The sequence below is a fragment of the Dasania marina DSM 21967 genome (assembly GCF_000373485.1).
In the GTDB taxonomy this organism is placed as follows: domain Bacteria; phylum Pseudomonadota; class Gammaproteobacteria; order Pseudomonadales; family Dasaniaceae; genus Dasania; species Dasania marina.
In genome coordinates this window covers 57,672-115,342 of record NZ_KB891590.1, presented here as the reverse complement: position 1 = coordinate 115,342, position 57,671 = coordinate 57,672, and the positions used below count along the sequence as shown (strand labels likewise).

The 57,671-nt window shown below is 47.2% G+C and carries 52 protein-coding genes (2 of these 52 cut by a window edge); 21 read left to right on the top strand and 31 right to left on the bottom strand.

The features are described 5' to 3' along the window. The 7 genes from merC to B067_RS0118070 all read left to right on the top strand — a co-directional run. Positions 1-106, top strand: the end of a protein-coding gene (gene merC / locus B067_RS0118100; protein ID WP_019531511.1) for an organomercurial transporter MerC. The gene continues 302 nt to the left of window position 1, outside the view; the window shows 106 of its 408 coding nt (coding positions 303-408); its start codon lies beyond the left edge, outside the window; its stop codon occupies positions 104-106. Next, entirely contained in the window at positions 103-315 is a 213-nt protein-coding gene (locus B067_RS22295; RefSeq protein ID WP_083921462.1) for a GDCCVxC domain-containing (seleno)protein, read from the top strand. Before merC ends, B067_RS22295 begins: the two co-directional genes overlap by 4 nt. Positions 316-651: 336 nt before the next feature. Further along, positions 652-1,086, top strand: coding sequence for a hypothetical protein (locus B067_RS21510; protein ID WP_019531509.1), 435 nt, complete (start codon positions 652-654; stop codon positions 1,084-1,086). Between the two features lie 198 nt (positions 1,087-1,284). Next, positions 1,285-1,623: a winged helix-turn-helix domain-containing protein gene (locus B067_RS0118085; RefSeq protein ID WP_019531508.1), complete on the top strand. Its 339-nt coding sequence runs from the start codon at positions 1,285-1,287 to the stop codon at positions 1,621-1,623. Further along, the gene (locus B067_RS20925; protein ID WP_019531507.1) at positions 1,616-2,020 is read left to right on the top strand and encodes a hypothetical protein; all 405 of its coding nucleotides are present in this window, start codon (positions 1,616-1,618) and stop codon (positions 2,018-2,020) included. Before B067_RS0118085 ends, B067_RS20925 begins: the two co-directional genes overlap by 8 nt. Continuing rightward, the gene (locus tag B067_RS20920; protein WP_338031285.1) at positions 2,004-2,420 is read left to right on the top strand and encodes an ion transporter; all 417 of its coding nucleotides are present in this window, start codon (positions 2,004-2,006) and stop codon (positions 2,418-2,420) included. The genes B067_RS20925 and B067_RS20920 overlap by 17 nt, the downstream gene beginning before the upstream one ends. Positions 2,421-3,358: 938 nt before the next feature. Further along, positions 3,359-3,784, top strand: coding sequence for a hypothetical protein (locus B067_RS0118070; protein ID WP_156820900.1), 426 nt, complete (start codon positions 3,359-3,361; stop codon positions 3,782-3,784). Between the two features lie 548 nt (positions 3,785-4,332). Here the strand turns inward: B067_RS0118070 and gcvP are convergent. Continuing rightward, the gene (gene gcvP / locus B067_RS0118065; protein WP_035802716.1) at positions 4,333-7,227 is read right to left on the bottom strand and encodes an aminomethyl-transferring glycine dehydrogenase; all 2,895 of its coding nucleotides are present in this window, start codon (positions 7,225-7,227) and stop codon (positions 4,333-4,335) included. A gap of 90 nt (positions 7,228-7,317) precedes the next feature. After that, positions 7,318-8,457 (bottom strand): glycine cleavage system aminomethyltransferase GcvT, encoded by a 1,140-nt coding sequence (gene gcvT, locus B067_RS0118060; RefSeq protein ID WP_019531503.1) that lies wholly within the window; start codon positions 8,455-8,457, stop codon positions 7,318-7,320. Positions 8,458-8,704: 247 nt separating this feature from the next. Here gcvT and B067_RS0118055 point away from each other — a divergent pair, with 247 nt between their 5' ends. After that, positions 8,705-9,568: a LysR family transcriptional regulator gene (locus B067_RS0118055; RefSeq protein WP_019531502.1), complete on the top strand. Its 864-nt coding sequence runs from the start codon at positions 8,705-8,707 to the stop codon at positions 9,566-9,568. A 72-nt stretch (positions 9,569-9,640) separates the two neighbouring features. On the opposite strand, the gene B067_RS0118050 is transcribed toward B067_RS0118055, so the two are convergent. Then, the gene (locus B067_RS0118050; protein WP_019531501.1) at positions 9,641-10,216 is read right to left on the bottom strand and encodes an NADPH-dependent FMN reductase; all 576 of its coding nucleotides are present in this window, start codon (positions 10,214-10,216) and stop codon (positions 9,641-9,643) included. Positions 10,217-10,332: 116 nt separating this feature from the next. On the opposite strand from B067_RS0118050, the gene B067_RS0118045 reads away from it, so the two are divergent. Further along, entirely contained in the window at positions 10,333-11,253 is a 921-nt protein-coding gene (locus B067_RS0118045; protein WP_019531500.1) for a LysR family transcriptional regulator, read from the top strand. Positions 11,254-11,266: 13 nt separating this feature from the next. On the opposite strand, the gene B067_RS22390 is transcribed toward B067_RS0118045, so the two are convergent. From B067_RS22390 to B067_RS0118005, 8 genes are all read right to left on the bottom strand, one after another. Continuing rightward, the gene (locus B067_RS22390) at positions 11,267-11,968 is read right to left on the bottom strand and encodes a VF530 family protein (RefSeq protein ID WP_240472887.1); all 702 of its coding nucleotides are present in this window, start codon (positions 11,966-11,968) and stop codon (positions 11,267-11,269) included. 197 nt (positions 11,969-12,165) lie between these two features. Then, positions 12,166-13,488 (bottom strand): tetratricopeptide repeat protein, encoded by a 1,323-nt coding sequence (locus tag B067_RS0118035; RefSeq protein WP_019531498.1) that lies wholly within the window; start codon positions 13,486-13,488, stop codon positions 12,166-12,168. Positions 13,489-13,599: 111 nt separating this feature from the next. Continuing rightward, entirely contained in the window at positions 13,600-13,944 is a 345-nt protein-coding gene (locus B067_RS0118030) for a hypothetical protein (protein WP_019531497.1), read from the bottom strand. Positions 13,945-13,967: 23 nt separating this feature from the next. Then, a complete protein-coding gene (locus B067_RS0118025) occupies positions 13,968-14,636 on the bottom strand; it encodes a hypothetical protein (RefSeq protein WP_020700329.1) in 669 nt (222 codons plus the stop codon). Between the two features lie 13 nt (positions 14,637-14,649). After that, on the bottom strand, positions 14,650-15,225 hold the full coding sequence (locus B067_RS0118020; RefSeq protein WP_019531495.1) for an RNA polymerase sigma factor: 576 nt from the start codon (positions 15,223-15,225) through the stop codon (positions 14,650-14,652). A 200-nt stretch (positions 15,226-15,425) separates the two neighbouring features. Next, positions 15,426-16,340 (bottom strand): DUF4382 domain-containing protein, encoded by a 915-nt coding sequence (locus B067_RS0118015; RefSeq protein ID WP_019531494.1) that lies wholly within the window; start codon positions 16,338-16,340, stop codon positions 15,426-15,428. 339 nt (positions 16,341-16,679) lie between these two features. Further along, entirely contained in the window at positions 16,680-17,156 is a 477-nt protein-coding gene (locus B067_RS0118010; protein ID WP_019531493.1) for an Lrp/AsnC family transcriptional regulator, read from the bottom strand. Positions 17,157-17,208: 52 nt separating this feature from the next. Next, positions 17,209-17,634 carry an Lrp/AsnC family transcriptional regulator gene (locus B067_RS0118005; protein WP_019531492.1) on the bottom strand — a complete coding sequence of 142 codons (426 nt, stop codon included), beginning with the start codon at positions 17,632-17,634 and terminating at the stop codon, positions 17,209-17,211. Positions 17,635-18,135: 501 nt separating this feature from the next. On the opposite strand from B067_RS0118005, the gene nhaC reads away from it, so the two are divergent. Beyond that, a complete protein-coding gene (nhaC, locus tag B067_RS20910; RefSeq protein ID WP_051083880.1) occupies positions 18,136-19,647 on the top strand; it encodes a Na+/H+ antiporter NhaC in 1,512 nt (503 codons plus the stop codon). A 193-nt stretch (positions 19,648-19,840) separates the two neighbouring features. On the opposite strand, the gene B067_RS0117995 is transcribed toward nhaC, so the two are convergent. The 9 genes from B067_RS0117995 to B067_RS0117955 form a co-directional block, all read right to left on the bottom strand. After that, entirely contained in the window at positions 19,841-21,097 is a 1,257-nt protein-coding gene (locus B067_RS0117995; protein WP_019531490.1) for an aromatic ring-hydroxylating oxygenase subunit alpha, read from the bottom strand. Between the two features lie 551 nt (positions 21,098-21,648). Further along, positions 21,649-22,413, bottom strand: coding sequence for a substrate-binding periplasmic protein (locus tag B067_RS0117990; protein WP_019531489.1), 765 nt, complete (start codon positions 22,411-22,413; stop codon positions 21,649-21,651). Between the two features lie 45 nt (positions 22,414-22,458). After that, a complete protein-coding gene (locus tag B067_RS0117985; protein ID WP_019531488.1) occupies positions 22,459-22,818 on the bottom strand; it encodes a diacylglycerol kinase in 360 nt (119 codons plus the stop codon). A 46-nt stretch (positions 22,819-22,864) separates the two neighbouring features. Further along, positions 22,865-25,801 carry an insulinase family protein gene (locus tag B067_RS0117980; RefSeq protein ID WP_019531487.1) on the bottom strand — a complete coding sequence of 979 codons (2,937 nt, stop codon included), beginning with the start codon at positions 25,799-25,801 and terminating at the stop codon, positions 22,865-22,867. 156 nt (positions 25,802-25,957) lie between these two features. Further along, entirely contained in the window at positions 25,958-26,737 is a 780-nt protein-coding gene (locus B067_RS20905; protein WP_019531486.1) for a glutaminyl-peptide cyclotransferase, read from the bottom strand. A gap of 99 nt (positions 26,738-26,836) precedes the next feature. Further along, the gene (locus B067_RS0117970; protein WP_019531485.1) at positions 26,837-27,142 is read right to left on the bottom strand and encodes a late competence development ComFB family protein; all 306 of its coding nucleotides are present in this window, start codon (positions 27,140-27,142) and stop codon (positions 26,837-26,839) included. Positions 27,143-27,183: 41 nt separating this feature from the next. After that, entirely contained in the window at positions 27,184-29,262 is a 2,079-nt protein-coding gene (gene mnmC, locus B067_RS0117965) for a bifunctional tRNA (5-methylaminomethyl-2-thiouridine)(34)-methyltransferase MnmC2/FAD-dependent 5-carboxymethylaminomethyl-2-thiouridine(34) oxidoreductase MnmC1 (protein WP_019531484.1), read from the bottom strand. A gap of 81 nt (positions 29,263-29,343) precedes the next feature. After that, on the bottom strand, positions 29,344-30,399 hold the full coding sequence (locus B067_RS0117960; protein WP_026244766.1) for a GumC domain-containing protein: 1,056 nt from the start codon (positions 30,397-30,399) through the stop codon (positions 29,344-29,346). 194 nt (positions 30,400-30,593) lie between these two features. Continuing rightward, the gene (locus B067_RS0117955; RefSeq protein WP_019531483.1) at positions 30,594-31,067 is read right to left on the bottom strand and encodes a MaoC/PaaZ C-terminal domain-containing protein; all 474 of its coding nucleotides are present in this window, start codon (positions 31,065-31,067) and stop codon (positions 30,594-30,596) included. Positions 31,068-31,356: 289 nt separating this feature from the next. Between B067_RS0117955 and B067_RS0117950 the strand changes: the two genes are divergently transcribed. From B067_RS0117950 to B067_RS0117920, 7 genes are all read left to right on the top strand, one after another. Next, on the top strand, positions 31,357-33,042 hold the full coding sequence (locus B067_RS0117950) for a long-chain-fatty-acid--CoA ligase (RefSeq protein ID WP_020700328.1): 1,686 nt from the start codon (positions 31,357-31,359) through the stop codon (positions 33,040-33,042). Positions 33,043-33,229: 187 nt separating this feature from the next. Continuing rightward, the gene (hrpA, locus tag B067_RS0117945; protein WP_019531481.1) at positions 33,230-37,138 is read left to right on the top strand and encodes an ATP-dependent RNA helicase HrpA; all 3,909 of its coding nucleotides are present in this window, start codon (positions 33,230-33,232) and stop codon (positions 37,136-37,138) included. A 66-nt stretch (positions 37,139-37,204) separates the two neighbouring features. Next, positions 37,205-38,137 carry an alpha/beta fold hydrolase gene (locus tag B067_RS0117940; RefSeq protein ID WP_019531480.1) on the top strand — a complete coding sequence of 311 codons (933 nt, stop codon included), beginning with the start codon at positions 37,205-37,207 and terminating at the stop codon, positions 38,135-38,137. A 215-nt stretch (positions 38,138-38,352) separates the two neighbouring features. Continuing rightward, positions 38,353-38,706 carry an HvfA family oxazolone/thioamide-modified RiPP metallophore gene (locus tag B067_RS0117935; RefSeq protein WP_019531479.1) on the top strand — a complete coding sequence of 118 codons (354 nt, stop codon included), beginning with the start codon at positions 38,353-38,355 and terminating at the stop codon, positions 38,704-38,706. 12 nt (positions 38,707-38,718) lie between these two features. Then, positions 38,719-39,603, top strand: a complete 885-nt coding sequence (locus B067_RS0117930) for an HvfB family MNIO-type RiPP peptide maturase (protein ID WP_019531478.1) — start codon at positions 38,719-38,721, stop codon at positions 39,601-39,603. Next, positions 39,603-40,394 carry an HvfC family RiPP maturation protein gene (locus B067_RS0117925; RefSeq protein WP_019531477.1) on the top strand — a complete coding sequence of 264 codons (792 nt, stop codon included), beginning with the start codon at positions 39,603-39,605 and terminating at the stop codon, positions 40,392-40,394. Before B067_RS0117930 ends, B067_RS0117925 begins: the two co-directional genes overlap by 1 nt. A gap of 86 nt (positions 40,395-40,480) precedes the next feature. Next, positions 40,481-41,215 (top strand): MlaA family lipoprotein, encoded by a 735-nt coding sequence (locus tag B067_RS0117920; protein WP_205620000.1) that lies wholly within the window; start codon positions 40,481-40,483, stop codon positions 41,213-41,215. A gap of 57 nt (positions 41,216-41,272) precedes the next feature. Here B067_RS0117920 and B067_RS21505 read toward each other — a convergent pair whose 3' ends face one another. Further along, the gene (locus tag B067_RS21505) at positions 41,273-41,575 is read right to left on the bottom strand and encodes a PilZ domain-containing protein (RefSeq protein ID WP_156820899.1); all 303 of its coding nucleotides are present in this window, start codon (positions 41,573-41,575) and stop codon (positions 41,273-41,275) included. Positions 41,576-41,817: 242 nt separating this feature from the next. Here B067_RS21505 and B067_RS0117910 point away from each other — a divergent pair, with 242 nt between their 5' ends. Continuing rightward, a complete protein-coding gene (locus tag B067_RS0117910; RefSeq protein ID WP_019531474.1) occupies positions 41,818-43,002 on the top strand; it encodes a fused response regulator/phosphatase in 1,185 nt (394 codons plus the stop codon). A gap of 32 nt (positions 43,003-43,034) precedes the next feature. Further along, positions 43,035-43,529, top strand: coding sequence for an STAS domain-containing protein (locus B067_RS0117905; RefSeq protein ID WP_019531473.1), 495 nt, complete (start codon positions 43,035-43,037; stop codon positions 43,527-43,529). 34 nt (positions 43,530-43,563) lie between these two features. Here the strand turns inward: B067_RS0117905 and B067_RS0117900 are convergent, their stop codons facing one another. The 5 genes from B067_RS0117900 to B067_RS0117880 all read right to left on the bottom strand — a co-directional run bounded on the left by B067_RS0117900 (position 43,564) and on the right by B067_RS0117880 (position 48,440). After that, on the bottom strand, positions 43,564-44,016 hold the full coding sequence (locus B067_RS0117900; protein ID WP_019531472.1) for a tellurite resistance TerB family protein: 453 nt from the start codon (positions 44,014-44,016) through the stop codon (positions 43,564-43,566). Positions 44,017-44,020: 4 nt separating this feature from the next. After that, complete coding sequence (tal, locus tag B067_RS0117895; RefSeq protein ID WP_019531471.1) at positions 44,021-44,971, bottom strand: transaldolase; 951 nt, start codon at positions 44,969-44,971, stop codon at positions 44,021-44,023. 21 nt (positions 44,972-44,992) lie between these two features. Then, on the bottom strand, positions 44,993-46,018 hold the full coding sequence (dusA, locus tag B067_RS20895) for a tRNA dihydrouridine(20/20a) synthase DusA (RefSeq protein WP_051083879.1): 1,026 nt from the start codon (positions 46,016-46,018) through the stop codon (positions 44,993-44,995). 643 nt (positions 46,019-46,661) lie between these two features. Beyond that, complete coding sequence (locus B067_RS0117885) at positions 46,662-47,792, bottom strand: S-(hydroxymethyl)glutathione dehydrogenase/class III alcohol dehydrogenase (protein WP_019531469.1); 1,131 nt, start codon at positions 47,790-47,792, stop codon at positions 46,662-46,664. Positions 47,793-48,002: 210 nt separating this feature from the next. Next, positions 48,003-48,440: a GFA family protein gene (locus tag B067_RS0117880; protein ID WP_026244764.1), complete on the bottom strand. Its 438-nt coding sequence runs from the start codon at positions 48,438-48,440 to the stop codon at positions 48,003-48,005. A 453-nt stretch (positions 48,441-48,893) separates the two neighbouring features. Between B067_RS0117880 and B067_RS0117875 the strand changes: the two genes are divergently transcribed. Continuing rightward, positions 48,894-49,820 carry a bestrophin family protein gene (locus B067_RS0117875; RefSeq protein ID WP_019531467.1) on the top strand — a complete coding sequence of 309 codons (927 nt, stop codon included), beginning with the start codon at positions 48,894-48,896 and terminating at the stop codon, positions 49,818-49,820. A 187-nt stretch (positions 49,821-50,007) separates the two neighbouring features. Here B067_RS0117875 and B067_RS0117870 read toward each other — a convergent pair whose 3' ends face one another. From B067_RS0117870 to B067_RS0117845, 5 genes are all read right to left on the bottom strand, one after another. Further along, positions 50,008-50,742, bottom strand: a complete 735-nt coding sequence (locus B067_RS0117870) for a hypothetical protein (protein ID WP_019531466.1) — start codon at positions 50,740-50,742, stop codon at positions 50,008-50,010. A gap of 763 nt (positions 50,743-51,505) precedes the next feature. Continuing rightward, positions 51,506-52,405 carry a DMT family transporter gene (locus B067_RS20890; RefSeq protein ID WP_019531464.1) on the bottom strand — a complete coding sequence of 300 codons (900 nt, stop codon included), beginning with the start codon at positions 52,403-52,405 and terminating at the stop codon, positions 51,506-51,508. Positions 52,406-52,523: 118 nt separating this feature from the next. Further along, on the bottom strand, positions 52,524-54,095 hold the full coding sequence (locus B067_RS0117855; RefSeq protein ID WP_026244763.1) for an arylsulfatase: 1,572 nt from the start codon (positions 54,093-54,095) through the stop codon (positions 52,524-52,526). 240 nt (positions 54,096-54,335) lie between these two features. After that, positions 54,336-55,601 (bottom strand): TonB-dependent receptor, encoded by a 1,266-nt coding sequence (locus B067_RS0117850; RefSeq protein WP_083921461.1) that lies wholly within the window; start codon positions 55,599-55,601, stop codon positions 54,336-54,338. Continuing rightward, positions 55,561-56,682, bottom strand: a complete 1,122-nt coding sequence (locus B067_RS0117845) for a TonB-dependent receptor (RefSeq protein WP_019531461.1) — start codon at positions 56,680-56,682, stop codon at positions 55,561-55,563. Before B067_RS0117845 ends, B067_RS0117850 begins: the two co-directional genes overlap by 41 nt. Before the next feature lie 203 nt (positions 56,683-56,885). On the opposite strand from B067_RS0117845, the gene B067_RS21500 reads away from it, so the two are divergent. Next, a protein-coding gene (locus B067_RS21500) for a LysR family transcriptional regulator (protein ID WP_019531460.1) crosses the window boundary here: on the top strand, positions 56,886-57,671 show its 5' portion. 135 nt of this gene lie beyond the right edge of the window; 786 of the gene's 921 nt are visible here — the first part of the coding sequence; its start codon is at positions 56,886-56,888; the stop codon falls past the right edge of the window.

The following is a 57,671-nucleotide window of genomic DNA, read 5'->3' as shown; positions in this document are numbered from 1 at the left end:
CACTTACTTATTCTATACAGCCTTATTATTAATGATGGCAGTATCAGTCGCAGATTTGATATGGCCAATAAATAAAACTTGTGCTATTGCCGAGGTAAAAAAATGAAAAAAGTCATTCCCAACTCTTTAATCACTTGCCCTAATTGTGGCCACCAAAATCTGGAGGTGATGCCTACGGATGCCTGCCAGTGGTTTTATGAATGCGAAGCCTGTCATGAGGTACTTAAACCAAAGCCGGGTGACTGCTGCGTTTATTGCTCCTATGGTAGCGTAAAGTGCCCTCCCATACAGGATGGCAGCTCTTGTTGTGGGTAAACGCCTATCGCCTATTGGCCCTAAGGAGGTATAGGTGAGCGTGTTGGCTGTTTACTTAATAGCAGTTGTTGGGAATAGGGTAAAAATACAGGGGTAGTTTCTGCTCTGATATCAATGTTATTAGGTATGGGCTGCTCCAAGGGGCGCAGTGCCATGAACATGCACCTGAACCTGAACCAGCATGGCTAATGGGTGATCTCGTTTTTACTCAGTAATTACCGCTTTTTCATAATGGTGCGAATGACCTGTATGTTGTTGTACTAGTTATTGTGCCTGTTATTGTACTTATTATTGTACTATGGGCTTATTAATTAATTGATAGTGATGAGGTGTGTCATGTTAAAAAGAGTAGCAATAGCTTTATTGGTAATAACCCCTAGTGCCTATGCAGAAGATGAATCGCTATGGGACAAAACCAAAGTAGCCAGTGAAAGCGCCTGGGATGACACCAAAGAAATAAGCGGTGAAGCCCTAGAGAAAACCAAAGAGGGTAGCGAGAAGGTCTGGGATAAAACCAAAGATACCAGCGGTAAAGTTTGGGATGGCACCAAAGAAGTTAGCGGTGAAGCCCTAGATAAAACGAAAGAGGGCAGCGAGAAAGTCTGGAACAAAACCAAAGATGGCAGCCAAGAGGCCTGGGATAAAACCAAGGATACTAGCGGTAAAGTTTGGGATAAAACCAAAGACACTAGCAGTGAAGTTGCTGAAGATGTGAAAGAGGGCAGTACTGGTATTTGGGCTGATATAAAAGCTTGGTGGAAGGATCTTTAATTTTTCAGGGTAAGGTTTACGAAAACTAACACTGACCCCAATAGCCTTGCCTAGTATCAGGAGCGGTTATGACAGGGGCGCGACAATCAAAGTCATTAGGTGTTAGTCGGTGGGGCGAACATTGACATTTCTGTGATGACCTATATATTAGTTCACATGATTTATTTTGTTGTTCGGTGATGGGGTTGGTAAGGCTATATGTTTAACGCTATTTTTGGCAGCAAGTCAGCAGAAAGAGTGCTGGTTTATATCAATACTAGAGGTGGTGGCTATGGTAGGGAGATAGCTGCTTTCTATGGCGGTAGCCTAACGTCTATACAGCGGCAGCTAGACAAGTTAGAAAATGCGAATGTGCTATATGCCGAGCAGCAAGGAAAAACAAGAGTTTATCGCCTTAACCCCAAATATGCTTTATACCCTCAATTACAGCAGCTCTTAGATAAGGCCGTTGAGTTCTACCCGCCTGCAATAAGGGATGAGTTGCTAATGAATCGCCGTCGACCGCGCCGAACAGGAAAACCCATACAAAGTGTTTGATATTGCCAAAATGACAACGGCGGAGCTATGTGCTTTTGTTTCAAGCCATCTCTTGGCGGACGATATCGCCGTGGTCTTAGTGGGCGGAGCCTGCGTCACTATCTATAGCGATAATAAGTATCAAACTACGGATCTGGATTTTGTGCAACGCTATGATGTAAAGAGAAGAAATCTGGCGGCGTCACTCGCGAAGATAGGGTTTTCGGAGAAAAATAGATATTTTAAACACCCGGATACAGCGTTTTTTTTGGAGTTCCCCTCCGGGCCAATTTCTGTAGGAAACGAGCCCGTGCACGAGTTTGCACAACTAGAAACAGAGTTTGGGAACCTAGTTTTGCTAACCGCTACAGATATTTGTAAAGATAGGTTAGCCGTTCTTTATCGCTTCTGGCGTTGACCTTCGTTCAATACGTGTTTTTCGTATGTTTCGGCTTGTTAGGATTTTTAAGCTTGCTCGTTATAGTAGGGCGATAATGCGGTTACATAGAGCGTTCGTTCTTATTAAGGAAGAGTTAGTTGTATTTTTCTTTTTAACCCTAGCGCTAATATTTCTAGCTGGAGTTGGTATCTACTATTTTGAAAATCCAGTCCAGCCAGAGGTGTTTAGCTCTGTCTTCCATAGTCTGTGGTGGGGAGTGACGACTCTGACAACTGTTGGTTATGGAGATGTATATCCTGTGACCGCTGGCGGAAAGGTGTTCACTTTCTTTATTTTGATTATAGGTCTTGGCGTAGTTTCAATACCGGCTGGGCTAGTGGCTTCGGCTTTTTCAAAGGCTCGTGACTTAGAAGAATAGTGCTGTTAATCGTTACAAGTGGCAACATGAAAAACGGGCCATAAGGCCCGTTTGATTACAGTTTATAAATAGCTTTCAGAGACTGTAACTAAATCTGTGTAACTTTATTCCAGGGTGGGGGTCTGTTTTGAGTTTGTGTGAGTTGGCGCATGGTGACTCCTCCGTATTAGGTGGCACACATGGTATTGTGGTCTTATTAGGGAGATGTCGCAAAGCGCCCCATAGCGGGCGTTCATCTATTCCGTTTAATACGAGGGTAGATTGAGGTGGTATAGCAGAAATTGACCCATTAAAGGCGTTAAAATTATTGCCGTATTTCTGGAGTCAGGAATTTCATATCGTAAAAGGTTTTTCACCTATACCTTTATCAACTTTATATCCAAGTTAACTAAAGCAACAAGGTTATAATAATAAATTGGTCTTTGACATGACTTTCAAAGAAGAGCAGCATTTTCGGCCTTAATGTAATATTAACCTGGAAGTTTAGGGGCGGTAGTTATCGTAAATATGTCATGCAGTGCTTATCATTAATGCTGCTCGTGCTTATCATAGCCCTGACCTCCTAAGAAAAACTTCCTCTTTATTATGCCTATAAAATAAATTTTTGGTGACGTGTCATGGAAGTAGTGCGTTCAAACTTTAGCCGTAAGAAAATCCTTTGTATCACTCCAGCCAACTATTTAATTAATGCCTGTACTAACCATACATATTAATACGCCCTGAAATTCTTAGTCGGAAGTCATTAATTTTTATTTAATTTCATGAATGAGGTGCCACTATGACAACGCCACAGGGTTAATGAGCTTGTACATAGTGGTTAACAAAGGCGGTCAAAGCGACGCAAAAAATATGCGTTTTCTATGAGTGCTACGTAGTCGAGTGGTTAAACCCGAAACCATTCAGTCAACAAAGGGAATGACAATAAAGGAATGTACGAAATGACTGATATTACTCTTACCCAGGCACAGCGTGAAGCCGTAAAAAATGATATGGACAATCAAATCGAGATGTTAACAGATGAGGAAGTTGAAATTCTAGCTTCCAAGTTAAATGATAAAATAGACATTCCATTTATTAAAGAAGGAACCGAGCAGACTATTTTTGTAAAGACTGTGAAAAAAGCCGACCGGCTATTATATCAAAGCTTACCAAATGAGATTTATGGATTGGTAAAAAACATAAGTGATGGAATATCTGACTCGGACGCTGAAGAGTTAGTATCTGTACTTGGAACAAGATTGAATAATAAATTCGACATTCCGTACGTCCCTGAATGGATCGAACAGAAGATTTTTGAAACGCTAATTGGCTTGATAGTTTCTGCTATGCGCAAAAATTACAGTATATTAGAACTTCCAGCGTAACAACACCAGTCAGCAGGACGTGGAAAATCTGCGGCTCTGCTGGCTGCATTAGATGCCATCACCACCGAAAAAAGGAAAGACAATTGAAAAAAATTTATAATCTATATATTCCTTGTATTTATTTTGAGTTCATGTGCTTCTATCAAGACAAATACTAATGTTGGAATCATCAGCACAAGTGACTCGCTGATTAAACTTAGTCTAAAAACTGCCAGTTATAGAAACGATAACGAGCTTATAAAATATGGATTAGTGGGGTCAGATGAAACTTTAACGCTCTAACGTTTGATGGGGAAATTATTTTAAGCATAATTTCCCCAAGCCCTAGCCTGAATTCAGTGGATTTTTTGTTTTTTCCGACCGTCCGCTTCACGCACAAAGCAGAATGTACGATTTGATCAGAACTTAATGCATTCAAATGTCGGATTACGTCTGAGTTACTACAGCTAATAGCACCGGAAAAGTCCCTAGTGCTATTAACCCACTTAATTAAGTTAACCAACTTCATTAAATCGTTAACCCACTTAATTCCACGACCCCAAAAAAACTTACCCCTCACGCCAACTATCAATACTAGGGCAAGAACAAATCAAGTTCTTGTCACCATGCACGTTATCGATACGCGCAACTGGTGGCCAGTATTTAGTAAACTCCATGCCGTCTATAGGGTAGGCGGCGAGTTTGCGGCTGTAACTGTGTGGCCATTCATCGTTAGCCAGTTCGGCGGCGGTGTGGGGCGCGTTGACTACGGGGTTGCTTTCTAGGGTAAGTTCACCGTTTTCTACCATGGCGATTTCTTTGCGTATGCTAATCATGGCGTCGATAAATCTATCTAGCTCTTCCTTGGGCTCCGATTCGGTGGGCTCTATCATTAGCGTGCCCGGCACAGGGAATGACATAGTCGGTGCGTGAAAGCCGTAATCGTTTAAGCGCTTGGCGATATCTTCTGCGCCTATGCCGCTGCTTTCTTTTAACGGGCGTATATCAATAATGCATTCGTGAGCAACGCGGTTATTGCGGCCGGTAAAGAGTATGGGGTAGTGGCTTTCTAAACGCTTGGCGATGTAGTTGGCGCTTAATATAGCCACTTGCGTGGCGTTTTTAAGGCCTTGCTCACCCATCATGGAAATATACATCCAAGTGATAGGCAGTATCGATGCGCTGCCCCAGGTAGCGGATGAAACAACATCGTTGTTGATGTCTAAACCTTTTATAGGTTGCACTGGGTTGTTAGCCAGGAAAGGCGCCAAGTGTTTTTTAACACCTATGGGCCCCATGCCTGGGCCGCCACCGCCGTGGGGTATGCAAAAGGTTTTGTGTAAGTTTAAGTGCGATACATCGGCACCAAATTTACCGGGGGCGGCTATGCCCACCATGGCGTTGAGGTTGGCGCCGTCTAAATACACTTGTCCGCCGTATTGGTGAATAACGTCGCACATTTGGGTGATGTGCTCTTCAAACACACCGTGGGTAGAGGGGTAAGTTACCATTAAGGCCGCTAGGTCATCTTTGTGTTTTTCGGCTTTTTGTTTTAAATCTTCCAAATTGATGTTGCCGTTTTTGTCGCAGTCGACGATTTCAATTTTCATGCCTGCTAGTGCGGCGCTGGCAGGGTTGGTGCCGTGGGCCGAGCTGGGGATTAGGCATAAGTTACGTTGGTGATCGCCACGGCTTTGGTGGTATTTCATAATCGCCAACAAACCTGCGTATTCACCTTGCGCACCGGAGTTAGGTTGCAGTGACATGGCATCGTAGCCGGTGCATTGTTCCAGCATTTTTTCTAACTGGGCGAATAAGGTGAGGTAGCCCTGCGCTTGATCTTGTGGCGCGAAGGGGTGCATGTTGGCAAATTCTGGCCAGCTCACCGGTAGCATTTCAGCGGTGGCGTTGAGCTTCATGGTGCAAGAGCCCAGCGCTATCATGGAATGGGTTAGGGTGATGTCTTTGTTTTCTAGGCGTTTCATATAACGCAGCATTTCGGTTTCGGAGTGATGCTGGTTAAATACGGGGTGGGTTAAAAATTCACTGCTGCGTTGGTTGGCCGTGGGTATGCCACTGTTGCCAGCTATCTCATCGTCTATTTCTTCTACGCTAAAGTCTATGCTGGCACCGCTGATAATCGCCCACAGCATTTCTATGTCTTCTGCGCTGGTAACTTCATCCAAGCTGATAGAAATTTTATCCCCGTCGATTAAGCGTAGATTCACTTCGGCCGCTAAGGCGCGCTCGTTTATGGCTTGTTGTTGGTCGCCTACGTTAAGGGTAAGGGTGTCGAACCAGCTATCGTTAACAATATTGATAGAGAGTTTGTTTAAGCCTTGCGCCAAAATGGTGGTGAGCCTGTGTATGCGCGCGGCAATATTTTTTAAACCCTGTGGGCCGTGATACACCGCATAAAACGAGGCCATAATAGCTAGCAGTGCCTGCGCGGTGCAGATGTTGCTGGTGGCTTTTTCGCGGCGTATATGTTGCTCGCGGGTTTGCATGGCCATGCGCAGGGCTTGGTTGCCGTGGCGGTCTATCGATACGCCAATAATGCGGCCGGGGGTAGAACGTTTAAAGCTATCACGGGTGGCAAAGTAGGCAGCGTGTGGGCCACCAAAGCCCATGGGCACACCAAAGCGTTGGCTGTTACCCAACACTACATCGGCACCTAGTTCACCGGGTGGGGTTAATACCACTAGGCTCATAATGTCGGCGGCCACGGCCACTAAGGTGCCTTGTGCGTGGGCGGCATCGGTGAGGGTTTTTAAATCGGTAATATGGCCGTAGGTGTTGGGGTATTGCACTAATGCACCATAAACCTCTAGGCCGATTAAGTCTTCGGCGGCACCCATCACAATTTCAAAGCCACAGGTTTCGGCGCGGGTTTTTACTACGGCGATGGTTTGTGGGTGTACATCGTTGGCGATAAAAAATTTGTCGGATTTATTTTTTTTGTTGCAGCGTTTTAGCAAGGTCATGGCTTCGGCGGCGGCGGTGCCTTCATCTAATAGCGAGGCGTTGGCCAAGTCCATGCCGGTTAAATCCATTACCATTTGTTGGTAGTTTAATAGCGCCTCTAAACGCCCTTGCGAAATCTCGGGTTGGTAAGGGGTGTAGGCGGTGTACCAGCCGGGATTTTCTAGCACGTTGCGCAAAATAACATTAGGCGTAAGAGTAGGGTGGTAACCCATGCCTATAAAGTTGCGCATTAATTTATTTTGTTTGGCGATGGCTTTAAGCTGCGCGAGGGTATCGGCTTCGGTTTGCGGTGTGGCTAAATCCATAGGCTGCTTAAGCCGTATGTTGCTGGGCACGGTGCTGTCGATTAATTCTTCTAGGCTGTTAAGGCCTAGCAGGTTTAGCATCTCGGCCTGTTGTTGGGCGTCGGGGCCTATGTGGCGGTGGATAAATTCATCGCGGGCTTGTAATTCAGATAGGCTGGCATCGAGCTTAAGCATGGATAATATCTCCAAAAAGTATGTGCTGTGATGGCTGCGTGCAGCCATCTGTAAATCGAAATGAGTTGTAATAGATTGTTAAATGAGTAATTAACGCACGTAGTTTTGTGGGGTGAAGGGCATTTTTACCACTTCTACCGACACGGTTTTGCCACGCAGCAATACGGCAATTTGGCTGCCTATGGCGGCGTGTTCGGTGCTTACATAACCCATGGCTACTGGCGTACCTATTGTAGGGCCAAAGCCGCCGCTGGTGACGCGGCCTATGTTATTACCGGCTAAGTCCACCAGCTCGGCACCTTCGCGTACAGGCGCGCGGCCATTTATTTTTAAGCCCACACGTTTGCGGCTGGCTCCATTTTCGATTTGATCTAGGATGATGTCGGCACCGGGGAAGCCGCCAGCTTTGTCACCGCCGGGGCGACGGGACTTGCTAATCGACCATAACAGCCCTGCTTCTACCGGGCTGGTGCTGGTATCTAAATCGTGGCCGTACAAGCACAGGCCTACTTCTAAACGCAGCGAGTCGCGTGCGCCTAGGCCTATGGCCTCAACTTCATCTAGGGCTAGCAGTTGTTGTGCAAAGGCGGTGGCGTGTTGTGCGGGTATAGAAATTTCGTAGCCGTCTTCGCCGGTATAGCCCGAGCAGCTAACAAAGCAGTCTACTGCTGTGCCGTCTATTGTTACGGTAGCTGGGCTGGTACCCATAAAGCGTAACTCGGCGGCGCTGGGGATGAGTTGGTCTAGGGCGGCGCGTGCTTGCGGGCCTTGCAGGGCTAACAGGGCGTGGTCTTCTATTACCGTTATGTCAAAACCGCTTAGGTGGGCGCGCAAGTGGGCGATATCTTGCTCTTTACAGGCGGCGTTAACCACTAAGAAGAACTCGTCATCGGCCAGGCGGGTAATCATTAAGTCATCTAAAATACCGCCCTGCTCATTGGTAAACACGGCGTAGGTTTGCTTGAATTTGGGCAGTAGGGCTAGGTCTACCGGCACTAAAGTTTCTAGGGCTTCGGTAATGCCTGCGCCTTTGATGCGCACTTGGCCCATGTGGGATACATCAAATAGGCCGGCTTGTTCGCGGCAGTGGTTGTGCTCTTTTAGTACGCCCAGCGGGTATTGTACGGGCATGGCGTAGCCGGCAAAGGGCACCATCTTGGCACCTAGCGCTAGGTGTAAATCATAGAGTGGTGTTTTCAGTAGTGGGCTGTTTGACGGGCTATCTGACATGCTTATGCTCCCAGCCTTGTGGCTGCTGACAGGTGGATACAGAGCGCGCATATTACCGCTGGGTCATATATAACAGAAGTTAATTATTATTATTGTTGGATAAGAAAATCTAATGGGCTAAGCTAGTGCGCATTGTAGCTAAGCAGCTGTGCCTACGCAGAATGGGCGGGTGTAAATAATAGCCGAGTGTAAATACTAAGCATATCTAGATATCTCATCTAGATATAGAGGAAGATAAACTATGGTCATGAAAAACCTGCCCATGGATATGTTGCGCTCATTAGTGATGATTAATGATGAGGGCGGCTTTACCGCTGCCGCCGATAAGTTGGGACGTACCCAGCCCGCGATTAGCCAGCAAATAAAAAAACTAGAAAGCTTGGTAGATCGCCCGCTACTCAACAGAAACAGCCCTAAGCTAGAGCTAACCCCGGCCGGTGATATGTTTTTGCGTTATGCGCGGCAAATTTTAGCGCTAAACGATGAGTTGGTAGGCCAGTTTGCCAACCCGCTAATGAGTGGCCGCATTAAGGTGGGCATACCCAGCGAATTTGCCACCACTCTGTTACCTAAGATTATCGGCAGGTTTGCCAAAACCTACCCCGATGTGAGCTTGGATATTAGCTGTGATTTAAGCCGCAACCTGCTCTCCGATGAGCAGCGCAAGCAATACGATTTAATTCTAGCCCTGCACGATCGAGTTACCCCGCAGCAGCGCCGTTCGCAAAAAGATTTAATTAAAACCGATGATTTAGTGTGGGTGGGCAGTGAGGGTTCCCGCGCCCATTTGCAAGAGACCTTGCCGTTGGTGGCAGCCCCCAGTGGTTGTATTTACCGGCAGCGGGCCTTGCAAAAACTGGGGCAGGCCAAGCGCAGCTGCCGCATTGTTTACAATATTTCCGATTTAACCGGTATAGAAGCGGCCCTGCATGAAGGCTTGGGGGTAACGGTATTGGCTCGCAGCACCGTGCCTAAGTCACTCACTATTATCGAGCCCTGCGAGCAGTTGCCGGCATTGGGCACTATAGGTATAGGCTTAAAACAACTGCACCAGGGTGATAACCCGGTGGTGCAGGTGTTGGCTGACTTTATTAAGGCGGGGTTGGCTTAAAAGATAGTCGCTAGTATTTAGTCTCTAGTTCCTAGTCTTTAGTCGATAGTGTTTAAGCCTAAACCCTTGTGTTTAAGTGGCGTTGATTGCTGTGGCTAGGCGGCTTACTTCTTGGGCTAGTTGTTGTACGCGTTCTGCCATGGTGCTATCGACTAATTGGCCTTGCTCATCAAAGGCCGCATAGGCATTGGCTAGGGCAAGTTGCCCAGGGCTGATAATGGCGCCCAAGTTAAACAGTATGTCGCGGGTGTGGCTAAGGCCGCGTATGCCGCCCAAGCCGCCTGGTGATGCCGCCATTAAACCCACTACCTTACCGTGAAAGGCTGAGCCTATATCGCTGCTGGTATTGCTGGGGCGCGATAACCAGTCTATGGCGTTTTTTAACACACCTGATATAGAGCCGTTGTATTCAGGGGTGGCTAGCAAAATGCCTTGGCTGCCGGCAAACAGTGCCTTTAAATCGTTGACGTTGGCGGGAGTGCCTTCGGCTTCTAAGTCTTCAGAAAATAGCGGAATGTTAAAGTCGGCTAAATCCAAGTACTGCACCTCTACACCTGTTTGTTCTGCGGCCTTGGCGGCGATGAGTACCAGTCGCTTGTTAACGGACTGATTTTTAAGGCTGCCAGCTAGGGCGATAATTTTAGTCATGGTGGTGCTTCCTGTGTCTGTAGGGTCGTTGGCTTAATCAGCTGTTGCCGATTAGATGGGGCTAGTTTACAGAAGTAAAATTGAAGAGAAATAGCATCTGTGCAACACTTCTGTGCATGAGCGCACACAAAGAAATACACAAGACCGACTGGAACGATATACACATCGCCTATCAAGTGGCTATGCGTGGCACCTTAACCGCTGCCGCCGAGGCTTTGGGCGTGCACCACAGCACCGTGCTGCGCCGGGTTAACCTGCTAGAGCAACGCCTGGGCACTAAGCTGTTTCATCGCCATGCGCGGGGTTACGTGCCTACTGAGGCGGGGCTGCTGCTAACCCAAGCGGCGGAAAATACCCAGAATAATTTTGATAGGCTGCTAGGCCAGCTGCAAAGCACCGATAGCCAGCTCACCGGTACCTTGGTGATTACCAGCGTGAATAGCCTGTCTGATTATTTAATCCCTTTGCTGGCAGAGTTTTGTCAGCTCTACCCGCAAATTAAACTGGAGTATGCGGCGGAAAGCCGGGTGCTTAAGTTGGAGCATGGTGAAGCCCACGTGGGCATTAGGCCGGGTAAAAAGCCGAGTAACCCCGATTATGTGGTGCAGCATTTAGCCAAGTTGGCGGTGAGCCTGTATGGCAATGCTCAGTATGTAGCCCGTAATGGTTTGATGCAGGGTTTGGAGGATCATCAACAGCATAGGTTTATTAGCACGATTGCGCCTTTCACTATGGTGACCTATATGCGGTGGATGAACGAGACGCTAAGCGCCGAGCAAATTGCTATGCGGGTAAGTGATTTTACCGCCTTTATGCCGGCGATACGGGCGGGCTTTGGCATTGCGCCGCTTAATTGCTGGCAGGCCCGTGGCGATAATAGCCTGCGGCCATTGCTCAACCCCCCAGCCGAATGGCAGTACGACCTGTGGTTGACCACCCACGGCGATATGCACCGCGCCACTAAAGTGCAGGCTTTTACTCAGTTTCTAAAAAAACGTTTTGCCGAGGATGAGGCGGTATTGTTGGGTAAGCCTTAGCGCTGGCTGAGTTTTAAAACGAGCGCTTAGGGTCTTTGGGGCCACCAAAGCGGCGGGGCTTAGTGGCGGCTTTTTTGTTGCTTGTGGTGCTAGTTGCGGTGCTGGATTCTTCGGCGCTAGGGCTGTCGTCTACCACTGCTGGGCTGGGTTCGGGGGTTGGCTGGGCTGGTTTCTCAGCGGCCTTTTCGGTTACCTTCGCTGCGGCTTTCTCAACTGTCGCCTCAATTATTGTCTCAGCTACAGCCTCAACTACAGTTTCAACTACAGGTGCCTTATCCGCTTTGGCGGGGGCTGCTGCTGGCTGTGGCTTGGGTTTGGCCGGGGCTTTTGACACGGGTGCTTGTTTGTGGAGATTGGATTTGAGGTATAGCTCTTCCACTTTGGTGCGTGCCCAATCGGCTTTGCGCAAAAACTTTAAGCTGGATTTAATGGATGGGTCTAGTTGAAAGCAGCGTATATCGATGCGTCGGCCCAGCTCCTCCCAGCCATAATGCTCTACTAATTGGGTGACTACGTCCGCCAGTTTAATCCCGTGTAGGGGGTTGTTAGGTTGCGAGCTAGGTTGAGGACTGGGCTGAGAACTAGGTTGAGCGCTAGGTGCAGTGGCTTCAGCAGGTGGTTTTTGAATGTCGCTCATTAAAGGCCTATGTGATTTACCGGGGGTATCCCCAAGACAATAACCGTCAATATTACCCAGTATTGCTAGTAAAGTCATTGCGGCACTGTTTGTAGCGGTTGCTAGCTCCCTTTATTGAGGCAGTTCATGCCCAACTTTCGTTCAATGCCCTGTGGGTGCACTTTGAAAAAAAACCGGGGCGCAACGATTACAACCGTTGTTGTAGGGGTGGGGCAGTGGTAAAAAATATAAGAAAGGCTGTACCGAATAAGGCAGTTTTTAACTGCAGTTTAGCGTTAAAACGTTTTTTCTATGCCTATGCTTAATTGCCAGCGATGATAGGCATAATAATCCATATTTGATCGTTTATTGTTGTTGCTGTATTCAACAAAACTAAGCCACTGGTTACCATGGCTGTAGTTGGCTCTTACGATATGGCTTATTTTTTTGTCTCGTCTTTTTTCACTGTGGGTATTACCGTCACTATCGACTATTTTATTACTGTCGTTGTAATGGCTAACGCTGTATTGGCTTTCCAGTTGTAGCCATAATTGGGGATTTATGCGGTAGTTAATATGCAGGAAATAATCGTGCTGGGTAGGGGAGTAGCTGTAAAAATCATCCTCTATTGGTAAATCTTTGCGGTTATTGACGGTAAGCTGGTAGCCTGTTTTTATGCTGTATTGGCTGCTGTCGTAGCTAAGAAAAGCAGCTGTTTCATTGCTCCACCCTGTTATGTAGTCATAGCTAGATTGGCCCAGTGTGTATTGAGTTTCATTGCCTAGGTGTAAGTTTATATCGCGGTATGGCCGCTCAGCCTCAAATGCGAGAGCTAATATTTTTGATGAAATATCACCTTCCGTAAAATAGGCCGCTGTGGTTAGTGTGCTACTGCTATGCCATGTTGTGTGTTGTTTTTCGCGGCTGATAGCAACGTCAAAGCCGGTGAAGTTGTAATCGCTATTATCCATATAATGGCGTTTAAACGCGCTGATGTTGATATGTAGGCCATTGTTATAATTGCCTCTAAGATAATTTTCGGCGCTTGCCCATGCTTCTAGGTACTTATCGCTTTGTTGTTTGTGGGTATTGTTATCGGGAAATAGTGCGATATTACTGTCGTGGCCTACGGCTGCGGATATTATGCCGCGCCATGCTTGGTAGGATGTGTTTAGCGACTCTTGTTGTTGCAGCTTTAAAGCTGCGAGTTTTTTTATTTTTTCAGAACTGGCGTTTTGATAGGCGAGCGTAAAATGCTGCGCTGCCTGTGAAGGCTGGTGGGTTTTTTCTGCAATTAAACCTAGGTTGTAGTGAGCCATAGCTGACCACTGGCTGCTGTTGGTAAGGCGGTTAAAGTGGCTGGCGGATTCGCTATAACGCTGCGCTTTGTAATAGCTTGAGCCTAGGTTGTAGTCTAGTTTTTCAGAGAGGCTTGCAGTGTTAGTGCCTTCTTTTTCGGCTATATTTTTAGCGCTTAAAAAGAACTGTATAGCCTGTGAATAGTCTTTTGTTTTGAAGGCGTTAATACCGCTTCTATAATCATCGCTGGCATCGGCAAATAACGTAAGAGGGCTTAGCGCTAGGGTTAGCGATATGCTTAGCAGTAATCTTTTTATCAAGGCTAGTTCCGGTAGCTATATATAAAAATAAGTATAAAAATAAAAGCAGATGTAAAAAATAGAAAAAACTCGCACTTTTATCTAAAGGCGAGTTGTGGCGGAGTATTCTACCTATTTTTTGGGATTTTTGTCATTTTCCGGTCGGCCTAGGCCTTTATTGCTAGGGGTATTCTTTTTTATTTTTTCGGCTGAATTTTTGTTTCTAGCGTCTTCGGCCATATCTTGGCCCAGTTTTCTGCCTTTGTCTTTCGATTTATTGGCATTTGCGATGCCCCGCGAGGCGTTATCGGCTGCGTTGCTGTTAATGTATTTGGGTAATTCTATAATGTTAATGATGTCGTTGGGGCTGCCGAGTTCATCGACCACAAAAATGGTGTCGTCTAAGTCCTCCTGAGCTAGCGCCAGTGGCGATGTAATGAGCAATAATAATAGTAGTGCTAGTGGCGTGATTTTCATGCTGTTCTCTCTGATTGTCCACGCTACGTGGTTGGTTGTTTGCTGTGGTCGGCTTTGTCGTGGCTAACATCTATATGTATACGTTTATTGGCGGGGCCATAGGCATAGGACAGGGTGAGGTAGCTGTCGCTATGGTCCTTAAACAATACCGGTAAAGTTAGTAGGTTTTTACCTTTGCGTATATTGGTAGTCCAGCTTAAGGTTTTACGGTTGGGGTAACCTTGTAGCTCTAAATTTTCTGCCAGCTCTATGGTAACGGTGGTATTTTCCCTATCGGCGAGGCTGTCTATAACAACATTAATCTGTTTGCTGGCGGTGCCGTTGGCCGTATTGAGTTGAGCCATTTTTTCATTGTGGGCGACAGGATTTTGATTTACCAGTATTAGCCCCATAAAACTAACTATAAGTACTAGGGCCACCACCCGGCGATAGAGCGATGGAGACGACGCTGCTCTTTCCTGTTTTGCCTGTTGATGGTTCTCTATAGCTTGTTTGATGGCCTTATCGGCAAAGCCTGCGCTCATGATCGGCTTATCTAGATTGTTTAAGCCTGTTAGTAGTAGGCTCTCTTCGTAGTGAGCTAGGCAAAGTTCGCAGCTTGCAATATGGTCAAAGAGCTCGTTATTAGCGAGGGATACGCCACCACTCGCGATATATATGGGTATGATTTTTCGGGTTTCTAAGCAGTTCATAATGTCTCCAGCCTTAGCTATTAACACGCGTAAGTGTGGATAAAGGTTCCGTTTTTCTGAGGCTTTTTTTCAACTGATCTTTGGTTCTATGCAGGCGTGATTTAACAGTGCCTAGTGGTAATTCAAGTACCATGGCTAAATCATTAAGGCTATAACCTTCTATAAGATGCAGGGTAATTAATACCCGCTGTTCAACGCTTAGCCGTTTGATGGCGGCATTGAGGTTGTGGCTTAGCCTTGTTTGATCTATGAGTTGATCGGGCTCTAGTGTCGGCTCGGGAGTTTGCGCCAATATTTGCTCGCCGTCATCATGAGGGTAATGCTCAGGCTGTTGCTTTTTTTTGCGCCAGTGATCGATAAAAAGGCGATACATGATACGTGCTAACCAGGGCCGTAGTTTTTCAATGCTGAGCATTTCTTCAAGGCGTGGGTATAGCTTGATAAGCAGATCTTGTACCAAGTCTTCAGCATCACTTTGGTTGCCATGCAGGCGATGGGCAAGGTGGTATAAATGCTGGATGTGCGGATGCACCAATTGTTCAAATTGGCTGTGGGCTGGTTGTTGCGACGGACTGCTTAAAAAACTCATACTACCTATACACGAGCTATAACTTTAAAAGGTTCCATTTTTATAACCGATAGTTACATTTCTTTGTTGGCGCGGGATATGTGGTGATTAATGAGGCGTAGGTGCTGCATTGTAGCAGGAGAGGGGAGGCAGCCGCCTTATCAGTTGGCTGCCTAGTGTTTCGGTTTATGTAATAGGGCTTAGTTATTTGTTAATAACTATTAATTAATAGTGATATTAGCGGCACTGTCGGCGGTTACGCTGACATTAACGCCAGCGGTAAAGCTAACCACGTCATTGCCTTGTGTGTTAGCCGCGCTATTGTCCTCGGTGTTGATGTCTAGCGAGGCGTCACAGCTAAAGGCTACGCTGTAGTCACCTACAGGGATAAAACCTAGGGTGAACTGATACTGTTCGCTGCTACTGTTGTAGCTTACTGTGGCCGAGGTTAGCGGGTCGCCATCATTGCCTTGTATGTCTTGAATGGCGGCGTCGTGACCGCTAAACAGGTATACCACGTTACCCATGTCATTATTATCACCGTTGTTGCAAGCAACATCGGTGACTAGGTTGGCGGCTACTACGCCTTTAATGCTATTAACGTCTAAGTTATCAACTAGGCGCAAGGTGGGGCGTAGCTTATAGCTGCCGCTTTGCTCGTGCACCGATTTTCTTAAATCAAATTCTATGGTGAAGTTGTTACTGCTGCCGGCACCGGCGGTAAAGCCGCGGTTTAATTTAAGGCCGCTTTTTGCGCTGCTGGGTATGCTTAGGGCGTGTTGTATACCATTAATAATAATATAGGAGTCGGCTTCGTTAACGCCCAGTCTTATCCATTGGTAGTCGCCTACGGCAAGCAGTTGGTCATCTAGTAGTAAGGAGCGATCCTCGCCTTGGAAGTCTAAGAGGTTAAGGGTTTTAGCTTCTTCGAACTCTATCAGCGTGGTTTCAGGGCCTTTTAGCTCTATGGAGGTAAAGGAGATAACTACCGCTGAGGCGTTTTCTACCGGGCCGTCGGTAATGCCTAGGGAAAGCCGCGCCTCATCATCGCCGCCACTGCTACCGCCGCTGCTGCCGTCACAGGCTGTTAAGGTGTATAAAAGTGCTAGCGCGGGTAAGGCAAAAATTTTATTCATGGTATGTACCTAAAGTTAATCATGGGTGGATATGATGCTTATATTAGCGGCAATTAACGCCATACTAACTAACACGGTAAAGAGTGAGCAAAGGTTCCTTTTATTATGCGCTTATCGGTAAAAAGTGATGGCCGTCACAATTGGCCGGTCAATTGTCCGTGCAACAGGGCTGTTTATGGCTGGGGGGGGGATTTGGTTGGCTGCTAAATCTACTGGATTATTCGCTACGCTCACCCTACGGGTCGCCTCTTCAGGCGTTCAACACATAAAACGCTGTTGTTCGCCTAGCAGCCCGGCTCGGAGGCCGGAATGATGGAGTTTTTGGGGGGAGGCGCTGGTTTAATCAGAGCCTATTAGCAAATCTAAAGGGTAGCCGGCAAAGGGTTTTATTTCGCCGATAATTAATTGCGAATTCATTTTTTCTATACCAATTTCCTGCTGTACTAGGCCTTCACTGAGTTCATTAAACTCGGCGGCATCGCGGCAAATAAAGTGCACGATATAGTCAAACTGCCCTGACACCATATAGCAAGAGGTGATTTGCGGGATGCTGTCTATCACTCCACGAAAATGTCTTGCCAATTTTGGTTCTTGGCTTTTTAAAGCAATGTTGACAATAAAATGGGCGTGGGGGATTTTCTTTAAATTAATATTAGCGGCATGGGCTTGCAGGTAATTTTCTTTTTTTAATTTTCTCACTCGGCTAAGGCAGGCGCTTTCTGACAAGCCTATCTCATCAGCCAATCGTTGGTTGCTAATAGTGGCATCTTTTTGCAGCGTGTTGAGTATGCGTAGGTTTATTTTGTCGAGTTTCACAGTTAGCCCTAACTAGTAATCAGAGTTGATGTTATGCATAGTCATGCTGTTATTAACGATCAAACTTTCGGCTTAAATAAATAGAGGTTTGGGTGCGTTCTATGCCATCTATAGAAATAATCTTGTCAATTTGTTGGTCTAAGGTTTCAGTACTTTCATCTTGTACTTGCGCACATAAATCATATTGCCCTGAAATGGAATGCAGGGATTGTACTGCTTTAATCTGCTCTATTTGCCTAGACACTTGGCTCAATTTTTTTTGATCGGCGGCTATCAGTACGTTGGCACAGATTTGCCTTTGTAAATACTCTGGATGTAAGCGCACAGTATAGCCCTGAATGATTTGATTGCGCTCCAGCCGCCTTATGTGTTCCTGCACGGTCGCTCGAGTGACACTGAGGCGCTTGGCTAGCTCGGTGATACTTAGGCGGCTATTTTCTAGCAGTAGCGCTAATAGATTTTTGTCTAGAGTATCCATATAACACCTTTGTCTGGATTGCCGATCAAATTGATCTAATGAACGAACAAAATATACGCTATTACTGGTCAATATGTAAATGATTGTTTGGTGCGCGCTCTGGGCCGCTATTAATACAGGGAATTATGAGGTTTTGAGTTACTGTTGCCTCTACTACGGATCAGTAGTGGTGGTCTGTAGGTCGGTTGTGGGTATAGGATTTTTCACTTTGATCTATCTGGTGTGCTTTTTGATTAAAATTAACGGTCAAATTGTTCGCTTAGCTCATTCAATGTTACCGGTTTACCTCGTACACTTTTTCCGCATTAGCCCATGTGTAGGGCTTAGGCTGTCTGCTAAAAAATACAGCTGGTGATAACACAGACTAAAAACTAATAATTTATAAGCCTTAATCGTAACTGCTGGATGCTGGTACGCTTATTACAGAGCTATTGGTCGATTTAATTTGGCATAGCTATCACTATGAGTGTTTTTCACTCCTGCAGTTAGTACGGGAAAGTTATGTCCAACGTTGTACGCCCCCCCAGTCTTCTTGACGCTTTAATTCCAACCTTTGTGTTGATTATATTATTGGCTTGCTCGGTTTTTCTATTTGGGGATTCTTCATCCAGTGGCGCTAACCAAATTGCTTTATTACTCGCCTCGGCGGTAGCGATTATTGTGGGTATAAAAAACGGCCTCAGTTGGGAGTTTATAGAGCAAGGCATTATCGATGGTGTGTCGGTTTCTTTACGGGCGATTATGATTTTATTTGCGGTGGGCACCTTAATTGGCAGCTGGATATTATCCGGCACCGTGCCCACGATGATTTACTATGGCCTGCGTTTATTAGACCCTAGTATTTTTTACGCCGCCTGCTGTGTGATATCTGCCTTTGTAGCATTGAGCATAGGCAGCTCATGGACAGTGGCCGGCACTATAGGCATAGGCTTGATAGGTACGGCGGCAGCCTTGGGTTTGCCTTTGGATATTACCGCAGGTGCGATTATTTCCGGGGCTTATTTTGGCGATAAAATGTCGCCGTTATCGGATACCACCAATCTGGCCCCGGCCGTAGCGGGTACCGATTTGTTTACGCATATTAAACACATGGCTTGGACCACCGGCCCCAGCATTATTATTTCTTTGATTATTTTTACCATTCTCGGTTTGTTTTATACGCCCACTGGCTCGGCTAATACCATGGCAGAAACGCTGGCTCTGTTAGAGCAGCAGTTTTATATCCATTTTATTTTATTATTGCCCTTGCTATTGGTATTAGTGCTGGCGATGAAGCAGTTCCCCGCGCTGCCGACTATTTTAGGAGGCACTTTAATCGGTTGTGTTTTTGCCTTGGTTTTTCAGGCTGACGTAATTTATCAATTGGCGGGTAATACCGATATACCTCTAGCGTTGGCTTTGTTTAAAGGTGTGTGGATGGTGTTGTTTGATGGCTTTGTCTCTAACACCGGTAATGCCTCTATAGATGACTTGCTGACACGTGGTGGCATGTCCTCCATGTTAAATACGGTATGGCTGGTATTAATGGCTATGATATTTGGTGCAGTGCTGGATAAAGTGGGTTTATTAGCTCGCCTAGTGCAAGGTGTTTTGACCTCGGTAAAATCTACTGGCAGTTTAATTGCTGTGACTATCGCCTCGTGTATAGGAGCGAATATTATTACCGCTGATCAATATATCGCGATAGTGTTACCGGGCCGTATGTATCGCTTGGAATTCGAACGTCGCGGCTTGGCCCCCGAAAACCTCTCGCGGGTATTAGAAGATTCTGCCACTATTACCTCGCCGTTAATTCCCTGGAATACCTGTGGCGCCTTTATGGCCAGCACCTTAGGGGTGGCAACCTTTGCTTATTTACCTTACTGCTTTTTTAATATTATTAATCCCATCATCTCTTTGATTTATGGTTTTACCGGTTTTAAATTAACGCCTTTAAAAGAAAATGCAGTGAAAGAGAATGTTTTGCAAGAGCCTGAGATAGATGAGGTATCGGCAATTCCTGCTGTTAAATAAGTAGTTGCGCGGTTGTTTACAGAACTTATGCTTTTAGTTCCTAGTTCCTAGTTCCTAGTTCCTAGTTCCTAGTTCCTAGTTCCTAGTTCCTAGTTCCTAGGATTTAACTGAATAAGCTTTAGGATCAGCCAGACATAAAAAAACGGGAGCCTAGGCTCCCGTTTTTTTATGTCTGGCTAATTAGCCTAGCCGTTTAGGCCGACATGCTGTTGAGATACCATTGCAAGAACTTCATATCTAACTCTTCAAACTCTGGGTGTAAAGGCCCGGGTTCATAATAATCCGAGAGCGCGCCTTCGGCATTACGGCTGATGATATAGGCATCTTCCATAGTCGTGTCATGCCACAGGGCGGTGAGCTTTTCCTTGTCGTAGTCTTTGCCTTCTACGGCATCGCCATTGACAAACCACACCACATCCATATCGGTTTTATGCTGGCCGCGGGGGATAAAGCGATACAGCACGGCATGGTCGCAGTAATTGAGCATAAACGTGAAGGGGCCTATTTGAAAATCGCCAGCGCCGCCATCGAAGCCACCTATGTCGCCCATCAGTGGCGCTAGCGGCTGGCCATCTTGGCTGCCGGTTAGGTAACCTTCGTAAAGGCCGTAGCGGTCGTGCCAGATATCGCAGCCAAACTCTTCCGAATCGGTGTACTCCTTGCTAATGGTTTCACAAAATTCCGTGCCTAAGCCGGTAATCGCTGGGGAGTTTTTGTGTACGTCGGCCACCCGCTGTTTAACGTTTTCCCACTTCTCGCGCAGGGTGTGAATTTTTGCGTACTGCCTATGGGAGGTGGCGCAGTGATAGCACTCTAAATAATTTTCTATCACAAACTTCCAGTTAGCCGCCACAGTATAGGTTTCACTGTCAGCCACTTTGGCGTGCTCTAAGCGGTAGGGGCCTAAGGTAGATTCTAGTTGTGCGGTGTGTTTAGCTAAGTCGGGCGCGTCGGCATTAAAGTTAATAAAAATCATGCCGTGAAAAATATGTAGGCTTATCGGTTTTAAAGGATAGTGCTCGCAGGAAAAGTCGCTGAGCATGTCCATGTCTCTAGCGCGTTTTAATGTGCCGTCGGTGTCATAAGTCCAACCGTGGTAAGGGCAAACAAAGGATTTTTTATTACCGCATTGCTCTTCGGCCACTCTGGCGCCGCGATGACGGCAGACATTTAAAAAAGCGTGTACGCTGTTATCTTGGTGGCGGCAAATAATGGCGGAGTCATTGCCCATATTACATAAAAAGTAATCACCGGTATTAGGGATTTGGCTGATATGACCTGTGTATATCCAACTATTAAAAAACAGTTTTTTTAATTCACGCTTGTAGATCACATCGGACTTATAAAAGTAAGTCGGTAGGCTGGTGCCTTGCTTACTTTTTTGCTGCTCTATCATAGTGTTGGCGACGATAGTTGAGTCGTCTTGGTCTGTTGCAAATACCGTGGTCATACTTCACTCCTGCTGATCTTATTGGCCCTATTTTGCTTATCTGCTGGGCTTTATTGTTCATCTGCTTTCGGCTTGCCTTTATTCTGGCAAGTTTAGGCATGTTTGGGTTAATAACAAATAGTAATAGCTGTTTGTTATTAGACTTTATTTCGGTGCTAGGTAAGTATCGAAATAACGGACTAAAAAGCTAAGTTTTTAATCGCCGAATCAGGTTTTGTTGCTTGTCGCCTGTATAGCTTTGCTTTACCGGCTAGTGGCAGAGTGTTGCCAGCTGTTAATTGTATACCTTTATTTTACTTGAACGATCATACAATAAGACTTTTATATGCAATTGTCTGTGATTATTTGTAATTCTTTTGTAAAGAAATACAGTGTTTCCACTTGGGTAACAGTGAGGCAAATGTTGTAGGGGGGAAGGGGTATTGAAGGCTTGGGTTACGAGGGTAAGCCAAGAGTCTCGCTATTGTTTTTACAGCGCTTGCGTTTTCCTGTTGCCGTCTGCTGGCTATAACACTGTTGGCTAATGTTGCCGCGGTATCTGTATAACCAAGTTAGTTGTCAAAGGTATAGGCTATACCCAAAATCTTTTTTAATTCGCCCTGTTGTTTGAGTTGTTGTAGGGCTAGATTAAATTGGTCTATAAACGCTTGGTTGCTAGGGCTGGCATGGCATACCACGCGTTCAGGGTGTTTTTGCATAGCGTGGCTAGCATCATAATGTAATTGCGACAATTCTTTGCTCTTTAGCATTACCCATATGTCGGGGGTATAGGCGGCAAATGCATCGATACGTTTGGCTATGAGTTTACGATAATTTAAGGCTATATCTCTGACCTGCTCGACTTCGAAGTAGCCACTGTTACGCAGTTGTTCAAATTCGGCGCTAAACCTCATGCCGGTGCGTACACCGACTTTTTTACCTTTTAAGGCCTCTAAATTGCCAATAGCGTCATCGTCATGGCGGGTGAATATATAGGCTTTAGCGTAGTTAAACGGTTCGCTTTGTATGGTGGGGAAGTTAAAAATCGTACCGTCTTCATCGGAGGGGGCAATACAGTCAGCGAGCTGTTGCTTAAAATTATGTTTGGCTCTGATTATGGGGCTGTATTGCAGATGAAAGCTTACGTCTAATGCCTGTATACGCTTGAGTAGCTTATTGTAGCTGCCGGTTTGTTGTTGGTTGATAAGGCCATTGAGCTTGTAGACGGCTATTTGCGGTTGTTGGCTGATAGCCGAGGTGCTAAATAGTAGGGTGCAAGCGCAAATGCATAGTGTTATCGCCGTATGGCGAAATAGGTTTTTATACCGGCTAAGCATCTTGCGGTGTGCCCCTTTTTAACTATGGCTTGTTATTCCATAATTTTAAAACAAAGTAATGCCCCAAGTAAGCACAATGATAGTTACGGCAAGCAGCACCGCCGCTGAGCCCATATCTTTGGCTTTGCCGCTGAGTTCGTGATGCTCTGATCCTATGCGGTCTATGGCAGCTTCTACCGCTGAATTAAGCAGTTCCACTATTAATAGTAGCAGTACACTGCCTATCAGCAAGATACGCTCCACGCTGCTAACATCTAACAGGCAAGCTAAGGGGATGAGTACTAAGGCTAGATAGACCTCTTCTCTAAAAGCGGCTTCGCCGTGGTAGGCCTGGATAAAGCCCTGACGCGAGTAATTAGCGGCGTTGGTTAAGCGCTTGAGGCTGCTGGGTTGTCGTTCTGCCACAGTGTTTCCTTCTTATAAAGAAAAAAGTTATGTCTAATAATATGTTTTAAAGCGTAATTATTTCGACTTGTTGTTGCTGGGCAAAGTCCTTCAGCTGATCGCTAGTGCCTTGGTGTGTGACTATGGCCAGGCTGGCAAGTTCAGGTTTTAAGTAGTTAGCGGTTACCCGTTTTAAGTCATCTAAAGTCACTTTTAATACCCTGGCTCTAAAGGCGCGGCGCTGGGCCGGGGTACGATCGAACAGCGTATTGTGGAAGGCGGTTTTAGCTTCGCCGGCTGGCGAGCTGGGTTTATCTAAGCTGCTAATTACGCCTAGTATGGCCTGCTCTAAATGTTCCTCGTCGTGCTCGCTGCTCAGCAGCCAGTCTATGGCGGCATCAAAATCGTTGAGGGTTTCGACTATGCGTGGGTCGCGGTAGGAATAAAACTTAAAGGCGGCGATGTTGTTGTCTTGGCTGGCGCCACCGCCATAGGCTCCGCCTTGCTCGCGTATTACCCGGTGTAAATAACCGTTGCGTAAAAAGCCGCCTAATACGGTGAGTGCTGCACCATCGGGATGGTTAGAGGTTACCGTGGGGTAGGCCTTAGCGCAGAAGTTAACCTGGGTGTTGGCTACCCAAATTTGCTTGCGCTGCTCTCTAATGGCAGGCAGTTGCAGTGCTGCTAGTCCGGGGTTGGCGTGCTGGCCCCAGAGTTGCGCTAGGGTTTGTTGGCACTCGGCTAGCTTGTCGGCTTCGGCAATCAGCAGTAATTGCTTTTTACCCGCCAGAATATGCTGGTGCAGGCTTTGTAATTGTTGCGCATAGGCGGCCAGGGTGGCTTCGTCCTGATTGGCTTGGTCCAAGCCTTTAAGGGTTTGTATGCCCTGCAAGCCGCTGAGCTTATGGCTTAGCGCCGCCTGTGGGCTCATGCCGCTGCTGGCGGCGGTCATGGCTAGGCTGTGGCCGTTGTTGCTGACTGATTGATCGCGGCGGGCGCGCTGCTGGCTCATTAGCTCACGCAGGCGGGGCAGCTCATCAAAGCGCACATCGAGTAGCGTGTCTTGCATGAGTTGTGCTTGCGCCAGTTGGTTACGTACCAGTGCTTTGGATGAGAGTACAAAGTAGCTTTTAATAGCCTGTTCATCGTCGGGGCTGCCGCGCAAGGTGCTATAGGCATTGATGCTACCGCAGACGGTAGCTTGGTGTGATTGGGTGCTGAGGTAGTCTTGCTCTCCTATGCCCAACTCGGTGAGGTTGCTGGTGTAGTAGGGCATGATGGCCAATAGCTCATCGCTGAGTGGCGGCAGCTCTATGATAATTTGCTGATACACCAAGCCGTTGGTGCCTTGGGCATAGCTCATTAAAGGCAGTTCACCGATCAGGCTCTCTACGCCATCGACTATGTGTATATCTTCGGGTACGTCGTCTAAACCCACTTTCGGTAAGATGGATTCATCATCTTTTTGCTGCTGTCTGTCGGCTAGGGTTTTGGCTTGGGCGATGATTTTTTGCGTGTCCTGTTCTTGCAGCTGGGCTTTGATGGCGGCTAGGCGGGTAGCTTCAGCCACATCGCGACGCTGGGCCAGATCTTGGTCGGGGGTCATGACTAAGGTGACGCGATGCGGGTTGTTGAGCAGTAAGTCTTGGGCCAGTTGTTTGATGAAGTTGGGGTCTTTTATGTCTTCATGCAGCTGTTCTAGTACCGGATCTAAGTTGAGCAGGGCGATAGGGTCGCCGCGATGGGTGGCGCTGCCCATGGCGGTGAGTATTAGTTGCAGGCCAAAGGGATAGCTATCGCCGCCGACTTCACGTTGGTGTAGTTCTAATTGATGCAGCACCGCCTCGACTTGCTCCTGTGGTACACCGTTATCGGCGACCTCTTGTAGGGTGGCTAGGATGAGCTGTTCTACCGCTTCGGCGTGGCGCGCTTCAGTGCCTTCTAAGCCACAGACAAAGGTGAGTTCGCGCATGGAATCCTCTAAACCGCATAGCGGTGAGGGGGCGCTACCCAAGTCGGTGGTTTCCAGTGCTTGTTGTAGCGGTGAAGCGCTGTTATCTAATAATACGCTGGTCAGTAACTGGGCGCGCAGCATAGCTTGCAGATCGGAGCTTTCGCCAAACAGCCAGCCCATGACCACATGGGTTTTGTTATCACTGCTACCCTCTTCATTAAATGCATAGCTCTCTTGTACCCGCAGCGGTGCTAGGTAGCGTTTTTCGGGCGGTACGTGGATGTGTATATCCAAGGCCTCAAAGCGCTTGAGCGCCTGCTCTTCAAAACGGGCGTGGTGCTCGGCAGCAGGAATATCGCCAAAGGTCATAAAGATGGCGTTGCTGGGGTGGTAGTGGCTGCGGTAAAAATCTTTTAGCTCTTGGTAGCTAAGGTCGGGTATATCGGCCGGTTCGCCACCGCTGTTGTAGTGGTAGGTGTTGGTAGGGTAGAGGTATTTACACAGGGTTTGCCACAGGGTGCTGGGCACTGAACTCATTGCCCCTTTCATTTCGTTAAATACCACGCCTTTGTAAACGAGGTCGCTGTCGCTGTTGTCAGCTTCGGCAAATTCTATGCGGTGGCCTTCTTGGGCAAAATCCAATTCATCCAACCGCGAGAAAAACACCGCGTCTAAATAGACTTCAAGTAGGTTGTTAAAGTCTTTGCGGTTTTGGCTGGCAAAGGGGTAGGCGGTCCAGTCGGAACTGGTAAAGGCATTCATAAAGGTGTTGAGTGAGCGCCGTATCATCATAAAAAACGGGTCGCGCACGGGAAATTTTTCGCTGCCACACAGGGCGGTGTGCTCGAGTATGTGGGCAACACCGGTAGAGTCGTGGGGCACGGTACGCAGCGCCACCAAAAACACATTTTCGTCGTTGTCGGCGGCCATGTGATAGTGCACGGCGCCGGTTTTTTTGTGGTGATATTCTTCCACGGTGACATTAAGCGAGCCTATAGCCTGGCTGCGTATCAATTCGAAGGCGGGGTGTTGCTGTGGCTTTGTGAGCATGTGTAGGTCGCTTTATGGTGGTGTATGGGTAAGCAAGCGGCCATTGTAGCGTCAAATAGCGGCGCGGGTATAGCACATGGCTAGCTGTTTGCTGATCTACGGTAGGCGTAAGGAATGGCGCTAAGCTTTAGCGACTCTTTGGTTGCTCTTTATCTACTAGGGCTTAGCTGCGGTTAAGCTTATATGGTAGAGCCGGGGCCAGTTTTTACCGGTAACAAACAGCCTTTGCTGTTGCGGGTCGTAGGCTATGCCGTTGAGTACATCGGTGTTGCGCTTGCGCAGTGCAGCGGGCAGCAAGTCGCTTAAATCGACACTGCCCTCTACCTGGCCGTTGCTAGGGTTGATAATAATAATGCGTGAGCTCATCCAGATATTGGCGTAGATTTTCCCTTCCACCCATTCCAGTTCATTGAGGTTAGTCACTGCCTGGCCGCGCTCGGTGACCTTAATGCTATGGTTGATGTTGAAGTTGTCGGGGTTGATAAAGTGCAGTTGATCACTGCCATCACTCATAATGAGTTGCTGGCCATCGGTGCACAAGCCCCAGCCCTGACCTTGATAGCGATGTTGTGCGACGGGGCTTAAATCCCTTGCCGCATAAACCAAGGCCAGCCCGGCTTTCCACGTAAGCTGGTAGACGTTGTTGTTCAGCAGGGTAATACCTTCAGCGAATAACTGCGGCTGTACCACTTGTTGTTGCAATACGGTGTAATACGCCAGCTCACGTACAGTCAAACGCGAGTGGCCATAACGCCCCGCGCTTTCATAGAGTTTACCTTGATCAAAGGCCAAGCCTTGGGTAAACAGCTGCGGGTCGTGAGGATATTGGGCGACGACAGTATAGCCGTACTGGCTAACCGTCTGTTCAGCGAAACTATCATCAGCAAAGCTGTCGTTGGCTAATAATAAACTAAGTAAGAAAACTAAAAACGGCATGGTAAATAGCTATTGTTTAATGGCTAGTATTGAAACGCTGTGCTTTTACTTCCGCGCAGCGCAGCGAGCATCTTAAAGCTTGCCGCTTACCGCTCGCCTTTATTCCGCACGAGTTCTTGTATCAACATAAGCTATAGCCTCTTTAACAGCCAAGCTTATTTTTTTATTAATCTCGCTGCGTTCTTCAGAGGAAAGGTAAAACATCATGTCGACATCGTGGCGTATATAGCGTGGCGGCAAGTTATTAAGGGCAACACAGGAGACATCGGCTATGTATTCACTATCGACATCTTTATCCACTAGCACGCGTTGTAATTCTTCCAGCACCAAGGGTTCGTAGTAGTTGTGTATGCTATCAAAATCGCTGGGGGTGCCGCCGCGAAAATTAAAACCTGATAGTAGCATGTTGGACTCCTGTAATTGTCATCGGCTTATTAGTGTGCAGTTTAGCAGGCTGGATTTATCTTGCCGCGAATTATGTCGCGAACAATAAAGCGGCTCGGATTGAGTGCCTCTACCAAGTTGCGTGGCAGGGGTAAGGGTTCATTGCATAACTGTGCTGCTAATAGCTCAGCACATAAGGGGCTGGAGGTTAAGCCCTTAGAGCCGTGGCCAATATTGAGGTAGAGGCCGGGGTAATAGCTGCCGGCCTGCTTAATGCTGCGGTTGGCATCTTTGCTTAAAGGCCAATAATCGCGGATAAAATCGGCGGTAATCGCCACTGGGCCCACTAAGGGTAAATAGTCGGGGCTGGTGCAGCGCAGGTTGGCGCGGCCATTAAATTCTTGCGGGTTAAGCTGCTGCGGGTCGCCGGCAAACAGCTTGGGTAAGGCATGATATAAGCTGTTGACGTTGCTGTGGTGATCGGCTGTGCGCAGGCTTTTATCAGTATCGGCCATCGCAAAGGTGGCGCCAAAATGTAACCCGTTAGCGATGGCGGGCGTGATATAGCCCTCATGACAAATCACGGTGCGGGGCAGCTGTTTAAAATGCTGCAGGCCCAGTTCGGTGATTTGCCCACGTATGGCCTTTAACGGTAGTTGTTGGCATTGCTCAAATTGTTGCGCGTCTACGCTGTTGGCGATAATAACCGCATCGGCGCTGACTAGGCTTTGCTGTTGTTGCCCCAGTATCTGCCAGCCGTGAGCCTGCTGTTGTAAGCTGATGGCCTGCTGCTGGGTTAGCACGGTGATATTGGGGTGCTGGCACAGTTGCTGGCACAGGCGGGTGGGTGAAATCCAACCCGAACCTTTTAGAAAGTAGCCGGGGTAGGCGCAATCGACGTGGCTAAGCTCAGAGGCCTGCTGCGCATTGACCTGCTCTACCCAGTCACTGTGACCGCTAAAATGGGGTGTTAGTTGTGCCAGCCATTGCTGTTGTTTGTCGCTGCAACATAACTGCAGCAAGCCGCACAAGTCTAAGTCTTGCTCGCTGAGCAGGCCTTGCTGTTTCAGCTGCCGGTAGTAGCGCAGGGCGTAGTGATAACTGCTGAGGCCAAACTGGCTGAGCGTACCCATCTCGGTGGAGAGCTTGGTGTACAGCATGGCTTGGGCATTGCCCGAGGCCTCTTGCGCCAGCTCCCCATGCCTTTCTATTAACGTGACCTCTATGCCGCGTTTAGCCAGTGCATAGGCACTGCTGCAGCCCGCGACGCCACCGCCAATAATGGCAACATGTTGCGGGCGGCGTATCAGTGGAGGCAGCGCCCAAGGGCTGGTTTTTTTGTTGGCTTTGTAGTGGTTGTGGTCTTGCGTCACTTGCTCGCTGGAGTCGTTAAACACGGCGGTGAGCATTTCTCGTTTATGGCCAAAGCCTTTGGTTTTAGTGACGGTAAAACCCGCCTCTTGTAAGCCGCGCCGAACGATGCCGGCAGCGGTAAAGGTGGCTAGCGTGGTACCGGGCCGGCTGAGTTTGGCTAAGGTTTGAAATAGCGGCTGGCTCCACATGGAGGGGTTTTTAGCGGGGGCAAAGCCGTCTAAAAACCAGGCATCAACTTTAGCACCGTGGTTGTGGACAAAATCGGGATGTGCTGTCGCCAAACATTGTTCAAAGCTGCTGCAGGCTTCCCCCAGTAATAAGTGCAGGCTGATTGCTGTTTCAATTTGTAATAGGTGCTGGCCTGGAAGTAGTGGCGGGTACTGGTCTAATAGCAACTGGCTATGGGCGGCTAAGTCTGGCCAAGCGCTTAGCGCACGTTGTAGATCGGGTTTAGTGAGCGGGTGTTTTTCCACGCTAATAAAGTGTAGGCGCCAGCTGCTAGGGGCCAGTTGTTGCCATAGCTGGCAGGTCGCTAGAAAGTTGAGGCCGGTGCCAAAGCCGGTTTCGGCGATGGTAAAGACACCGGGTTGGTCTGGGTCTAGTTGTTGCCAGCGCTGCGCCAGTTGGTTGTGCTGCAAAAACACATAGTGGGTTTCTGCTAAACCCTCTTGCTTGGAAAAATAAATATCGTCGTAGTGGCTGGAAGTGGGTAGCTGCTCGTCCTGCCAGCTGATTTCGGCTACATCGAGTTGGAAGGGCGAGGGCATATCACAGTCTCTAGGCTGGAGTCTCTAGTCTCTAGATAAAAGAACTGCTAGAGACTCAGTGCTAGTGGAGGGAGTGGAGACTTATTGATCGGCTTTGACGTAAAACACCATGTAGGGGTTTTCGCTATCGGATAGGTCTAGCAAAAACTCCATGCGCTTATACTTGTGCTCTTTGGGTATTTCCGCTTCCCATCTATAGTCGTCCAGCGAGAATCGGGCTTCGCCGAAGGTTACCTTGCTGTCGCCCTGATATTGGTTGCCGCCTAGGGCACGCAGTTTTAACGAGCGAGTGAGCTGATCGGGTATGCGTATGGTTAGTGTTTTCAAGTCGCCGACTTGGCTGCCGTCAGCACTGGTCGCTGCGGCTTTTTGGCGCGCTTGCTCGGCGGCGATGTCAGCGGGGTTGCTTAAAAAGGTGACGGGCTCACGCTGGCTGCGATCGGTAGTTGCGGGCACTACTGACGCAACGGCTGTTGGAACAGCGGCTTGCGCTACGGCTACGGCCTGTTGAACCTGTTGCTGGGCTAGGGCAGCAGCCTTGGTGGCGGCTTGCTGTTCGGCTTGTTGTAGCGCTCTTAGGCGCTCGTTCTCTGCTTTTAAACGGGTCAGTTCCTGACGCTGTTTTTCTAGGCGAGAGGATTCGTTGACGGCTTGTTGTGTCGCGAGTTTGTCTATCAGTTGCTCGTGCTTGCTGATCATGTTTTGCAAGCTGGCGATACGTGCGGTACCGGTAGCTATCTTCTGCTCTAGGGCTTGTTTTTGTTCATCTAGTTGCTCTAGCTGTTGGTTGGATTTTTTATACTTGCGCTCGGCCAGCGTTAGCTTGAACTGGGCGTTATTGAGTTCGCCGTCTTTGCTAGGGTCTTGAGCGACCTCGGCTTTTACTTTTAACACTTCGGCTTTGGCTGCGTCGTAGATGTCTTTTTCAGGTGAGGGCGCGTTAGCGGCCTGTTCGAGTTCTTGCTCTGTGGTCTTGAGCTGTTCGCTATAGGCCGTTAATTCTGCCTGAGTGCTAATAAGCTGGGCTTGATAATTATCAAGCTCGGCCTTGGTGGCGGCTAATGATTTGGCATGGCCGTTAATGCTGAGCAAAAGGCTGAGAATAACGATAGAGGGGGTAAAGCACTTGGCAAACATGAATGATGATCTCACTTGATTTTTTGCTGTATAAAGCTGCAATTGACAGCTGAATTCTATTAATTGTGTCAAAAAAACACAGGTTTAAGTCCGGAACTATGACAGATTTACTACGCTTTTTCAAAAGCAGCCAAGTGTTGGCGGCTAGCGGGCAGGCTATTTTGTTATCAGTATAAAGCTGCCCACACTCGCTCTTAGCCTATGGTAATGCTGGGTAACACAGGCTTAGGGATGTTTAGCTTAGCCTCTGGCGCCATCACTGTCGCCTCGCCTTGCGCCACAATTTTGTTGTGCTGATTGTGGGCGATGCACTGTAGCACGACGGTGCGACGCTTATCTTGTTTGTCTGTCACGGTTAAGGTGACGGTGATACTGTCACCCAACATTACCGGCTTGCGAAAAGACAGGGTTTGGCCCAAGTATATGCTGCCGGGGCCTGGCAAATGTAAGGCTATAGCTGCTGAGATTAAACCTCCGGTCCACATACCGTGAGCAATACGGCCTTGAAAGGGCGTGCTGGCGGCGAAAACTTCGTCCAAATGCACGGGGTTAGTATCCCCTGAGCTGGCGGCAAACATCACTATATCTTGCTCGGTGAGAGTTTTGCTATATTCAGCCGTTTGACCAATGCTTATCTCGTCGTAGGTGAAGTTGCTTAATTGGCTCACGGATAGTCCTTATATTGCATACATAAAAAGGGAAACATGTTGTGGCGCGTATTGTAGACTATTTAAATGCTGATGCGAAAACCTCTACATGATAAATTTGAGCACTTAAAATCGCTGATTCAAAAAGCTGTTTATTTAATGAACAGGTGTAATGAATGCCAGACTAGGATTTTTATTACTAAGATTAATAACCAACAATAATGACCAATAACCATTATCAAGAATAATGGCCCTGTGAGCGGTTTACTAAAATGTTACTACTAAGAATTGTATTAAAGGATGTGTATCTATGATGAACCCTGCCACCTTAGCAGCGATGCAGCAATTGAATTTGCCTACGGCCATAGACTACAGCCGCTATGACAATTTATTAGAGGTGTTGGAACATGTGGTTACACACTATGGCAGTAAACCCGCTTTCAGTTGCATGGGGCATACCTTAACTTTTTGCGAGTTTGCGCAGCAGGCCAAGCAGTTTGCCGCTTACTTACAGCAGCATAGTGGCTTGCAACAGGGTGACCGGGTGGCGATACAGCTGCCCAATATTCTGCAATATCCGGTAGTGCTATACGGGGTGTTACTGGCTGACTTAGTAGTGGTGAATACCAATCCTTTGTATACCGCCAGGGAGCTTAAGCATCAACTAAATGACTCCGGCGCCAAGATGCTTATTGTGTTAAAAAATGTGGCTGAGGCAGCGCAGCAGATTATTACTGATACGCCGGTAGAGCAGGTACTACTTACCGAAATAGCGGATTTTCATCCCAGCCCCAAACGGCAGTTGATTAATGGCGTGGTGAAGTACATTAAGCGCATGGTGCCCAAGCTAGACTTCCCCGTGGCACTATCGCTGCGTGAGGCCATGGCCTTAGGTAAAAAGGCAGAGTACCAACCGGTAGCGGTGACCCGCGATCACTTGGTGGCACTGCAATATACCGGGGGCACCACCGGCGTGGCCAAGGGCGCTATGCTTAGCCACGGCAATATTTTAGCCAATATTTTACAGTGCCAGGCCTTGTTTAAAAGCTATGGCATGACCAAGGGTGAAGAAACCATATTGGTGCCTTTACCGCTATACCATATTTACTCTTTCACCGTGTGTATGGTGATGGTAGAGGAAGGCAGCCACTGCATACTTATTCCCAACCCCCGCGATTTATCGTCGGTGGTAAAAGCCATACGCAATTATGGCATGACCTTTTTCTGCGGCATTAACACCTTGTTTGTTGCCCTCTGCCACGATACTGCGTTTAAAAAACTAGACTTGTCGGCGCTTAAACTCACGTTGTCGGGAGGCATGGCGCTTACCGAGACGGCCGCCAAGCTGTGGCAGCAAACGACTGGCTGTGAAATACATCAGGGTTACGGCCTTACCGAAACCTCGCCAGTAATATCTGCCAACCCCGGCGGCGGCAATAAAATCAACACTATAGGTTTGCCCTTGGCCGATACCGATTTAGTGGTGATGTCAGAGCAGGGCGACATGCTCCCTATGGGCGAGCAGGGCGAGCTCTGTATGCGCGGCCCGCAACTAATGCAAGGCTATTGGCAGCAGCCGGAAGAAACCGCCAAGGCGATTGATGCCCAGGGCTGGTTTCATACCGGCGATATAGGGGTGTTAGACCCTGATGGCTATCACCGCATCGTCGACCGCAAAAAAGACATGATTATCGTCTCAGGCTTTAATGTCTACCCCAATGAGGTAGAGGCCGTGGCCAGCGAGCACCCGGGGGTGTTGGAGTGTGCGGCAGTGGGGGTGCCCGATGAGACCAAGGGTGAAACCATAAAGCTGTTTGTGGTGCTGAAAGATAAAAGCGTCACGGCTAAAGAGCTGCGGGCCTTTTGTAAGGTCAGGCTTACCGGCTATAAGGTACCCAGTGAGATTATATTTTACGATGAGCTGCCTAAGTCGGCGGTGGGTAAAATTCTACGGCGCGAGCTGCGCGATGGGCCTGCCTCGGCTGACACTGTTTAACAGAGCGCTAAGCCACAAGCATTAAATAATACTGCTTTTCTTGCCGCATATAGCTTAAAGCTTGCCGCTGTCGACCCTGCTGGCCCCCTTGGTATTGGGGGGGGTGATTATTCTTAGCAGTATTCTTTATAATGGCCGGCTTTTAACCCCCCGCTGGGGTTGATCATCAGCCGGCAATTATTTATCTGTGGATACCACGCTTAACAAACTCTCCGAAACTATCGATCAGTGCTTATTAAAAGATCAGCATAGCCTGCGCCGTAAATTGCGCAGCGCTCAGCAGCGGGCAAAACAAAACCAGCCGGTAGGGCGGCTAGTGGATGAGCTGGTGGCGCGCATAGAAACCTCGTTGCTGGCCTACCAGCAAAAATCGGCGGCATTGCCCAAGATTATCTTCCCCGAAGATCTACCCATAGCCGATAAGCGCGAGCCTATTGCCGAGGCTATACGCGATAACCAAGTGGTGATCATCGCCGGTGAAACCGGTTCGGGTAAAACCACCCAGCTACCCAAAATTTGTTTAGAGCTGGGCCGTGGTGTTAAAGGCTTAATTGGCCATACCCAACCGCGGCGTTTGGCGGCACGCACGGTAGCCCAGCGTATCGCCGATGAGTTGCAAACACCCTTGGGCGAGGGGGTGGGTTATCAGGTGCGCTTTACCGATAACACCTCAGATGGCAGTTATATCAAGCTAATGACTGACGGCATCTTGCTGGCCGAAATTCAGCGCGATCGCTACCTGTCACAGTACGACACGCTGATTATTGATGAAGCCCATGAGCGCAGCCTCAATATTGATTTTTTATTGGGTTACTTAAAGCAACTGTTGCCCAAGCGACCCGACTTAAAACTGATTATCACCTCGGCCACTATAGACTTAGAAAGTTTCTCTAAGCACTTTGGCGATGCTCCTGTGATAGAGGTATCGGGCAGAACTTATCCGGTAGAAACTCGCTACAGACCCCTAGATGATTTAAGCGAAGAGGGTGGCTTGGCGCCAGGCATCGCTGCGGCGTTAGAGGAGCTATTTACCAGTGACGGCCGCAAGGGCGGTGATGTGTTGGTGTTTTTAAGTGGTGAAGGGGATATACGCGAAGTGTCGCGTTATTTACGCGACCAGCATCAGGGCAATCAGCGGCTGTGGCAAAACGTCGAAGTGCTGCCCCTGTATGCGCGGTTGAGCAACGCCGAACAGAACAAAATATTTCAAATCGACAAACGCCGTGGCCGCCGTGTGGTGTTGGCTACCAATGTGGCAGAAACCTCATTAACTGTGCCGGGCATACGCTATGTGATAGATCCCGGTTTTGCTCGTATTAGCCGTTACAGTTATCGCACCAAAATTCAGCGCCTGCCTATAGAGGCTATCTCACAAGCTAGCGCCAACCAGCGCAAAGGCCGCTGTGGTCGTGTGGCTGAAGGTATCTGCATACGCTTATATAGCGAAGAAGACTTTAACGGCCGCCCCGAATTTACCGACCCTGAAATTAAGCGCACCAACTTAGCCTCGGTTATTTTGCAAATGCTATCCATGCGCATAGGTGAGGTGCAAAACTTCCCTTTTGTCGATCCACCCGATAGCCGCATGATTAACGATGGCTTTGCCTTATTGGAAGAACTGGGTGCGGTTAACAAACAACAACTCACAGCAACCGGCGTGCTGTTGGCTAAATTTCCACTAGACCCGCGCCTGTCGCGCATGTTGATAGCGGCCAATGAGCAGGGCTGTGTGCAGGAAATGCTGATTATTTGCAGTGCCCTAAGCGTGCAAGATCCGCGCGAGCGTCCTGCCGATAAACGTCAGGCCTCCGATGAAAAGCACCGCCGCTTTTGGCATGAAGATTCCGATTTTTTAAGTTACGTGAATTTATGGAATCATTACGAAGAACAGCGCCAGGAGCTTAGCCAAGGTCAGTTGCGCAAGTACTGCCTGCGCAATTATTTATCGTTTATGAAAATGCGCGAGTGGCGCGATATACATCATCAGCTCAAAATAGTGGCGAAAGAACTGGGCTATAAACAAAATCAAGAACCCGCTAGTTTTGAGATTGTGCATAGAAGCTTACTGGCGGGTTTGCTTAGCCATGTCGCCAACCTCGATGTGGATAAGGTGTATTTAGGGGCACGTAACCGCAAGTTGCACATCTTCCCCGGCTCCGGATTATTTAAGAAAAGCCCTAAGTGGATAGCTGCCGCCGAGATAGCCGAAACCACCCAAGTCTATGCCCGGTGTTGCGCGCGTATACAGCCCGAGTGGTTACTGGGCATTAATGATGCCTTATTTAAGCATCGTTACAGTGAGCCGCATTGGCAGCAGCGCAGTGGCCAAGTGATGGCGTTTGAGACGCTTAGCCTGTATGGCTTGATTATTAAAGATAAAATCAAAGTGCACTATGGCCCCATAGACGGCGAGGTGGCTAGAGAGATCTTTATCCGCGCAGCCTTGGTAGAAGGGCGTTATAACAGCAAGGCCAAGTTTTACCTGCATAACCAAAAGCTATTACATGAAATTACCGAGCTGGAAGCCAAGTCGCGACGCCGCGATATTTTAATTGACGACGAGCAGCTGTTTCAGTTTTACCATGAGCGCCTGCCTCCGCATATCACTACTTCTAGGCAGTTTGAGCACTGGTATAAAACCGCCCAGCAACAAGACCCGCAATGCCTGTTTCTTAGCAAGGGCTTGTTAATGCAGCACAGCGCGACTGAGGTGACCGAAGCGCAGTTTCCCACCGTGTTGCACTATGGCGATATGCGCTTTGCCCTAAGCTATGTGTTTGAGCCGGGTCAGGCCGCCGATGGCGTTACTGTTACCGTGCCCTTGGCCTTGTTGAATCGCATTAGCAAAGAGCCTTTTCAATGGTTGGTGCCGGGCATGCTGCGGGAAAAATGTATAACGCTGGTAAAGATGCTGCCCAAGCAAATACGCAAACAGTTTGTGCCTGTGCCCGACTATGTCGATAAGGCCTTGGCGCGTATCACTAATAAACAGCAAGGCATACTAGCCGGTTTGGCCGACGGGCTATACCGCAGTGCCGGTGTAGAGATAGATGTTAACCAATGGCACACCGGCGAGCTGGATAATTTCTACCGCATGAATTTTAAAGTGGTGGATGCTGACAGCAAGTTATTAGCACAAAGCCGCGATTTGGATCAACTGTTACAGGATTTCAAAGGCAAGGTCAGCGAAAGTGTGCAGCAGCAAAGCCAGCCTGAGTTTCAGCAGCTGGATATTAAACGCTGGGACTTTGGCGAGCTGCCCGCGCAGTATCAATTCAAACAAGCGGGGGTGACTATCACCAGTTATCCCGCGTTAGTGGATAAGGGCGATAGTGTTGCGGTTGAGTTAATGGATTACCCGCAAGAGGCTCAGCAGCATACACAGCAAGGCTTAGTGCGCTTACTGATGTTGCAACTGCCGCAGCAGCTTAAATATTTACGCAAAGAATTATTAAGCAGTAATCAAATCAGCTTGCAGTTGGCGGGTCTATCCGAGCAACGCAAGCTGTGGCTGGAAGACTTATTGCTGGCCGTGTTTACCCGGGTGTTTTTAGCCGATGCGGAATTGCCTAATAGCGAGCAGGCATTTAATGCTTGTTTGCAGCACCATCAATCCAGCTTAGTCGCAGAAGCGCTAGAGGCGGAAAAGCTGTTGCTGGCCATAGCCGATGGCTACACCAAGCTGCGCAAGGCCATTAAAAAAGCCAACCAGCTTAGCTGGGCGACGGCGGTGGCTGATATCAATCAGCAGGTCAATCTATTGTTCGCTAAGGGCTTTATCGCCGATACCCTCTGGCAGCATTTACAACAATACCCGCGTTACCTGGCGGCGATAGAGCAGCGCATCGATAAACTGCGCGGTGGCTTGCCTAGAGATAGGCAGTTAATGGTGGTGTTAAACGAACTTAACCAGCCGTTAATTAAGGTGTGGCAGGGCAATCAACAGGCTCATCCGGAGCTGTTAAATTATCGTTGGTTGTTAGAGGAGTACAGGGTATCCTTGTTTGCGCAGACCTTGGGTACACAGCAGCCTGTATCTGAAAAACGTTTGCGCAAGCACTTGGCCGAATTGCGCCAACTGCAACTGGTGAAGTAGTAATCTGGTTATCAATAGTTACCAATATCTATCAATGAACAACAATAAACTGACGTATATTCAACGATGACAGTTGCCGCACTTAATTATCAATCGATTACCGTCACCGTACCCTGCGGCGAGCAGCTGCACCTGACTCGTTTTTATAAAGACAAGAAACAGCTGGGTGCCCCCGTTTTTATGATGCACGGCTTATTGGAAGATGGCACCGCTTTTTACGATGATAACGGCAAGGGCCTAGCCTGTTATATGGCCCAGCAAGGCTATGATGTCTATGTGGCTGACCTGCGCGGCAAGGGCCATAGCTGGCCTGCCATACAGGCCAATAGTCAGGTGGGGGTGCATGCGCATATTACCGAAGATATACCCGCCTTATTAAAAAAAATCCACAGCATACGCGGTAATACCCCACAGATATGGGTAGGCCATGGCTGGGGCACGGTATTGTTAACCGCTTATTATGCGCGTATGGATACGTTATTGGCCCCGGTTGCACAGATGCTGCACCTAGGTGCGCGCCGTCAAACCCTGTTGGCTTCGCGCTTGAAACGCTTTGTCTTTAATACCCTGTGGCGTAGGTTGGGGGGCGTGTGTATACGCTTAAACGGCTACTTACCCAGCCGCTTTTTATGCTTGGGTGATTGCAAAGAATCCAGCGCCGATTACCAAGATTATTTGGCCTGGAGTATGAGCAGTGATTGGCTGGATCCCAAAGATGGCTTTGATTACGGTGCGGCCATTGCCTATAAACAGTTGCCTCCCAGCTTGTATATAGCTTCGGCAGGGGATCGTATCTACGGTGATGTGTTGGATGCCCGCAGCTTTATGAAGCAGCTAGGTAGCCATGATGGCCGTATGTTGGTGTTAGATAAAAGCGCCGGCAGCTTAAATAACTATAAGCATAACGAATTACTTAACCATGCCGATGCCGAGCAGGATCACTTCCCGCATATGCTGGCATGGCTTAAGGAATACCGGCAACCCGTTTTAAATACCTGATTATTTTTAGGCTGGTGTGAAACTTGTAGTCGGGGCTTGGGTCATAACTGCACGATTCAGTATGGCTTGTGTTATTTTTGAGCATGTGAGTTAGCGCTGGTATTTGAGCTGCGGTGTAAATTAGCTACACTGTGGTGGCGATAACAGGGACTAAGCCGTATGCTTAATCTGTGGTGTTAATACTGATAAATAGAAATACAATACTAGGAGCTACTATGTCTACCTCAAAATCTACTATAAACAAAAAGCCTTTAGCTGCTGCATTAGGTGCGGCTTTTTTAGCAACGGCGATTTCACCTTTAGCATCTGCTGAAGTGAATCCATTTGCTGCCAACCAATTGTCCAGCGGCTATGACCTTGCTAACTACGCAGATGCCGAAGGTAAGTGTGGTGAAGGTAAATGCGGCGAGAAAGCTAAAAAAGAAGGTAAGTGCGGCGAAGGCAAGTGTGGCGAGAAAGCCAAAGAAGGCAAGTGTGGCGAGAAAGCCAAAGAAGGCAAGTGCGGTGAAAAAGCCAAAGAAGGTAAATGTGGCGAAAAAACTAAAGAAGGCAAGTGTGGCGAGAAATAAGCACTAGCAGTAATGACTTTAGTTAATAAAGCTGTAGCACTGGCGGGTTTAGGTTTGCGCAGGGACATTATGTCCTCTTTGCAAAGCTTACCCGCCGGTGAGTTAGATTTTTTTGAAGTGGCACCCGAAAATTGGATAGGCTTGGGTGGTCGCTTGGGTAAGCAGTTTCAGGCTATAGCCGAACGCTACCCTATATACTTGCACGGACTATCACTCAATATCGGCGGCACGGCCCCTTTAGATATTGAGCTCATCGATAGTATCAAACAGTTTATCAAACAATATGACTGCCCCCTGTATTCAGAGCATCTCACCTACTGTGGTGACGGTGGCCATTTATACGATTTAATGCCCATCCCGTTTACGGAAGAGGCGGTTAAACATGTGGCCGCTAGGATTGGTGAAGTGCAGGATAGGCTAGAGCAAAAGCTAGTATTAGAAAATGCCTCCTATTATTGCGCCCCCGACCAACACATGAGCGAGAGCGCGTTTATTAGTGCGGTTATGGCCGAGGCCGACTGCGAGTTATTGTTAGATGTGAATAATATCTACGTCAACAGTATTAACCATGGTTACGATCCCTATCAGTTTTTAAGCGAGCTGCCTCTGCAGCGCGCCAGTTATATCCATGTGGCGGGCCATTTTGAAGAGGCCGAGGATCTACGTGTTGATACTCATGGTGCCGATGTCATAGGCCCGGTATGGGATTTATTGAAAGCGGCCTACCAGCAGGTGGGGGTGCTACCAACATTGTTGGAACGCGATTTTAACTTCCCGCCCATGGACCAGCTATTGGCCGAAGTGGCCACCATTCGGCAGTTACAGGCACAAGCTCTTCAGGGCCAGGCTCAGCAGGCCCAAGCTCAACAGGGCAACACTGCCAAGGCGGCTGGCTAATGGCCACGCTGCAACAAACCACCGATCAATTCACCGCCTATATACGTAACCCCGAGCAGGCCTCTGCCCCTGAGAATATAGAGCAACGGCGCTTAAATATTTATCGCGACTTGTTTTATAACAATATTGAAGGTTTTGTCAGCGGCGCCTTTCCAGTGTTACGTAGTGTCATTAACGATCAAGCTTGGCATGCGCTAGTGCGTGACTTTATGATTGAACATCGCTGCCACAGCCCCTATTTTTTAGAAATCAGCCAAGAGTTTCAGCGCTACTTAGCGGCTAACCCCGTTATTTTAACGGCGGAGGCTTACCCCGTTTTTATTCAAGCCTTGGCCCATTATGAATGGGTGGAGCTGGCACTGGATGTGGCAGAAGATGACCTGCCTCAGCTTGCTATAGAGCAAGGCATTAGCGAGCAGCCTGACTGGCTGGCGCAGCGTCCGGTGGCGTCGCCATTGGCTTGGAGTTTGGCCTATCAATACCCTGTACATTTGATAGGGCCGGATTATCAGCCCCAACAGCCCAGCGAGCAGGCCAGTTATTTAGTGGTTTATCGCAATCTACAGGATGCGGTGCAGTTTATGGAGGCCAATGCGGTTACCGCCAGATTACTAGAGCTAATTAATAACAACCCGCAGCAGCGCAACGGCAGGGATTTGTTGCTGCAACTGGCCTTAGAGATGCAGCACCCTAACCCAGAGCAGATTGTTAGCAGTGGCCTAGAGATCTATAAACAGCTGTATACGGTAGATATCTTGTTAGGTACTGTTGTTATCGCTACCGCTGCTTAATATATTCCTCTACATCCCCGCTAGATTATTGGCGCTATTTCCATTAATGTTCGCTGTTTCAACACAGCATAATTGATGGGATGCTTATGCGCGGGTTTCTATACGCCAGTTTAATTACTTTTATTACACATTACAGCTTTCACGCCAATGCCGAGGCTTTGGAGATAGAGAACCCCCGTGACCCTTGGGAAAGCCTTAACCGCAAAGTGTTTGTGTTTAACGATACTGCCGATCGCTATGTGTTGGCGCCGGTTGCCCGTGGTTACCGTGCCGTGACTCCCGACCCGGTGGAAACGGGTATTAGTAATGTGTTTTCAAATTTTCTAGAGATCACCACTATTGCCAATGACTTATTACAGTTCGAGTTTGCTCGGGCGGGAGCTGATACCGGCCGTTTTTTAATTAACAGTACGATAGGCATATTGGGTATTTTTGATGTCGCCAGCAAGGTGGGATTGGAAAAGCACGACCAGGACTTTGGCTTAACGCTGGCTGCCTGGGGGCTGGATTCTGGGCCCTACGTGGTGCTGCCCATGATAGGGCCCTCTACGTTGAGGGATGGCTTTGGCGTGGTGGTTGATGGTGCTACCAGCGATTACTCCAATGAATTAAACCATATACGCACTAGAAATCAGGTAAAAGCGGCGCAAATTGTCGACAAGCGTGCCAGCTTGTTAAAAGCCGAAGATCTACTATCCGGAGACCGGTATATTTTTATACGCGATGTGTACCTACAGCGTAGGGATGCAGCGGCAGGGGTAGAGGTAGAGGCCAGTGGTTTTGGTGAGGAGGATTTTGAGTCCTTCGATAATTGGGATTAGCCGGTCTTATCTGAATTCCCCCTGAGCCTTGTCTGAGAGCCCTGTTGAGGCTGGGCTTTAGGAGAGTATTTGCTCGATACTAAAGCCTAGAAGGTATTGGTCTTCTTGGTCACTCTCTACCCGGCTCACCGTGGCCAAGGCTTTAAAAGAGTGCTGCCCCTGCTCTTGTGGGGCTATAGACACTTCGCACTCAGCCCCTATGGGCAACGTATCACTACAGGCTATCTTGAGCCCTGTGCCGCTTAAATCCATGCACAGGCCATTGTATTGCTTACCCTGGTGATGGATGCTGATAGGGGAGTTGACCTGCATACGAATAAAGTCGCGCTTCTCATCGTAACTACGGTTGATTGCCGTCATAGCGATTACCTCACAGTTCTTATTGTTACCTTTTATAATACGCCTACCCACAGCCGTCAATGTTAGTCGCTATTATTTTGGCTTTCTGCTATTGAAGTCCCACTCTTATAAGAGTATGTTCTGGCCACTTTCAAAAGCTGCCTTAGTTAAACTACAGTAGACTCTATATAGTCGGCATTGCCATAGGCACTTGCGTAGACATAAGTGTAAGTGTAGATAATTGTGAAAAATCGGGTTTTTAAATGACATCGCTGCAATTCAGCCTCTTGGTAATTGATGATGATGAGCAGGCTCTGGCTACTATCGTCAATTATGTGCAAGTTCAGGGCTATACTTGTTACCAAGCGGTTACAGGTGACCAAGGTTTGGCGCTTTATCGCCAGTATAACCCCGATGTTATACTCTGCGACTTAAGCGTGCCTTACTGTGGTGACGGCAAACTGCTAGCCGAGATACAAAAGATCGTTGCAAGTACCCCTGTGGTAGTGCTGTCAGAAACCAGTGAAGTGCAGGATGTTGTGCAAGCCCTGCGCTTTGGGGCTAGCGATTATCTGTTTAAGCCTATCATCGATGTCAAAATGTTAGAGCATGCGGTTACTCGCAGTATTGAGTACGCACAATTACAGCGCGAAAATGCCCTCTATAAGCAGAAGCTAGAGCAGGCCAACCTAGAGCTAAAAAACAGCCTAGCACTGCTGGAGCAAGATCAAAAAGCCGGTCGCCAAGTACAGTTTAAAATGCTGCCAGCCTCACCTTATCAAATCGGTGCTTATCATTTTAGCCACCGTATATTTCCCTCGCTATACCTTAGCGGCGACTTCATCGAATATATCACTGTAGGTAAAGAGCATTGTGTGTTTTTTATTGCCGATGTGTCTGGCCACGGTGCCTCGTCGGCTTTTGTAACGGTATTGCTAAAAAACCTATTTGCCCGCAAGCGCTCAGATTATTTACACAAACAGGATCCCTCCATACTGTCGCCGTTGAGCATGTTGACGTTATCGAATAGTGTCATTTTTGATACCGGCGTGGGCAAGCATCTCACTATGTGTATAGGGGTTTTACATCTGGCCAGTGGTGAGCTTAAGTATGCTAATGCAGGGCACTTGCCGCAGCCTATTTTAAGCACTGAGGGCGATAGCCAGTTCTTGGTAGGCGAGGGCATGCCGGTGGGCTTGTTTGATGAGCCAGAGTTTAATGAGCAGCTTATTAACTTGCCCGATAAATTTGTGCTGACCTTGTTTTCAGATGGCATCTTAGAGATATTGCCTAGAGAGGGCTTGCGGGCGCAGGAAGCCTTTTTACTAGAGCGCTTACAGCAGGCGCAACTATCGGTAGAGGCCTTAGCCGAAAGCTTAGAGTTACAGCAAATTATTGATTTTCCCGATGATATTGCCGTGTTATTAATTTCCAAGGGTTATCATTAGCGTAGTGGTGGCGCAGCCACTGAGATTTATGTATGCAGTCAGGTAAAATGCTAGTTGCCGATCATCAAGGCACATATATGATAAAGCTGACAGGCGATGTACGCCTGACGCTTTGTAATACTATAGATGAATATATAGAGCAGATGTTTGCGGCCAGTGATTTCTCTGGGGTAACGGTAGACTTGGCCGAAACCCTAGGTATAGACAGTACTTCTTTAGGTCTATTGGCCAAGCTGGCAATACAGGCGAAAAAACACGGCCTAGATATACCCACCATATTATCACCCAATCCCGATATCACCCGTTTGCTGCAGAGTATGGGTTTCACCAAAGTTTTTAATATTTACAGTGATGAAATCACCGATGCTGATGACTTGCAAGAACTGCCTGTGAAACAAGGTAGCGAGAGGCAGGTGCGCAGTAAGGTGTTAGAGGCTCATAAGATATTAATGGGCTTAAACAAACAAAATCACGCGGATTTTTGTGATTTAGTCTGTGCCTTAGAAACGCCTAAAGCCTTTAAGTAAACTTAGCTGGCTATCTATCCATTTATCTATCTATCTACCTATTTATTACGGCTAACTTGCTTTTGATGAAGTCGCTGTGCGGTGCGTAAATCAACCCGGCAATTTTTCGAATTAAGTTATCTTCGTATTTACTAATATCACCATCGGCAACCGCTACCTGCCATAAAGCTTTTAATAATTCGAATTTCTGCGCTGAGCTATAGGCCTCATTTATGTGGCGGGTAAACTCGAATAAAGAGGTGGCCTGCTTGTTTTCTAATTCCGCTAATTCTATCAGTTGGTTGAGTTGTGTTTGCGCTAAGCCTAAGGTTTTAATGAGTGCCTGCTCTATGGCTTGTTGCTCTACCGTGCTAATTTCAAAATCGGCGCGGCTGAGTTCAATTAATAAAGCTGCCGCCGCCAAATCAACTTTCGGCTGTTGTGATTCGCCATCGCTATCTTGCAACGTCAGTTGTTCGTTAAAAAATTGCTGTATTTTTTTAAACATAATGCTACTGCTTTAATAGATGTTCTAGTTTACGTTGATCGGCTGTGAAGTTACGTATGCCTTCAGCTAATTTCTCTGTGGCCATGGCGTCTTCATTCATATGCCAGCGGAAGCTGCTTTCGTGTAAATCTATTTTGCTAATCGCTGCGCCAGTATTATCGCGGCTGAGTTTTGGCGTGAGTAAGCCACTGTCTTGGCTTAGCTCCTCTAATAGCTGCGGGCTAATGGTGAGGCGGTCACAGCCTGCCAGCTGCTCAATCTCACCGGTATTTCTAAAGCTGGCACCCATTACCACGGTGTTGTAGTTGTGCTGTTTATAAAAATTATAAATATGGCTGACTGACTGCACGCCGGGGTCGGTTTCGGCGCTGTAGCTGTGGCCGGTGCTGGCTTTATACCAATCTAAAATACGGCCCACAAACGGCGAGATAAGAAACACGCCGGCGTCGGCACAGGCCGCGGCCTGGGCAAAGCCAAACAACAACGTTAGGTTGCAGTTTATGCCTTCTTTTTCAAGAGTTTCAGCGGCGCGTATACCTTCCCAAGTAGAGGCGATTTTAATTAATACCCGTTCTTTGCTAATACCTGCAGCTTCATAAAGTGCAATAAGGCTGCGCGCTTTCGCTAGGGTGGCTTGAGTGTCAAAGGAGAGGCGAGCATCCACTTCGGTGGATATGCGGCCGGGAATAATGCTTAAAATTTCACAGCCTATGGCAACGGCTAGTTTATCGCTGCACAGCGCCAGTTGTTCGGCTTGGCTGCCTACTTGTTGCAGTGCCCAGTCTTTAGACTCGCTGACTAGCTGGCCGTATTGGGGCAGCTGGGCAGCTTTTAATAATAGCGAGGGGTTGGTGGTTGCATCTAAGGGCTTAAAGCGGGCGATGGCTTCTATGTCGCCGGTGTCGGCGACCACATCGGTCATGCTTTTAAGTTGCTCTAGTTTATTACTACTCATGCTCAATCCTTATTGGTGTTTTCAGCTTTGCTGGCTGAGTTCCTGTAGTCTGTCATTGTGATACTGCTCGGCGCGCTCGCGCTCGTCAACAATGAGTTGCAAGGCTTGCTGTAATACTTCTATACCAGCGCCTTTTAAATGTGCGTTCTGACTGATGTAGCGGCGAAATAATTTTGCCCCAGGCTGGCCTTGAAACAAGCCTAAGATGTGGCGGGTAATATAATTTAAGTGTGCGCCTGCGCTTAATTGTTGCTCAATATAGGGAAAGAAGTCTAGCAGCACTTGTTCGCGGCTTTTAACCGGCGCATCGCTATTATAAAAACGCTGATCCACCTCGGCTAATACATAGGGGTTTTGATAAGCTGCGCGGCCTAACATAACACCATCAACTTGTTGCAAAGGCGCATCACAGCTATCCAAATCAACTAAGCCGCCATTAAGAATAATTTCTAAATCAGGAAAGTCTTTTTTAAGCCGGTAAACCATATCGTATTGCAGTGGTGGTATCTCGCGGTTTTCTTTTGGGCTTAAGCCCTGTAGCCAGGCTTTGCGCGCGTGAACGATAAAGGTTTTACAGCCGGTGGCGGCGATGGGCTCTACAAAGGCAACCATGTCTCGATAGTCTTCCATATCGTCTATACCGATACGGTGCTTGACGGTAACGGGTATGGCGCAGCTATCCTGCATGCTTTTTATACAGTCTGCCACTAGCTGTGGCTGTGCCATCAGGCAGGCGCCAAACATACCATTTTGTACCCGGTCGGAAGGGCAGCCGCAATTAAGGTTAACTTCGTCGTAGCCCCAGTCCTCGGCAATTTTGGCGCAGCGCCCTAAGTCTTGCGGGTTGCTGCCACCCAGCTGTAGGGCTAGAGGGTTCTCGTGCTGATGAAAGGGTAAAAAGCGTTCTGGCCCCGCATGCAAAATAGCGCCTGTAGTAATCATCTCGGTGTAGAGCACGGCTTGTTGGCTGAGTTGGCGCCAAAAGTAACGGCAGTGGCGGTCTGACCAATCCATGAGAGGGGCGCAACAGAATTTTCTATCTAACATATTGATAACTGAGCTTATTGCTGTGTTGATGAGTGAGAGCAGTATGTTGCTCAAAAGTGTACTGTTTGTGTACCATTATAATTTTCAATACCTCTACAGCCCAGTGAATACAAGTTCTAATGAGTTTAGTCTGACCAGTTTATCAGCGGGGCATAACAGAGTTATCTATCTAACGCATTGATAATTAACAACTTTTTTATGGTTTTTGTGGGTGGAGGAAAACGATTGAAGCTTAAAGGCTACGGCCGTATATTTTACGGATTATATTGCTGCCTGACCACTGAATTAATGGTCTGATTAATTAGATTTGTGTAAAACATTAATCACTGTTAGCGGGACTTCATCCCTTTCGTTTATGTGCGGAATAAACTGAATAAAGATAGTGTAAGTTGAAACAAAGCAGGCCTTTACCGATTAAAAATCCGCCAGCCCATAGTGGACGTCTATATCAGCGGTAATGCGCAGCTGCTCAAGCCTGAAAGCTAGTGCAGCTCAGACATTTTTTCGTTTAATAGCTGCGGTGGCTGTGTTATTGATGCCATTTCCCAAAGCTTGTATTAACGCTTTAGTTTGAATTGCTAGGGAAAGGCTTCAAAATGCTGCCCCCATAGTATTAGTTTACTAGCGGTCAGCAGGACAAGGGCTACTTGTCAAAATGAATGACGGTACGAATGCTTTCACCTTTGTGCATTAATTCAAATGACTTATTAATGTCTTTTAGAGACATGGTGTGGGTAATAAAATCACTTAATTTGAACTCTCCTTTCAGGTAGCGCTCTACGTAATCAGGTAACTCAGTACGGCCTTTAACGCCACCAAAGGCAGAGCCTCTCCATACCCGCCCGGTTACTAACTGGAATGGACGGGTTGAAATTTCTTGCCCAGCGCCGGCAACACCAATAACAACTGACTCACCCCAGCCTTTGTGGCAGCACTCTAATGCAGAGCGCATTAAGTTCACGTTACCAATGCATTCGAATGAGTAATCTACACCACCATCGGTTAATTCAACAATGACATCCTGAATGGGTTTGTCATAATCTTTGGGGTTGATAAAATCTGTCGCGCCTAATTTTTTCGCCAGCTCAAATTTACTTTCGTTGATATCAATAGCAATAATCCGACTCGCTTTTGCCATTGTTGCACCGATAACCGCCGAAAGGCCAATCCCGCCAAGTCCAAAGATGGCAACTGTTGCCCCTTCTTCTACCTTAGCCGTATTCATTACCGCGCCCATACCTGTAGTTACGCCACAGCCTAATAAGCAAATTTCTTCTAAAGGGGCTTTTTTATTGACTTTTGCTAAAGAAATTTCGGGTAATACGGTGTATTCAGAGAAAGTTGAACAGCCCATGTAATGGAAGATTGGCTTGCCATCTTTGTAAAAACGGCTGGTGCCATCAGGCATTAGACCCTTGCCTTGAGTTTCACGAATTTTCTGGCAAAGATTAGTTTTACCCGATAAACAGAACTTACATTCGCCACATTCTGGCGTATACAAAGGAATAACATGGTCACCCACCTGTACGCTGGTGACGCCTTCTCCGATTTGTTCAACAATGCCACCACCTTCGTGGCCTAAAATGACGGGGAAAATACCTTCAGGGTCATCTCCTGATAAGGTAAATGCATCGGTATGGCATACGCCTGAAGCAACAACCTTAATGAGCACTTCGCCTTTACGAGGAAGCATTACATCTACTTCTTCGATAGATAATAGTTGTTTAGGCCCCCAGGCTACAGCGGCTTTCGATTTGATAAATTGATCAGACATATTGAGTTCTCACTGTTTAGCTAATGATATTTCATTGGGTGTATAACTTAGGTGTGCCTGTAGTATTGGTCATGTTAGCCTCCCGGTAAGGGCGACGGTGCCGAAGTCAAGAATGGGGCTGGGGTTCATTAAAGCCATTGACCATCCGCTACTTACCTGCGGAAAGAGTGTTTCCTGAACCCCTGTATAGTCGAGGATAAACCCGACAGCTTAGACGGGTTCAGGCCAAACGAATTCAGGACGCAGGCCTTCATAAACCGGGCGGCCGTCTGATGGCTTAGGGTAGCCTTTTGAGGTGTCGTAGAATGCGTGATAAGTGGGCTTGGGGAATGAGTCTTTGTAGCCCATGACGTTTGGCACTGCCACGCGGATGCGTTTTTGTTTGTCATCGAGCATTAGGGCGGCACCACAATCGGCACAGGTGCAAAGCTCGAGTGGGCCGCTTGGGTTGTCCTTATTGAACGGCTGGCGCTTCATTTTTTCGGGGTGATCGGCCGAAAGATCGGCGTGTTTGAAAAAGGCCACATGCGTGGTCTGCTGTCCAGTTACGCCTTTGCAAACATTACAATGACAGACGTGATTGTCGATAGGCTCTGCCTTCGCTTTCATATGAACGTGCTCGCACCCACCGGTATAGGAACGGGTCATGATTTTTCTCCTTTTGTGCGTATCCTGCTGGACTGCACTTTAGTGAAAATATACAACGACAGAAACCTTTACGAAGGCGTCCACCGACGATAGTTATAACGTAACATCATTCACGCTCGGCAGTGCCGGTGCAAGACGTTAAAAACCAGAAAGGCTCTCGGTGTGGGTAGATGTATTTCGCTCATTAATTGTAGTAGGTAATCCATGTAAAGCAACCATAATGGGGGGCATAATATTTTGCTGTGGTAAGTTGGCTACAATAGTATGCATATACTGCCTATGCTCTTTGAATAGCAGTGATTTACAGGGTGATCGTTTTCCTCAGCGGCTGCCAATCATGTTAGTGTTGCAACTCCAAGCCACTACTACTATTTCACCGCAAACGGCCATTGACCCGAATGAGGCGTTTGTGCTTACCAACATATACTCACTTCTTACTAAGCGGAGGTTGTAGTGATAGTCCGAAATAAACCCAATGCGTTGCAGCTACTTTTTATAATGCGCGGCTCTATTGTGCCAGCGATTCTGCCCCAAATTATTTTTGTCGCGTTACTAGGTGGTGGTGTGGCTATAGCCCACGTTTACTACCCTAGTATATTTCCTCAGCAGACACTTGCGCCGTTCGGTTTGCTGGGTGTGGCGCTGTCATTATTTCTTGGCTTTAGAAATAACGCTGCATACGATCGTTGGTGGGAGGCTAGAAAACAATGGGGGCAGCTTATTGTGGACGCTCGAAGCCTCGCCCGTCAGGCAACATCGTATATAGACTCAAGCCTTGATGGCGCGCCAGAAGTTCAACGGCGTCTGGTAAACCTGACTATTGCTTTCAGCCATGCCTTGCGTCACCAGCTTCGAAAAAGTGACCCCTGGGATGACATAGGCCGATACGTTGAAGTAGAGGATATTGAACAACTAGAGCAAGCGAAAAATTTACCCGATAGCTTATTGCGGATGATAGGCAAAAAGTTGGGTAGCTGTAGGCACAAATTGCTGCTTTCTGACTTTCTTATCCAGGGTGTTGATGAGCGCATCACTTCCATGGCAGGCGTGCAAGCGGCCTGCGAGCGAATCCAAAATACACCACTGCCTTTCGCCTATATGCTGCTTGTGCAACGGACAGCTTATCTGTATTGCCTAATGCTACCCTTTGGGCTTGTCGCCTCTCAAGGGTTGGCAACCCCATTGTTTTGCATTGTCGTTGCTTACACCTTTTTTGGACTAGACGCGCTAAGTGAAGAACTGGAAGAACCGTTTGGGTTGTCGACCAACGATCTACCACTGCATGCCATGACACGTACCATTGAGATAAGTTTATTGGAAGCTCTTGGCGATAAAAACATCCCAGAACCCATTGCGCCTATTTCACACTGTTTGAACTAAGCGCTTGCACGTTTTTCAAAAACGAATAAAATATTTTATATGTTTTCGTATATTAACGGGATCGAAATATGCCGTATTTTTTTCTAAAATACGGCTGTTGTTAATCCGGCTAAACAAGAAAATACGACATAAATAATCAGCCTATACAGGGTTCATGAACATCTTTAGGGCCCCCGAGAGCTCTATCTTACATTGAGATTTGAACAGCCATGTAGGCCAAAACCGCAACTAAAAAAGCCGGGAACGAGGAAGGGTGTTCGCGGGAAAATTCTTCTTCAAGAACAACCAGCACGATGCCGCCCGCCACGAATGCCAGTAATAAGGTCACTACAACGGGCGCGATAACGGTTGTGATACCGATAGCCCAACCTAAGATAATCGCGAGGGTCAAAAGCCAGCGTCCAACTCGCTGATAGGCACCTTTATGGATTTCCATCATTCGGTAGTCAACTACTAGAAAATGCACGGCCATAGATAGAACAAAAATGGCGATAAGTAAGGGATCGTTCATCTTTGCAATTAGATATCCGATAATTGCTTTATAGAGTGCATATGAAGCCAGGTGGCTCCAGACCCGAATCTCGGAGCTGTTCGATAGCTGTGGGTTATTCTCAGTCGCCGGTTTTTCTATTAGGCGCTCAAGTCCATAGAATGAGACAAGGCCGATCAGTAATGGCAAAAAGGGATTGTGTTTTAAAATGGCAACCATGGGGCCCATTGAATCAGGAATATCAGCGGTACCCTCGATTATTTTTGGTAACAACCCAAGAAATACATAGCTAATTGAAATACCATCAGCGAATGACAGCCAATATTTTTGTGGCAGTTGTTGCTTCCATCGCAACATGTCAGCCAGTACATGTACAAGGCTGAGAAAGATAACAGCAACCAGTGATAAACTGACAAGACTAATACTGTACATTATTTTAATTCCATAGAAGGGTTATACAGGCGTAGTCCTGCTACTTGAGTGAGTTAATCACTGCCTAGCTTTGTGTCGGATCAGTAAATCGCTGATGCACGAACTCGCGAAAGTATTATTTTGTCTTAAAGTGCCCAAAGCTAAGGAAGGGTATCATGGCAGGCTGATTTACTAAAGATGAGCGGCTCAAGATCAAACGTTGGTGTAGTAGTGTTTCATAGGTATCTTTTGGCACTCAGCAGTCCTAGGGGCTCGTTTTTTTCGTATTTTTTGTCTTATTTACCGTTCGCTTTACGCATATAAGGGGGCTTTAGGCTTTTCCATCTGAGATATCCCTTCGCACTGTATAATCCACTACAGATGCATTAGTTTATATCAGCGCTTTTCAAACGATGGCGTTCTAATTCTCTAGATACATATAAATTTATAGGAAAGAGAAGGAGGCCTTTACGCTTTTAGTTGGTTATAGCAAGGTAGTTTGAGGGGTTAGTAAAAGTAGGTTGCTCAAAAGTGTACCATTTGTGTGCCTCATCGCAGCGTACCTTTGAAGGCAAGCGGCGCTACGAAGCGGCTATCAGTAACAATATGGATATGGGGACTTTTAGCTATTGCGGTATTGACAAAGTCACTCGTCATATGTTTTACGAAGTGGATACCAATCCAGATGTCGACTTCAGTACCTTGCCAAAGCGCAACGTGCGGGCTTGGAAATCGGCGTGCCAGCTGATGATGTGTCATCGGCTGCGGCAGAGCCGTGTGCTCCCTAGTCCTTTGCATATGCGCTGTCGTGGGTGTTACTCTTTTTTAGTCTTTCTGCACTTGTGTATCTCAATACCACAAGCCCTGCGGCTATGATGAGTATTGCACCCGTGACTGAAATAATATCCCACACTTCTCCCCAGAAGAGCCACCCTGTAACAGCGGCTAAAAACACCGAGGAGTAAGTGAAAATACCAACCTGTGACGCCGGGGCCGAAGCAAACCCTCGGGTAACTAAGAGTTGTGTTATCGCGGCTGAACCCCCCAGCGCTACTAATAAGCCCCACTGCCATAGTGTTGGGCTCTGCCATGACCAAGTCAGCGGTATGGCCGTGACTATAGATGCGAAAAAAGCAAAATAAAAAACGATTTTTTGGGCGGGCTCAGTTTTCGATAACTTGCGAATAATGACTTGCCCTAAAGCAATAGAAAAACTACCAGCGACTCCTATAAGCGTATAGGTACTGGTACTACCGTCAGGTTGTAAAATGGCTATGATGCCTAAGAAACCAATTAAAATAGCTAGCGATATCCAGCGGTTAATAGTTTCACCTAAAATAAGAAAGGCGGCAATAGGAATAAAAATAGGTGACATAGTTAACAGCAGCATGGCATTAACGAGCTTTAGCTCTGAAAGAACGTAGATGTAGCTATAGATACCACCCAATCCAAAAATAGCTCTAGCTATATGCCATTGGATAACGGCTATTTTTAAGTGATTTATTTTAAAGCGCACTATCAGTGGCGCGACTGCTAATAAGATGAAGAGGTTTCTAAAAAAGACTATAGCCTCCATAGGGAGGCTGTCGTGAGCCATTTTTATTAGTGCGCCGGTGATAACAGCCATAAATTCAGCGCAAATAATAAATAGCGCTCCAGAAATTAAACTCTGGGAGTAATACATAAGCAGGCTGTTATCAACGTTTGCATTAATGTTTGATCTGCTCTATCGCCCATAAGACATAGCTTGCGTTTGTGTCAGTATAGGCCAAGCTGATAGTTTCCGGTTAGATTTAATATAGTCAATTATTGTACACCTTATTCGGTAAGATAACGCCATTTTCTATAGCATACTGCTCCCAATAGTTGATTAACTCTTGCAGTTTTTTCGGGTGCTGTAATGATAGGTCTTCTAATTCACCAGGATCCTTGTTGAGATCATAAAGTTGCCAGCTGTCGTTACCATAAGGTTCTGGCATATGAATAATTTTCCATGGGCCTTTACGTGCTGCACGATAGCCGAATAACTCCCAACCATAAACCGCATTGTCATCATGAATATAGTCTATGTCTCCTCTTATTACCTGCAGTAATGACTTTCCTAAGTAGCCAGCTTCAGCAAAGGACTTAGCTTTTACTGCATGGGGATTGGCAATATCTAAGATGGTTGTAAAAATATCATTTATGGACACAAAACTATGGTTGATAGTCCTGTGCGTGTCAGCTATGGGGCTCCAGATAAAGGCTGGGGTTCTTATCCCGCCCTCGGATATATAACGCTTAAACATTCTAAGCGGAGCGCTTACTGCATTAGCCCAGCCAGGGCCAAGAAATGAATTGCTTGTTGCACTACCGATATTATCAAGATCATTGTTAAAGTTGTTTTCTGCCCATAGACGAAAATCAATTTTCGTGAGCGGGTCAACGCCGCTAGCGCCATTGTCAGACAAGAAAATAATGACGGTTTTTTTCAATATATTTTTATTTTCCAGATAGCTGATAAGTTCACCTACGCTATGATCAATGGTTTCAATCATTGCGGCATAAACTTCCATTTTTCGTGCTTCTATTTGCTGTTCACTTGTCGATAGGGCATTCCAAGGAGTTAGATCTGGAACTTGGCTAAAAGCTTTGGTGTTGTTATCAATCAGCCCCATTTTTTTCATGCGAGTCATGCGTGTGTTGCGTAAAGACGCATAGCCTTGATCATATTTTCCACGATACTTTTGAATTACGGCTTTAGGAGCCTGCAGTGGTGCGTGTGGTGCGGTAAATGCTAAATAAGAAAAAAACGGGCGCTGCTGCGCTAAAGATTCGTCTATATAGATTTTAGCCTTATCGGAAAAAAAATAAGAGGAGTAGCTGCCTGCAGGCAATTTGGCAGGTTGCCCATCTTCTAGATAATGGACCTCACGAGGTTTAGGGAGAAAGTTCAGGTTGTTAAAATGGTTACCGCCTGGGCCCATAAGAGCAAAGGAGCGATCAAAGCCTTTAGCAGCCGGCCCGTGCTCAACGGCTTCCCCTAAATGCCATTTTCCCACCATAGATGTATGGTAACCCTGTTTAGATAATAGTGTGGCGATGGTTCTTTTATCGGAGGGTAAATAACCTTCATAACCAGGCTTTCCTTTTTGATTGTCTGCTATTTCATCAAGAAAATTGCCGAATCCTGCAAGATGGTGATCAATACCTGTCATCAATGTTGCTCGGGTAGTAGAGCACATAGGGGTGGCGTGAAAATTGGTAAACCTTATTCCTTTATAGGCAAGCTTGTCTAAGTTAGGTGTGTCGATTTCACTGCCAAAACTGCCTATATCTGAATAACCCATATCATCGACGACTATCAATACTATATTCGGTTGTGATCCATGCACTGGTACAGTTGCGGGAGCAGTGGTAGCCCTCGCAGCATGATTACAGGAAGAGACTGCCACCAAAGTTATAACTATTGATAGTCGAAAGAGGTTTTTTTTTGCGAACTGGGCCACCAAAGAATATCTCCTAGATTGATGTCTGATCGTTTTAAAAAAGGCCCGCAAAGGGCCAGAAGAGGGAGTAGTGATATTCAAGGGCGGTGGGTTATCCTTTCGCCTTTGAGGGCTTTTAAGGCCAGTTTAAAAAGAGGCGCTTAGGGTTACGCCATAGCTGGCAGGGTTATTGATATAAGCTTGGATGTCACCGGAAACGCCTTCGGCCATATTTTGGAAGTACAATTCATTAGTAATATTTTTACCCCATACTGAAGCAGTATATTGTTGCTCCTGACCAAATTGATAGGATGCTGATGCATTAAAAATAGTGTAGCTGTCGGCAGTTAGTAGCGGGTTATTACCGATATCAAATTCTCTTTCGGCGGTGTAATTACCATCTAGCTGTATTGAGAAGATTCCGCCCTCTGTCCAATTCACATCCCACTCTTTCCTGATAACGACTGTTGCGGTCAGCTCTGGTGAGTTGACCAGGTTATTGCCTTCAAGATCATTACCTGTGGTGTCATCTTTTTTGATTTCGGTGGTTAGCCAGCCCATATTTACATCTACACTAAGACCTTCTACGGATTGTGGTAACCAGTTCAATTCAAGCTCTACGCCGGCAGTACTAGAAGAGTCAATATTGACTAGGTTGCCGGTTTGCTCGCCCGCAATGATTACGAAAGTTTGCAGTTGTTGATTTTGGTAGTCGTTGTAAAAAACAGCAAGATTAGTTCTCAAGCTGCGCTCTAACCAATCTGTTTTAACCCCAACCTCATAAGCCCATACGGTTTCTGGATCAACGGGTTTATCAAGACCTCCGCCGGCAATAATCGCAGGTCCGGTAGCAAAACTACCTGCTTTGATGCCGCGTGAAGCACTGGCGTAGATTAGTGTGTCATCTTGCATTTTATATTCGAGTCCGAATTTTGCACCCCAGTCGCGCCAGGTTTTACTAAAGTCTGACTTGGGAAATAATATTTCTGCGCCATTGTTCAGCAGATCTTGGTAGCGCAGGCCATCAGAGCCATCAGTGACAGCGGCGAGACCTGCAGTTTGAGTGCGTATCACCTCACCGCTACCGTCTTTTTTCTCTTCTGAATAACGTCCACCTACAATCAGGGTTAGTTTATCGTTAATATCCCATTCGAATTCTGAAAAACCAGAATAAACAGTATCCGACTGTATTAATCGCGAAGATCGGCCGCCTCCCATTCCGGCTCTAGCCTGCGGTAAAGAAATTATAACTTCGGCGTCTAGGTCTTCTTTAAAATAATAAAGTCCAGCTATCCAGCGTGTGTCTTGATCTTCCGGTGAAGAAAAGCGTAACTCTTGTGAAATTTGTTCCTGATCGGCATTTTGATAAAAATTATAAACTGTAAACTGTAAAGGGTGAGGCATCATCATCATGAGCAAATCTAAATTCGTTTTCTTTGTAACCTGTAATGGATGTCAGCGTAAAGGATGAGAAATCATGGGTAATATTTAAGAAGCTTCCCCAATCGGTTATTTTGTCTATGGGTGAGGTTAGGTCGGCGCTAATATCAAAGTCATCAGTATCGGCATATCCCTGGTCACCGGCCCAATTTGCACTGACGCAGCCGCTACCTAGGTCACCCTTGCCGGGTAGTGGACAGTTGCCAGTTAAGCCGTTCTTAAAGTCCACGGTAGAGGCGTCAATATTATTAGGGTCTAGCAATCCAATAGTTTTAATGCGGCGGGAGTCGGCATCAACCTGCCCCCAGTGGTAGTTGAAAAGTATTTCTGTTTCATCGGATGGCTCCCATACAAGCTGGGCTCGAATGGCCTTTTTGTCCTGTTCAGAGTCATCATCGCCGGTAAACTTATTATCGAATATGCCATCTCTATCACGTGAGTTAACGGCAATACGTGCGGCAGCAGTATCGCCCAGATCAAAACCCACGGCGGCGTCGAAATCAAGTTGATTAAAGCGACCATAAGTGACTGCGATGTCACCAGTAGTGCCAGACCCTACCTTGGGGCGTTTACTGATAAAGTTAACTGCGCCACCGGTGGTATTGCGGCCATACAGTGTGTTTTGAGGGCCGCGCACAACTTCAATTCGTTCTAAATCGAATAGAAACAAGCCGCTAGCTTGAGGTGAGTTCAAATTAATTTCATCTTGAAATAAGCCCACAGGCTGAACTGCATTCAGATTAAAGGTTGAAAAGCTTAGGCCACGCATAGATACCTGTGCCTGTGATTCTGAGGCATTGGTTTGCAGTGATATATTCGGTAGGCGATCAAAGAGATCCCGACCGCTTTTAATATTGAGCCGGTTGAGATCGTCACTAGTCATGGCGGACACGGCTGCGCCTACATCTTGTAATGACTCAGATCGCTTTTGGGCGGTAACCACAACTTCTTCCAGTGTAGCTGCAGTGGCTGTGGTTGATAGCGAAGCTAACCCTATAGCTGCTATGAGTTTGTACATACGATTGTTATGAGCTAAATAGCTGTTGATAGTCATGTGCTTTATCCCCTAACCAGTTTATGGTGTTTGATTATTTTATTTGTGGTTATTTAACCATTCCCTATCAGTAGAGACGAGCCGCTGTTATTAAGCTTTTAAATACTGTAGTAAGAACCTTGGTATAAATATATTTTAATATACTTAATTGAGTGGTAAGTTATGCAAAACACTTTGTTTCTATAAAATCTCATCGAGGCACCATGGAATTAAGACAATTACGACATTTTATCGCCATTGCTGAAGCGGAAAACATGCGGGTGGCCAGTGAGAAGGTGCATCTTAGTCACCCCGCGTTGAGTCTTAGTCTTAAAAGCCTTGAAGATGGCCTTGATGTGAAATTGTTTGATAGAAATAGTAGGGGGGTTAAGCTCACTGATCCAGGTAAGCATTTTTTAAAATATGCCTATTCTATTTTGAAACAGGTCGATACTGCCCAATCTTCTGTTAAGAGTTTTCATAGCAACCCTTCCGGCTTGGTGAGGATAGGCTGTACACAGGGGGTCTCTAATGTGCTGGGCGTGCCTATTTATAAAGCCCTTATCAAGGAATATCCAGAAATAGAAGTGGAACTAGACGACTCGCAAACGCCTTTTTTACAAAAGTTGTTTGATGTTGATTTAATCGATTTAATGATTACTTTCGATATTAAAGATCAGCAGCGCTACCAATGTGATGCGTTGATAGAAGAGGAGTTTTTTTTAGTTGGGAAAGGTTCTTCTCAGCAAGAATCAGTTGAGTTTAGCGAGCTGGCTAAGTATTCAATTATCTCGAACCGAGATCAGTCGTCCGCCTACCTGACTTATGAAAAATTTCAAAAAGAAACCGGAGTGTCCTTAAATATTGTACCAGGGCTTGGCTCTGCGATGGGTGATTTAGCGTTAGCTGAATCAGGATTTGGGAGTGTCATCATACCCTCATCGCTTTTTTTTAATCGCCTTAAAGGTGGCGAATTTACAGCACAGCGTATTATAAACCCGACCATTTAT

Coding starts and splice junctions, on each gene's coding strand:
- B067_RS0118030 (WP_019531497.1), bottom strand. CDS start 13,944: ATGAAAATCACGCCACTAGCACTACTATTATTATTGCTCATTACATCG.
- B067_RS0117910 (WP_019531474.1), top strand. CDS start 41,818: ATGACATCGCTGCAATTCAGCCTCTTGGTAATTGATGATGATGAGCAG.
- B067_RS22295 (WP_083921462.1), top strand. CDS start 103: ATGAAAAAAGTCATTCCCAACTCTTTAATCACTTGCCCTAATTGTGGC.
- gcvP (WP_035802716.1), bottom strand. CDS start 7,227: ATGCTTAAGCTCGATGCCAGCCTATCTGAATTACAAGCCCGCGATGAA.
- B067_RS0117870 (WP_019531466.1), bottom strand. CDS start 50,742: ATGTACAGTATTAGTCTTGTCAGTTTATCACTGGTTGCTGTTATCTTT.
- B067_RS0117930 (WP_019531478.1), top strand. CDS start 38,719: ATGACTTTAGTTAATAAAGCTGTAGCACTGGCGGGTTTAGGTTTGCGC.
- gcvT (WP_019531503.1), bottom strand. CDS start 8,457: ATGTCAGATAGCCCGTCAAACAGCCCACTACTGAAAACACCACTCTAT.
- B067_RS0117885 (WP_019531469.1), bottom strand. CDS start 47,792: ATGTCTGATCAATTTATCAAATCGAAAGCCGCTGTAGCCTGGGGGCCT.
- B067_RS0117925 (WP_019531477.1), top strand. CDS start 39,603: ATGGCCACGCTGCAACAAACCACCGATCAATTCACCGCCTATATACGT.
- B067_RS0117845 (WP_019531461.1), bottom strand. CDS start 56,682: ATGACTATCAACAGCTATTTAGCTCATAACAATCGTATGTACAAACTC.
- B067_RS0117940 (WP_019531480.1), top strand. CDS start 37,205: ATGACAGTTGCCGCACTTAATTATCAATCGATTACCGTCACCGTACCC.
- tal (WP_019531471.1), bottom strand. CDS start 44,971: ATGAGTAGTAATAAACTAGAGCAACTTAAAAGCATGACCGATGTGGTC.
- B067_RS0117920 (WP_205620000.1), top strand. CDS start 40,481: ATGCGCGGGTTTCTATACGCCAGTTTAATTACTTTTATTACACATTAC.
- B067_RS22390 (WP_240472887.1), bottom strand. CDS start 11,968: ATGACTTTACTAGCAATACTGGGTAATATTGACGGTTATTGTCTTGGG.
- B067_RS0118015 (WP_019531494.1), bottom strand. CDS start 16,340: ATGAATAAAATTTTTGCCTTACCCGCGCTAGCACTTTTATACACCTTA.
- B067_RS0117995 (WP_019531490.1), bottom strand. CDS start 21,097: ATGACCACGGTATTTGCAACAGACCAAGACGACTCAACTATCGTCGCC.
- B067_RS20890 (WP_019531464.1), bottom strand. CDS start 52,405: ATGTATTACTCCCAGAGTTTAATTTCTGGAGCGCTATTTATTATTTGC.
- B067_RS0117850 (WP_083921461.1), bottom strand. CDS start 55,601: ATGATGATGATGCCTCACCCTTTACAGTTTACAGTTTATAATTTTTAT.
- B067_RS0118025 (WP_020700329.1), bottom strand. CDS start 14,636: ATGAACTGCTTAGAAACCCGAAAAATCATACCCATATATATCGCGAGT.
- B067_RS0117900 (WP_019531472.1), bottom strand. CDS start 44,016: ATGTTTAAAAAAATACAGCAATTTTTTAACGAACAACTGACGTTGCAA.
- B067_RS0117905 (WP_019531473.1), top strand. CDS start 43,035: ATGCAGTCAGGTAAAATGCTAGTTGCCGATCATCAAGGCACATATATG.
- B067_RS0118070 (WP_156820900.1), top strand. CDS start 3,359: ATGACTGATATTACTCTTACCCAGGCACAGCGTGAAGCCGTAAAAAAT.
- B067_RS0117935 (WP_019531479.1), top strand. CDS start 38,353: ATGTCTACCTCAAAATCTACTATAAACAAAAAGCCTTTAGCTGCTGCA.
- B067_RS0117970 (WP_019531485.1), bottom strand. CDS start 27,142: ATGCTACTATCAGGTTTTAATTTTCGCGGCGGCACCCCCAGCGATTTT.
- B067_RS0118020 (WP_019531495.1), bottom strand. CDS start 15,225: ATGAGTTTTTTAAGCAGTCCGTCGCAACAACCAGCCCACAGCCAATTT.
- B067_RS0118045 (WP_019531500.1), top strand. CDS start 10,333: ATGAGCGCACACAAAGAAATACACAAGACCGACTGGAACGATATACAC.
- dusA (WP_051083879.1), bottom strand. CDS start 46,018: ATGTTAGATAGAAAATTCTGTTGCGCCCCTCTCATGGATTGGTCAGAC.
- B067_RS20905 (WP_019531486.1), bottom strand. CDS start 26,737: ATGCCGTTTTTAGTTTTCTTACTTAGTTTATTATTAGCCAACGACAGC.
- B067_RS21510 (WP_019531509.1), top strand. CDS start 652: ATGTTAAAAAGAGTAGCAATAGCTTTATTGGTAATAACCCCTAGTGCC.
- mnmC (WP_019531484.1), bottom strand. CDS start 29,262: ATGCCCTCGCCCTTCCAACTCGATGTAGCCGAAATCAGCTGGCAGGAC.
- B067_RS0118005 (WP_019531492.1), bottom strand. CDS start 17,634: ATGGATACTCTAGACAAAAATCTATTAGCGCTACTGCTAGAAAATAGC.
- B067_RS0117950 (WP_020700328.1), top strand. CDS start 31,357: ATGATGAACCCTGCCACCTTAGCAGCGATGCAGCAATTGAATTTGCCT.
- nhaC (WP_051083880.1), top strand. CDS start 18,136: ATGTCCAACGTTGTACGCCCCCCCAGTCTTCTTGACGCTTTAATTCCA.
- B067_RS0117980 (WP_019531487.1), bottom strand. CDS start 25,801: ATGCTCACAAAGCCACAGCAACACCCCGCCTTCGAATTGATACGCAGC.
- B067_RS0117990 (WP_019531489.1), bottom strand. CDS start 22,413: ATGCTTAGCCGGTATAAAAACCTATTTCGCCATACGGCGATAACACTA.
- B067_RS0117880 (WP_026244764.1), bottom strand. CDS start 48,440: ATGACCCGTTCCTATACCGGTGGGTGCGAGCACGTTCATATGAAAGCG.
- B067_RS0117960 (WP_026244766.1), bottom strand. CDS start 30,399: ATGTTTGCCAAGTGCTTTACCCCCTCTATCGTTATTCTCAGCCTTTTG.
- B067_RS0118055 (WP_019531502.1), top strand. CDS start 8,705: ATGAAAAACCTGCCCATGGATATGTTGCGCTCATTAGTGATGATTAAT.
- B067_RS21505 (WP_156820899.1), bottom strand. CDS start 41,575: ATGACGGCAATCAACCGTAGTTACGATGAGAAGCGCGACTTTATTCGT.
- B067_RS0118085 (WP_019531508.1), top strand. CDS start 1,285: ATGTTTAACGCTATTTTTGGCAGCAAGTCAGCAGAAAGAGTGCTGGTT.
- B067_RS0118050 (WP_019531501.1), bottom strand. CDS start 10,216: ATGACTAAAATTATCGCCCTAGCTGGCAGCCTTAAAAATCAGTCCGTT.